Here is a 54,227-nt window from a genome sequence, read left to right as displayed (position 1 = left end):
GTGAACGAGCGTTCGCGCCGTAGCGGGCCATTCCGAAGCGTTCGTCATGTCGAACTCTGGCGGAAAAGCCGGCGCGTCGAGCGCAACCGCCGAGCGGCGTCCTAATCGACGCCGCCGGCGTTCAACGGGCGGGCGCGGAGGTCAACGCCGCCACGTAATCCGACAATTCGGCGACGGCGGCCGTGAGGAACTGCCGCGCGGCCTCAGCCGGTATCTTGCGCAGACCTTGATCTGGCGTCTCCGCGACGTCCTCGAGCGTCGAGGCGACTACCGCCACGCGCCAGCGTACGTGCTCGAGCTGCCGTTCTGCCACCTCTCGCGCTGTCATGTGCTGGCGTCCCCCGTCGCGGTTATTAGCCGGATCCTCGGCCTCCGCCTGAGTATTTAGCCGTGATTGCAGCGAGGCAATTTGATCTTTCTGCGCTGACCCGACAGCTTTTCGACCGACGCCACCCCGGGCCGCGGGACGTCGGGTCCCGAGGCGGATGCGGTACGGACCGATCAGGAGCGGACGGTCCCGTCCATCCCGGCGGCGCTCTCCTCCAAGCCGAGCCGTAAGACGGTCGCCTCATTCATTGAGGGGATGCGACTCGCACCGACCTCTCTCAAGATCGGCGGACTCGGGTCGGGCGATCGGCTGCACCGAGGGCGGGGGCGACGGGCCGGTCCCGGGTGCCGCCTTCAGCCCGCGGCACATCGCCGAAGCGGAAAGCCTAAAAAATCTGGAACGAAATTCGGGTCTCGGGGCTCTGTTGTGCAACCGAAGTCAGACTGACCGGAGGCGCTTAGTGGCGGAAGATCGCAGAGGCGAACTACAAAGGGCGGCCCTGAAGACCGGGCAGGTCTATTTCGGAGAGCCGCAGGAACGTCGCGGCTGCCTGGTCTGGAACCTCGGTAAATCCGGTGCGATGATCGAGATCGAGTCGGATACGGCTCCGCCATCGAAATTTCGATTGATCTCGGCGGCCTTGTACATCAACCAGAATTGCGAAGTGATTTGGCGCGACGGACGGAAGATCGCGCTCAAGTTCGCCGGCTCGACCGCGTGACCATGCCCGACCGCCTCTCGCATGCGCCGTCGCCGCGGGAGGCCGCGGGAACGTCGGGCCGCATCACCTGGCCGGTCGAGACCTCCGCGACCGCAGGCCGGAGCGACGGACGCGACCCGCCCGCGACGGAATGACGATCGCGCACGCGGCGCTCGGGCGGGACCTCTTCTCACATCGGCGCGGTGATCATTTCCCGGGTCGCCCCCGAATGGGCGCCGACGCCGGCCCGCAGCGGTGCCGCGGGTGCTCCAGGACACGTCGGCCACGAGAGCTTGAGCATACATCGGGGTCACAGCGCGAGCACAGTCGCGAAGCCGATGGAGACGACAATGACCTGGACCAACCGCATCACCATAGGCGCCACCCTGATCGGTGGCGCGATCATGCTGATGACCTACGCGCAGGCGCTCAGCCTGCCGGCGCATTTCGCCTGATCGAGGGGGATCTGGTCCCGACGGGGCCGGGAGGGCTCGCCGCCCCAGCCCGTGATCACCGGCCCAGGCACGTCGCGGGCCGAGACGAAGGCTTCGTCGTCCCGGCCGGCTCTCAACGCATCCGCGCCAGCACGTCGTCCTGCCGGAGCACGCGGTGGAGCACGGCCATCGCCGCATGACCGAGCACCACCGCGAGCAGGATGAACGCCAGCCAGTGGTGGAGCAGGTCGCCCGGGACCGTCATCCAGGCGATCTTGCTGTCCCGCGCCGGCATCACCGGGATGCCGTAGGGCGCGAAGGGCTTCCCCGAGCCGTACTGGCGCAGGAGGGCGAGCGCCGGGACCGCGATCATCAGGCCGTAGAGCACGGCGTGGCCCGCTTGCGCGGCGCGGCCCAGGCGCCCCGGATGGGGCGGCCGCCGCGGGAGGTTCGCGAGGCCCCAGGCCCCGCGCAGCAGCGCGAGCACGAACAGGGTGGCGCCCAGGGTGAAGTGGCTACCGCCGACGAAGCGGGTGAGAGCCGTGTCGCCGATGCCGACATAGAGCAGCGCCCCGGCGAACTGCCACGCGAAGAGCGCGGCCATCAGCCAGTGGAAGCCGCGGCTGATGCGGCCGTAGCGCTGCGGCGCGTCGCGCCAGACCGCCGCGTCCCGGCCCTCGCGGCCCGGCGCCGCGTGCGCGCGCGACGATCCGATCATACGGCCACCCCGCTCCAGAGGTCCCCCGCCATGGCGCGCGTCCTCAGGATCTCCGCCGCCGCGCCGGTGAGGGCCCGATCGGGTGCGGGCTGGCGCAGGTAGGTTGCGAGGTCGCGCGTGAGCCGCTCCAGCGGGTGCGTCCGCAGGAAGCCCTGCAGCCCCACGGAGCGCTGGGCGAGCTGCAGCACGTCGAGGCCGGCCTTCTCCACGGCCAGCCGGGCTAGGTTGACGAAGGCCACGACCCGTTCGGGGGCCAGCATCCCGTCGGTCGCCATCGCGGCTGCCCGGGCCACCCACTGCCGCGCCCCTTCCACCGCGATCGCGCCCTCGCCGAGACGCGCGAGCTGATGCGGATCCGCCTCGCGCCCGGTGCCGACGAGGTGTGCCCGCCACACGTCGAACACCGCCTCGATGCCGCCGAGCTGGACCGCCGTGAAACGCCACGCGCCACTCGAGAAGACCGGCTGGCGGAAGTAGTCATCCGGGTTACCGAGAACGGCATCCGGCAGGAGCGCGAGACCGTTGAAATCGAGGGTCCCGGTGGCCGACGCGCGCATCCCGTGGGCCCGCCACGCCGACAGGTCGGCGCGGGCGCCGGCCGGCAGCGGCACGACGAGCATGAGGGTTTCGCCGCCCGGCGACCGGCCCGTGACCAGGGCGCGAGTCACGAAACCGGACCCCGACGCGAAGGTCTTCACGCCCCCCAGGCGCGAGCCGTCGCCGCAATCCTCGATCACAACGCCGCCCCCCGGCGGCTCGGTGTTCCAGACGCCGAACAGGTGGCCGGCGCCGGCATCGGCGAAGAGGCGCGCGCGCTGGCCCAGGTCGCCGTACTGGGCGATGAGCTGAAGCGCGTTGACGTGGCCCTCGTAGAGCCGTCCGAGCGCGAGACTGCCGTAGCCGACGAGCCGCAGGACGTCGGCGAGCTTCCAGGCCCCCGGCTCCTCGCCGAGACCGCTCCCGCCCAGGTCGGACGGGATCGGCGCCGCGAGCAGTCCGAGGCGGACGAGGTCGGCGACGTCGGCGGCCGGAAAACCGTCGTCGCGATCCTCGGCCTGCGCACGTTGCCCCGCGGAGAGGGATACCGCGCGCGCGGCGGCGACCATGTCGCTGTGAAGGTCGGGCGGCGTCCGCTGGTCCATGGTGTCCCCGTCACGCCGTCGATGTCGCGCTGTCGACGCTCCGGCCGGCCGTTGCCGTCGACACGCGGTCGGCTGCGAGGATAACCCGAACATCGCCGCGATGAGCCGGGGTGCGGTGCGACCAAATCGGCACCGATCGGTCGCGCGGCCGATCTCGGGCGCCCGCGGATGCAGGCCGCCGCACGCCCCGGCTCCCGGACCGCACGCCCGACGCCCGGGTCGCGCACCGCCCGGGCCAGGGCGAGCCGGCTACCGCTCCGCGCTGCCCGGAGGCTCGGCGGCCTCCTGATCCAGCATCGGCTCCACCGCGTCGACGAGGCGGACGCAGAAGCGCGTCATGTCCTCGTTGCGGACCGCGAGGTCCGCCGCGCGCCGCTCCGCCTGCTCGGCGCGATGCTCGGCCGCCGCGAGATCGCCGCAGGTCTGCCGCAGCAGAAATCGCACCTCGGCCAGATCGGCCCGCAGGTGCTCGATCTCGCCGAGCAGCCGGGTCCGTTCCGCCTTCACCGACACCAGCAGGGTCTGGGCCTGCTCGAAGATCCGCTCGCCCTCGTCCTCGACGAAGCGCTGCCGCTCCACCGCCGCCTCGATCATCTGCAGCGTGAGAGCCGGTTCCGGCAGGCGCTGCGGCACCCCGCGATCTCCCTCCGGGACGCGCGGATCTGCGAAGCGGTCGCCGACCAGACCGGTCAGGCTTAAGATCTGCACGTCCATGACCGGCCGAGGATCAGCGCATCACCCCTCCGCCACGTTCGGCGTCTCGAGGAAATCCTGCCCGCCCATTTCGACGGGCGCGAGCGCCGGACCGGGCTTGCGGCGGAACCCGTTCAGCACCGCATCGTGGATGCGCACGAGCCACGTCTCGGCCTCGTTGGCGCGCGCCTCGGCCGTGCGTGCCCGCTCCTCGGCCTTCTGTGCCCGGCGCTCGGCCGCCGCGATCTTGACGTTGAGTTCCCGCATCTCCTCGTTGGCGGTGGTCGTCACCTGATGCAGTTGCGCTTCCAGATCGGCGACCCGCTCCTCGCTGATGCTGATCGCCTCCGTGGCTTCGCGGATCAGGTCGAGCGCCGACGACCAGTCCCGAGACACGCCGGGGATCTTGTGGATCTCGGACGTCTCGCGATGCAGCCCGTCGGAACGGGCCGCCGCCAGCCCCTCCTGCGTCAGGGATACCGGTCCGTCGGGTTTGATCCCGCGCATGAGCCAAGTCGCGGTCATCGATGAATTCGAGTCCTTGAACGCCTGATCTGCCAAAGCCGCCTCCACACGTAGCATGATGGTAATCTCCGATTTGAATCTAGCCTACGCGGTCGGAGGGTACGAAAGGCCGAATATTACTCTTCGGCTCAGTGTCCGACGCGGCCTTCCCGGCCGCGTGTTCGGCGTTCGCCTGCGCGTCGCCGTCGTCGAAGCTGCGGAACCGCCGCGCGTCCCGCTTGAGCACCTCGTACTGCTTCTGGAGGGCGATCCGGCTCTCGCGCGCGATGTCGAGGGCACCCTGCGTCATCGCCCGCTCGGAGCGCTCGGATTGCAGATCCTCGACGAGCCGGCGGTTGGCGACCTCGAGATCCTGGATCTCGGATTCGTGGCGGCGGCTGAGCTGTTCCATCCGCTCCGACAGCAGGGCCGCCCGCGAAGTCGCCTGCTCCACCGCGACATCCTTCGCCGCCAGCGCCTTGGCCAGCATGTCGCAACGGTTGTCCAGGTCGGACCGGAGCCGCTGCGCGTCGAGCAGGCGCTCGGTCTGGCGCGCGAGATCGGCCTGCACCGCCTCGACGCGGCGGTCGGCCGTCGCGCGCTCGATGACGGCCTCCTTGACCGTCCGCTCCGCCACGCGGAGCGCCTCGTCCTTCTCCCGGAGCTGGGCGCGGATCTGCACGAGCAGCTGCTCGGTGGCGGCCGCGCGGTTGGTCGCGGCTTCGAGCTTCATGGTCAGGCTGGCCCGTTCGGTCCGCAGGCCGCCGATCTCGGCCTCGTGCTGCGAATCCGACTTCTGCCGGGCGACGATCTCGGCCGCGAGATCGGCTTCGAGCGTGAGCAGCCGCTGCCGCTCGGCCTCGGACTCCTCGCGCAGCGTGTCGTAGCGGGCCGCCGTATCCGCCAGCCGTGCCTCCTGCTCCTCGCAGAGCATCTGCAGGCGGCGATTGTCCTGGTCGAGGATGGCGAAGCGCTCGCGCATCTCGGCGAGGTCGCGCTCGGACCGCGACAGCGCCTGATCGGCGGCCTGCGCTTCGAGGCGCAGGGCCTTGTTCTCACCCGTCAGCGCCTTCGTCTGCTCCACCTCGGCGGCGAGCTGCCGCTCGTAATTCTCGGTCGCGAGGCTCTTGTCGCGCACCGTGACGCGCAGCTGATCGAGTTCGATATCCCGGTTGTGGAGACTGCTCTCCAGGCGGGTGATTTCCGCGGTCATCGCCGCGCACTCGTTCGTCAGGGCGGCGGTCCGAACGGCGAGCTCGCCGGCCTCCCGCCGCGCGGTGAGGGCGGATTGCTGCTCCTTGGCGAAGAGCGCCTCGACCTCGGCGAGCCGCATCGTCGCGCGGGGCAGCTCCTCCGAGATGGAGATCAGCGGCGTCAGGACGGAGGAGAAGTCTTCCTGCAGGGTCTTCAGCTCTTCGAGGCGGTCGCTCATCTCGGTGACGCGCATGCGCACCAGCTCATCCCGCTGTCCGATGGCATCGAGCGGATCACGGGGCGGCACGTGGACTGTCACCGTCTGCGCAGCACTCCCACGGCTGGGAAACACCTCTTCGCGCAGCGGGTGTTGGACCTGTGATCGCGCGCTGTTGCTACCTGTAGTTTCGACTGCTCGATCCGCTGAAAACAAGCCATTCCGAAACGGCGACCATGCCATCAAACGTCTCCAAGCCGCCAAATTCCGTGACCGTTAATTTCATGCTACTGCTATTTGACCGGGCTTTGTCAATCTCCAGAATCTGTCATCCCTGAGGGGATTGAGGATACGGGAACGCCGCAGGTGAGCCGGGCCGTCGCGACCGTCGCGGGATCCCCGGAAGTCCTCCGGAACGGCGCGTGCGCCAGGCGCCGAGGCCGACGCACACGCGACCGTCACGCCCGTTCCGGCCCCGACACGACCGGAGGTCATCACGGCCGGCTCAACCTGTTCGGCGGGGTGCGGCGGCGCGCCATCCCGGGCGCTTGGTGGGCGGTGAGGGACTCGAACCCCCGACCCTCTCCGTGTAAAGGAGACGCTCTACCAACTGAGCTAACCGCCCGGCGGCCGACCGTTACGGCATGGCGGCAGGCTCCCGCAAGGGTCCGTGCCGCCACTCGTTTCAATGGAAGCCGCCATCGCGCGGATCTGACGGTGGCCGCTGGACGCAGTCCATCGGCGCGGGTCGATCCGTCGCGACGACCGCAGCGGCATGAGCCCGGGCGACGGAGGCGTCGCCTGAAGCGGCCCCGTGCCGCGCGCGTCGATGCCGGCCTCGAAACGGCCGACAACGCAACGCCGCACCACCGGGACGGAGCGTTGCTTGTGAGCGCGCCCGACGACGGCCGGACCGGCCGCGGACGCGCCGGCATACCGGTCGATCGGCAGGACGCCGGCACTGTCCTGCGCGCACGAAAAAGCCCCCGGAGCGCAGCTCCGGGGGCTCGTCTCACACGATCATGGACCGATCAGTGCGCCACGAAGGCGGCGCCGTCCTCCTCGGTCCGGGCGGGCTTGGCCACCGGCAGCGGCTCCTCCCACTCGATCGCCACCGGCTGACGGACCAGCGCCTTCTCCAGCACCTGATCCATCCGCGAGACCGGGATGATCTCCAGCCCGTTCTTCACGCTATCGGGCACCTCGGCGATGTCCTTGGCGTTCTCCTCGGGGATCAGCACCGTCTTGATGCCGCCGCGGAGGGCGGCGAGCAGCTTCTCCTTCAGGCCGCCGATCGGCAGAACCCGGCCGCGCAGCGTCACCTCGCCGGTCATCGCGACATCGCGGCGGACCGGGATGCCGGTCAGCGTCGAGATGATCGCGGTGGCCATGGCGATGCCGGCCGACGGACCGTCCTTCGGGGTCGCCCCCTCCGGCACGTGGACGTGGATGTCGCGGCGCTCGAACAGCGGCGGCTCGATCCCGAAGTCGATGGCCCGCGAGCGCACATACGAGGCGGCCGCCGAGATCGACTCCTTCATCACGTCCTTCAGGTTGCCGGTGACCGTCATCTTGCCCTTGCCCGGCATCATGACGCCCTCGATCGTCAGCAACTCGCCGCCGACCTCGGTCCAGGCCAGACCCGTCACCACCCCGACCTGATCGTCCGCGTCGATCTCGCCGTAGCGGAACTTCGGCGGGCCGAGGAAGACCGGAAGGGTCTCCACGTTCACCGCGACCGTAGTGGTCTTGGTGATCAGGATCTCCTTCACCGCCTTGCGGATCAGGTTCGACAGCTCGCGCTCCAGGTTGCGGACGCCGGCCTCCCGCGTGTAGCGGCGGACCAGCATCATCAGGCCGTCGTCGTCGATCGACCACTCGTGGGTCCCGAGGCCGTGCTTCTTCAGGGCGTTCGGGATCAGGTGCTTGCGCGCGATCTCGACCTTCTCCTCCTCGGTGTAGCCGGCGATGCGGATCACCTCCATCCGGTCCATGAGCGGGCCGGGGATGTTGAGGGTGTTGGCCGTGGTCACGAACATCACGTTCGAGAGGTCGTAATCCACCTCCAGGTAGTGGTCGTTGAAGGTGCTGTTCTGCTCAGGGTCGAGCACCTCGAGGAGCGCCGCCGACGGATCGCCGCGGAAATCCATGCCCATCTTGTCGATCTCGTCGAGCAGGATGAGCGGGTTCGAGGTCTTGGCCTTGCGCATCGACTGGACGATCTTGCCGGGCATCGAGCCGATATAGGTCCGGCGGTGACCGCGGATCTCGGCCTCGTCCCGCACGCCGCCGAGCGACATGCGGACGAACTCGCGGCCCGTCGCCTTGGCGATGGACTTGCCGAGCGAGGTCTTACCGACGCCCGGGGGGCCGACGAGGCACAGGATCGGGCCGGTGAGCTTATTCGCCCGCTGCTGCACGGCGAGATACTCGACGATCCGCTCCTTGACCTTGTCGAGGCCGAAGTGATCGTCGTCCAGCAGAGCCTGGGCGCCGAGCAGATCCTTCTTGATCTTCGAGCGCTTGCCCCACGGAATCCCGAGCATCCAGTCGAGGTAGTTGCGCACCACCGTCGCCTCGGCCGACATCGGCGACATCTGGCGCAGCTTCTTCAGCTCGGCGGTGGCCTTGTCGCGGGCCTCCTTGGTGAGCTTGGTCTTCTCGATCTTCTCCTCCAGCTCGGCCAGCTCGTCGCGGCCGTCCTCGGAGTCGCCCAGCTCCTTCTGGATCGCCTTCATCTGCTCGTTCAGGTAGTACTCGCGCTGGGTCTTCTCCATCTGCCGCTTGACGCGGGTCCGGATGCGCTTCTCCACCTGCAGCACCGAGATCTCGCTCTCCATCAGCGACAGCACGCGCTCCAGGCGCTGCGCCACCGTGGGGGTCTCCAGAATCCCCTGCTTGTCGGAGATCTTGACGAGGAGGTGCGAGCCGATCGTGTCGGCGAGCTTGGAGGGCTCGTCGATCTGCGTCACGGCGGAGACGACCTCGGGGGAGATCTTCTTGTTCAGCTTCACGTAGTTCTCGAACTCCGAGAGCACCGAGCGCGCGAGCGCCTCGGCCTCGACGCGGTCGCCGAGCTCGTCATGCAGGGCTTCGGCGGTGGCCTCGTAATACTCGTCCGAACGGGTGAAGCCGGTCACCTTGGCGCGGCCGATGCCCTCGACCAGCACCTTCACGGTGCCGTCGGGCAGCTTCAGGAGCTGGAGGACGGAGGCGAGGGTGCCGATCTTGTAGATGGCATCGGTCGCCGGATCGTCGTCGCCGGCGTTGATCTGGGTGGCGAGCAGGATGTGGCGGTCGGTGCGGACCGCCTCCTCGAGGGCGCGGATCGACTTCTCGCGGCCCACGAACAGGGGCACGATCATGTGCGGGAAGACGACGATATCGCGCAGGGGAAGGACGGCGTAGGAGCCCGTCGAGCCCGGGACCACCGGCTGCCGCGATTTTGCTTGTGACATGCTGACTTCCTCTCAGGACGCCCGGGTTCGGCACCTCCATGCACGGAGCGCGCCTACAGCCAGGGGCCGACCGGGCCGCGAGGGTCGGAATTTTCGAGAACTTTGCGGCTGGCGACGCGGACCGCGCCTCGAAGGAGCGAGCGGCCACCGCGCTGAGCCTGAAGTGGCTGCGGGGCGCAGCGTTTTCAAGATGATCCCCGCGGCGCGCCCGGCCTGGGCCGGGCGCTTAATGCAACCCTGTCAGGCGCTTATGCGCTGACGCTGGCGGGCGCTTCCTTGTTGCGGTCGCCATGGATGTAGAGCGGGCGCGACTTGCCCTCCACAACCTCCGGACCGATCACGACCTGCTCGACCGATTCCAGGCCCGGGAGGTCGTACATCGTGTCGAGCAGGATGGTCTCCAGGATGGAGCGCAGGCCGCGGGCGCCGGTCTTGCGCTCGATCGCCTTGCGGGCGACGAGCGACAGCGCCTCGTCCTGGAAGGTCAGGTCGACGTTCTCCATCTCGAACAGCCGCTGGTACTGCTTGACCAGGGCGTTCTTCGGCTCCTGCAGGATCTTCTTCAGGGCGGCCTCGTCGAGGTCCTCGAGCGTCGCCAGGACCGGCAGGCGGCCGACGAACTCGGGGATGAGGCCGAACTTCAGCAGATCCTCGGGCTCCACCGAGCGGAAGATCTCGCCGGTGCGGCGGTCGTCGGGGGCCTGCACGGTCGCGCCGAAGCCGATCGAGGTGCCCTTGCCGCGCTGCGAGATGATCCGCTCCAGCCCCGCGAAGGCGCCGCCGCAGATGAACAGAATGTTGGTGGTGTCGACCTGCAGGAACTCCTGCTGCGGGTGCTTCCGGCCGCCCTGCGGCGGCACCGAGGCGACCGTGCCCTCCATGATCTTCAGGAGCGCCTGTTGCACGCCCTCGCCGGACACGTCGCGGGTGATCGACGGGTTGTCGGACTTGCGGGAGATCTTGTCGATCTCGTCGATGTAGACGATGCCGCGCTGCGCCCGCTCGACGTTGTAGTCGGAGGCCTGGAGCAGCTTGAGGATGATGTTCTCGACATCCTCACCGACATAGCCGGCCTCGGTGAGCGTCGTGGCGTCCGCCATGGTGAACGGCACGTCCAGGATGCGGGCCAGCGTCTGCGCGAGCAGCGTCTTGCCCGAGCCGGTCGGCCCGATCAGCATGATGTTGGACTTGGCCAGCTCGACGTCGTTGTGCTTCGTCGCGTGCGCGAGGCGCTTGTAGTGGTTGTGCACCGCCACCGAGAGGACCTTCTTGGCGAAGTCCTGGCCGATGACGTAGTCGTCGAGGACGCGGCGGATCTCCTTCGGGGTCGGCACCCCGTCGCGGCTCTTCACCAGCGAGGATTTCGACTCCTCCCGGATGATATCCATGCACAACTCGACGCATTCGTCGCAGATGAACACGGTCGGGCCGGCGATCAGCTTGCGGACCTCGTGCTGGCTCTTGCCGCAGAACGAGCAATACAGCGTGCTCTTCGAGTCGTTGCCGCCAGTCTTGCTCATATCGGTCTCCGATTCCTCGCGTCCGCGGCCGGCTAGGGGCGCACGCGTGTCATTTGAATGTAGGGGGCCCGTTTAAAGAAACAGTATGCTGCGCGCCTTTGACCGAAGGGCCGGAACTCGGATGCAAACACGCTGCCGCGGCGGGATCAAGGCCGCGCCGCGGCTCTCGGGCATGCGGGCCGGTCAGGCGGCGGCCGGCTCGGGCCGCTTCTCGATCACCTCGTCGATGAGGCCGAACTCCTTGGCCGCGTCGGCGGTCATGAAGTTGTCGCGCTCGAGCGCCGTGTGGATCGTGTCGTAGTCGCGGCCGGTGTGCTTCACGTAGATCTCGTTCAGGCGCCGCTTCAGCGCCTCGATCTCGCGGGCGTGGATCAGGATGTCGGTCGCCTGGCCCTGGAAGCCGCCGGAGGGCTGGTGGACCATGATCCGGGCGTTCGGGAGGGCGAAGCGGTGGCCGGGCTCGCCGGCGGTGAGGAGCAGCGAGCCCATCGAGGCGGCCTGGCCGACGCAGAGCGTCGTCACCGGGCAGCGGATGAACTGCATCGTGTCGTAGATCGACAGGCCCGAGGTCACCACCCCGCCGGGGGAGTTGATGTAGAAGGAGATCTCCTTCTTCGGGTTCTCCGCCTCGAGGAACAGCAGCTGCGCCACGATCAGCGACGCGCCGTAATCCTCCACGGGGCCGGTGAGGAAGATGATGCGCTCGCGGAGCAGGCGGGAGTAGATGTCGAAGGCACGCTCGCCCCGGCTCGATTGCTCGACGACCATCGGCACGAGCGCGTTGTTGTAGACGTCGATCGGATCTCTCATCTCGTCCTGCCCCGGAGTGAGGCCCGGAGCCGCCGCGAATCAGGGCAGCTCCGGACATGTCAGCGAACACCGGCGATGCTTAACCATCGCCTAAACCCTTGCCCGCCGTCCTGGGACAGGGCGGGACTCAGTCGGCCTTGGCCTCGGCCTCGGCCTCGTCAGCCGGCTTTCCGCCGGTCGTCTCATCGTCATCTTCGTCAGCGAAAAGCGCCGCTTTCGAGACGGGCTCCTCGACGAGTTTGACCTGCCCGAGGATGTGGTCAATCACCTTTTCCTCGAACAGGGGCGCGCGGAGTTCCGCGAGCGCCTGCGCGTTCTTCCGGTAGAAGTCCCAGACCTGCTGCTCCTGGCCCGGGAACTGCCGGACCCGGGCGATGAGGGCCTGGTTCACCTCTTCATCCGAGACCTTGATATCGGCGCTCTCGCCGACCTGCGCAAGCACGAGACCGAGCCGGACGCGCCGTTCGGCGATCTTCCGGTATTCGGCCTGCGCCTCCTCCTCGGTGGTGTCCTCGTCCGCGAAGGTCTTGCCGCGGGTCTTGAGGTCCTGCTCCACCTGGGCCCAGACGCTGGCGAATTCCTGCGCCACCAGGGAGGGCGGCAGCTCGAAGGCGTACTTGCCGTCCAGCGCGTCGAGCAGGTCCTTCTTGAGCCGGCGTCGCGTGGCGGCCTCGTAGTCGCGGCCGATCGCCTCCGACACGGCTTCCCGGAGCTTCTCCAGGGAATCCATGCCCATGGACTTGGCGAGGGCGTCGTCGACCTTGGCCTCGCCGGGCGCCTGGATCTTGGTGACGGTCACGTCGAACTCGGCGTCCTTGCCGGCGAGGTGCTCGGCGCCGTAGGCCTCCGGGAAGGTGGCCTTGACGACCCGCTTGTCGCCGACCTTGGCGCCGACGAGCTGCTCCTCGAAGCCCGGGATGAACGAGCCGGAGCCGAGTTCGAGGTCAATCCCCTCGCCCGTGCCGCCCTGGAACTCCGCGCCGTCGATGCGACCGACGAAGTCGATGGTGACGCGGTCGCCGTTCTGCGCCTCGGCGCCCTCCTCCCGCTCGCTGAACGGTCGGCCCTGACCGGCCATGCGCTCGAGGGACTCGGTCACCTCCGCGTCGGAGGGCTTGGCGACGAGCTTGGTCAGGCTGACGTCGGACAGGTCGGCGAGTTCGAAGCTCGGCATCACCTCGAGGGCGACCTTGAAGGCGAGGTCGCCCTTGGCGTCGAGCGCCTTCTCGACCTCGGTCTGGTCGCTGGGGAACTCGACCTGCGGCTCCAGGGCGAGCTTGAGGCCGTTGTCGGTGACGATCTGGCGGTTGGCCTCGTTGACGGCGTTCTGCACCACCTCGGCCATGACCGAGCGGCCGTAGACCTTGCGCAGGTGGGCCACCGGCACCTTGCCGGGGCGGAAGCCCTTGAGCTGGACCTTGTCCTTCATGCCGGAGAGCTCGGTGGTGAGGCGCTCCTCGAGTTCCTGGGCGGCCAGCAGAACCTGAAACTCGCGCTTCAGCCCAGGGGTGGCGGTCCCTTGGGCGTTGATCTCGGTCACCTGCATCGTCGTCGTCGCTCTTCAATAACCTGTGGTCGCCAGCGGGGCCGGCGTCGTGCGGCGTGTTCGCGCGGCCGGGGATGGCAGGATGTCGGGAACGGAGACGGGGCGGTCCGCGGAGGACCGCGCCTACAGTAGACGTCCTGGTGCGGGCGGAGGGGCTCGAACCCCCACGTCTTGCGACACTGGAACCTAAATCCAGCGCGTCTACCAGTTCCGCCACGCCCGCGCGCGCCGACATCCGGCGCATCGCCGGCCGCCGGAAGCGCGCCCTATAGCATGGGCCGGCTCGCCCGCAGCAAAAAACTTGTCCCTGTGGCGCCGGTGGCGCTTCATCCGGCGCGCCGCTATGGAGCGGACCCGTCGCGAGCCGCAGCCGAGATCCCATGCCGCCATCCCGCCCCGAGCCGCCGTCCGATTCGCGCGCCGGCGCGCCCTCGCGCCGGAGCCTGCTCGCCGCGGTGGCCATCGGGCTCGTGCCGGAGGCGGTCCGGGCGCAGGCTCCGGGGCCGGCGGCCGGCAGCCCCTCGGGGACCACGCCGGAACCGGCCCGGGCGCAGGCGGAGCCCGCCATCCTGTCGGCGGCGCCCGGCAAGGCGCGGTTCCGGCCGGAGCCCGCACCGGAGACACCGGTCTGGTGCTTCGACGGCAAGGCCCTGCCGCCCGAGATCCGGGTGAAGCTCGGGCAGCCGGTGCGGCTGAAGGTCGAGAACCGGACCGACAAGGCCCTGTCGCTGCACTGGCACGGGGTCCGCAACGTCAACGCCATGGACGGCGTCGGCGGGGTCACCCAGGCGCCGATCCCGCCCGGGGGCGACTTCCTCTACGCGTTCACGCCGCCGGATGCCGGCTCGTACCTGATCCGGCCGCTCACCGTCGGCGGCGCGAGCGAGCCGTCCGGCCGGGGGCTCGCCGGCATGCTGGTGGTCGAGGAGGCGACCCCGCCGGTCGTCGACGCCGATGTCAGCGTGGTGCTGCAGGATTGGCGCCTTCAGGACGACGGCAGCCTGGTGCCGTTCGGGCAGACGCCGCTCGCCGCCGCACACGGTCGGCTCGGCAATCTCGTCACGGTCAACGGCAAGCCCGTGCCGGCGACCATCGAGGCGCGCCCGGGCGCCCGTCTGCGCCTGCGCCTCGGCAATGCCTGCAACGCCCGGGCGACGCGGCTCCGGTTCGAGGGCGTGAAGGTCTACGTTGCGGCGGTCGACGGCCAGCCCACCGACACGTTCGAGCCCCTGCGGGCGACCCTCCCGTTCCCGCCCGGCACCCGCTACGACCTGATGGTCGATCTGCCGGAGCAGGAGGGCGCCGCCTGCGCGATCCAGGCCCTGGTCGGCAAGGGCCTGACCCTCGCGAGCGTCACCACCAAGGGCGCCAAGATCAGCGAGAAGCGGCCGCCGATCGGCCCGATCGGCGAGAACAAGCGCCTCCCGGCCGAGATCAAGCTCCAGAACGCCCTGCGCCGCGATGTGGTGATCACCGGTGGCGCCTTCGTGCCCAAGGATTCCGCCAAGGAGACATCGAAGGAGGCGCCGAAGGAGGGGCCGGCGCCGGATCCGGTCTATACGGGCGATCCCCAGAAGATCTGGTCGGTGAACGGCGCCAGCGGCGTCGCGGGGCTCCAGCCGATCTTCTCGGTGAAGCGCGGGCAGGTGGTGGTGCTGGCCCTGCGCAACGAGACCGCCTTCCCGCAGGCGCTGCACCTGCACGGCCATTGCTTCCGCCTGCTCCACCCCCTCGACGACGGCTGGGAGCCCTACTGGCTCGACACGTTCCAGCTCTTGGAGGGCCGGACCGCGCGGATCGGCTTCCTGGCCGACAACCCCGGTCGCTGGCTGATCAGCGCCACGGTGCTGGAGCGGTTCGATACCGGCCTCTGGACGCTGTTCGAGGTCACCTGAGGGCGGCCCCCGCGAGGTCCCGCAGCACCGCCGGCATCAGCTCCGGGATATCCTCGGCGATCAGGCCGGGGCCGTGGCGCAGGCCGGCATCCCCGTGGAGCCAGACGCCGGCGGCGGCCGCCTCGAAGGGCGGCATGCCCTGCGCCATCAGGCCGGCGATCAGGCCGCCGAGCACGTCCCCCGATCCGGCGGTGCCGAGATAGGGGCTGGCGTGGTCGTTGATCGCCGCGCGCCCGTCCGGGTCGGCGATGACCGTATCGGCGCCCTTCAGGACCACGACGGCGCCGGCCAGCCGGGCCGCCGCGCGGGCCCGGGTAACCTTGTCGGCGGACGCGTCCGTCGCCTCGGTGCCGTCGAACAGCCGGGCGAACTCGCCGGCATGCGGGGTCAGCACGGCACGTGCCGCGCCGTCCGCGATGTGCGCGGCGAGAACCGGCAACCGCCCGGAGAAGCTCGTCAGCGCGTCCGCATCCAGGACCAGACCCCGGCCGGCGGCGGCCGCCACGGCGACGCGCTCGCGGGCCGGCTCGCCGGTGCCGAGGCCGGGCCCGGCCAGGACGACGTTCAGGCGCTCGTCGGTGAGCAGATCGTCGAGGTCGTCGGCATCCTCGCAGGGCCGCAGCATGATCGCCGTGACGTGGGCGGCGTTCTCGGCCAGCGCGGCGACCGGGGAGGCGATGGTCACGAGCCCGGCGCCGACCCGGAGGGCGCCGCGGGCCGCGAGCCGGGCGGCCCCGGTCTTGGTCACCGGTCCCGACAGCACGAGGGCGTGGCCCCGGGTGTACTTGTGGCTGTCCTCGGCGAGACGGGGAAACGCGTCGGCCCACAGGTCCGGTCCGTTCCGATGGAGCGGCGGGCAGGCCGCGAGGCCGACGGCCAGGGCGTCCGGGCCGGTTCCGATCTGCGACAGGCTGAGCTGGCCGCAATGGCTCCGCCCCGGCTGCAGCAGATGCCCGGGTTTGAGCGCCACGAACGTCACGGTCTCGGCGGCCCGGATCGCGGCGCCGCGCCTGGAACCGGTGTCGCCGTCGATCCCGCTCGGCACGTCGACGGCGAGCACCGGGACGCCGCCGGCATTCACCGCCTCCACCAGCGCCCGCGCCTCCCCGTCGAGGTCGCGGGACAGCCCCGCCCCGAACAGAGCGTCGATCACGAGGTCGCACGCGGGCAGCGCGCCGGGCGCGGCCCGGTGCACGGGCCCCGCCCAGGCTTGCGCCGCACGGGCGGCATCGCCGCGCAATGCGGACGGATCTCCGAGGAGATACAGGTCGATGGCGAAGCCGGCCTCGGCCAACAGCCGCGCGGCCACGAAGCCGTCGCCGCCGTTGTTGCCGGGACCGCACAGCACGACGGCGCGGCCGTCGGCCGGCAGACGGGTGCGGGCGCGGGCCGCCACCGCGGCGCCGGCGGCCTCCATCAAGGTCGCGCCCGGCGTCCCGCCGGCGATCGCCGCGGCGTCGACCCGCCTCATCGCCGCCACCGTCAGCAACCGCATGTCCGTTCTCCGCGTCTGCCCGTGCACCGATCACGTCTGTCTAAAAAAACGCCAAAAATCGGCCAAACGCCCGAAGCTTGTGCGTGGATCGCACACCGAATGGGCAGTAAGCTCCGGCACGCCGAGAAATCGGCATGGCGGATGCGTCACGGGGATGTTAGAAATGCTAGGCACCGTAGCGCAGGCCCGAGCGGCATGAAGAAGATCGAAGCGATCATCAAGCCTTTCAAGCTCGACGAGGTGAAGGAGGCGCTCCAGGAGGTCGGTCTCCAGGGCATCACCGTCATCGAGGCGAAGGGTTTCGGCCGCCAGAAGGGCCATACGGAACTCTATCGGGGTGCCGAATACGTCGTCGACTTCCTGCCGAAGGTGAAACTGGAGATCGTGCTGTCCGACGCCCTGGTGGAGGGCGCCGTGGACGCGATCCGCAAGTCGGCCCAGACCGGCCGCATCGGCGACGGCAAGATCTTCGTCTCGACCATCGAGGAGGCGATCCGCATCCGGACCGGCGAGACCGGGACGGACGCGATCTGATCCGTGGAACCGCGGCGGCCCAGGGCCGCCCGGACGCCTCTGCCTAAGATTTCGCTCTGCACGAATGTCCGGCATCGGCGCGTTCCGCCATGGAGTGCCGCGACCCGCACCCCACATCAGCGGTAACGGCCGGCTCGATCGGTCTCCGAGACCCGATGCAGGAGGATGTGCGATGGCCGGTACGGACCCGCGCGAGACCGCCAAGATCTACGACCTGTCCGCGTTCCGGCGCGCCCGCATCCTGCCGCGGGTCGCCGCGGAAGCGAAGCCCGCGCCGGTGCCGGGTTTCGGGGGCGGCGCGTGGTATCACGAGGCCGCCATCCGCGAGGACGAGCGTCCGCGCCGGCCCTGAACCCGGGCGGTCCCGTCTCGATCTCTCCTGCGCCCCGAAGCGCCGGCGCGGAACCGCGGGACCGGAGCGAAGCCGCCTCGGGTGCGCTTCGCCGCCCGACGCGATCATCGGCCCGACCCCGGAGCGGCTTCCCCTGCCCCGGAAACGGCGAAGCCGGACCCAGGGGCCCGGCTTCGTCGATCCTCACTGGGGCGCCTGCGCCCGGTCGCGTCTCACGCGGCGGCTGCGGCCTCGGTCGGCACGGAAGAGATCGTCTTCAGCACCTGCGAGGCGATCTGGTAGGGGTCGCCCTGGGAGTTCGGGCGGCGATCCTCCAGATATCCCTTGTAGCCGTTGTTCACGAAGGAATGCGGCACGCGGATCGAGGCGCCGCGGTCGGCCACGCCGTACGAGAACTCGTGGATCGACGCGGTCTCGTGCTTGCCGGTCAGCCGCATGTGGTTGTCCGGGCCGTAGACGGCGATGTGATCCTCACGGGCGTTCTTGAACGCCTCCATGAGCTTCTCGAAATAGGCCTTGCCGCCGTGCTCGCGCATGAACGCGGTCGAGAAGTTGCAGTGCATGCCCGAGCCGTTCCAGTCGGTGTCGCCGAGCGGCTTGCAATGGTACTCAACGTCGATGCCGTAGCTCTCGCAGAGGCGCTGCAGGAGGTAGCGGGCCATCCACATCTCGTCGGCGGCCTTCTTGGACCCCTTGCCGAAGATCTGGAACTCCCACTGGCCCTTGGCCACCTCGGCGTTGATGCCCTCGTGGTTGATGCCGGCATCGAGGCAGAGGTCGAGGTGCTCCTCGACGATCTTGCGGGCGACGTCGCCGACGTTCGAGTAGCCGACGCCGGTGTAGTACGGGCCCTGCGGCGCCGGATAGCCGGCGGTCGGGAAGCCGAGCGGGCGGCCGTCCTTGTAAAGGAAATACTCCTGCTCGAAGCCGAACCAGGCACCGGCATCGTCCAGGATGGTGGCGCGCTTGTTCGACTCGTGCGGGGTCGTGCCGTCCGGCATCATCACTTCGCACATCACCAGCACGCCGTTCTTGCGGGCCGGGTCGGGGAAGTGGCGCACGGGCTTGAGCATGCAGTCGGAGCTGCCGCCCTCGGCCTGCTTCGTCGACGAACCGTCGAAGCCCCACATCGGGAGCTGCTCGAGGGTCGGGAAGCTGTCGAATTCCTTGATCTGTGTCTTACCGCGGAGATTCGGGGTCGGCGTATATCCGTCGAGCCATATGTACTCGAGCTTATATTTGGTCATTCCGGTTCTCTCGTCCGTATCGATGCGCGACCTGGGCAATCCTGAGGAGACGCAAACGGATTGCCGCCTTCGTCGACGGCCGGAGCCGCCTTCGCATGGAGCATGCCAGGAGCGGCGCGGCCCGCGGCCGACGGCGCCCCGGGCGCGGGTTTTCGCGATCACGGATGCGAGATTGCGCGGCATCGGCGTCGGATCGTCCCGCCGGCGGACGGATTCCGCCGCCCCGCGGGTGGCAAGGCGGCCCCGCGGCGGATATCAAGCCCCGCTTGCCGGCGCGGCACGACCGAGAGCGGGCGCGCCGCGAGCCGTTTCAAGCGATCCTTGGAGGATGCCCACGATGACCACTGCGGCCGAGGTTCTGAAGACCATCCGGGACAACGACGTACGCTACGTGGACTTCCGGTTCACCGACCCGCGCGGCAAGTGGCAGCACGTCACCTTCGACGTCTCCCTCATCGACGACGAGATCTTCGCCGAGGGCACGATGTTCGACGGCTCCTCGATCGCCGGCTGGAAGGCGATCAACGAGTCCGACATGCTGCTGATGCCGGACCCCTCCACCGCCACCCTCGACCCGTTCTTCTCCGCCGCGACCCTGTCGATCGTCTGCGACGTGCTGGAGCCGGCGACCGGCGAGCCCTACAGCCGCGACCCCCGCGGCACCGCCAAGCGCGCCGAGGCCTACCTGCAGCAGACCGGGATCGGCGACACGATCTATGTCGGCCCCGAGGCCGAGTTCTTCGTGTTCGACGACGTGAAGTTCGCCGCCGACCCCTACCGCACCGGCTTCGAGCTCGACTCCACCGAGCTGCCGACCAACGGCTTCACCGACTACGAGGGCGGCAACCTCGGCCATCGGGTCCAGACCAAGGGCGGCTACTTCCCGGTGCCGCCCCAGGATTCGGCGCAGGACATGCGCGGCGAGATGCTGGCGGCCATGCAATCCATGGGCGTGAAGGTCGAGAAGCACCACCACGAGGTGGCCTCGGCCCAGCACGAGCTCGGCATGAAGTTCGACCGGCTGACCACGCTCGCCGACCACATGCAGATCTACAAGTACTGCATCCACAACGTCGCGCAGAGCTACGGCAAGTCCGCGACCTTCATGCCCAAGCCGGTCTACGGCGACAACGGCTCGGGCATGCACGTGCACCAGTCGATCTGGAAGGACGGCAAGCCGCTGTTCGCCGGCGACAAGTACGCCGGTCTCAGCCAGGAATGCCTCTGGTACATCGGCGGCATCATCCGGCACGCCAAGGCGCTCAACGCCTTCACCAACCCCTCGACCAACTCGTACAAGCGGCTGGTGCCGGGCTACGAGGCGCCGGTGCTGCTCGCCTACTCGGCCCGCAACCGCTCGGCCTCCTGCCGGATCCCGTGGACCAAGAGCCCGAACGCCAAGCGCGTCGAGGTCCGCTTCCCCGACCCGATGGCCAACCCCTACCTGGCCTTCTCGGCCCTGCTGATGGCCGGCCTCGACGGCATCCGCAACAAGATCGATCCGGGCCCGGCCATGGACAAGGACCTGTACGAGCTGCCCCCGCGGGAGCTGAAGAAGATCCCGACCGTGTGCGGCTCGCTCCGCGAGGCGCTCACCAGCCTCGACAAGGACCGCACCTTCCTCAAGGAGGGCGGCGTGTTCACGGACGACCAGATCGACTCGTTCATCGAGCTGAAGATGGCCGAGGTGCTGCGCTACGAGATGACCCCGCACCCGATCGAGTTCGTGCAGTACTACTCGCTTTGAGGTGACAGGGGCCGGGCGCGATGCCCGGCCCTTTTCAGGCGGAAGGCATTGGGAGACGCCCATCGCATCGGCCCTTTGCTTATCGCCATCGAAAGATGAGACCAAACGCACGAAGCCGCGAGATTATCACAATATTATTACTGCAAATGATTTTTCGGACGAAGATTTGCGAAAATTATGGTGGTCATCAGCCGCTAAAATCGTGTTCCACGACGGCGCCGAACTGAGAGCCCTTCTCAAACGGGTGCGGGATAGACTGTGACACCCGGCCTGGGGACCGGCAGAGGATAGACCAGGCGGGTGATTGAGACGTTGATGCGCGTTGCTGCGACTCAGGAATTCATGCGCTTTCGCATTTGAGTCCGATCGTTCGAAGTGGCGGATCAATCCATGCTCACCCTGGACCACCTCGTCGTCGTCGCGCCGGAACTCGCGGAGGGCGTGGCGCATGTCCGCAACTGCCTCGGCCTCGCCATGCCGGAGGGCGGCCGCCACGAGGCGATGGGCACCCGCAACCACCTGCTGCGCCTCGGCGACGCCCTGTTCCTGGAAGTGATCGCCGTCGATCCCGAGGCGCCCGCGCCGCCCCGCGCCCGCTGGTTCGGCCTCAGCGACGCGGCACAGGTGCGGGCGGACTGGGATGCAGGCCGGCGGCTGCGCGGCTTCGTCGCCCGCACGGGCGATCTCGACGGGGTGCTCGCCGCCCAGGGCGACCTGCTCGGCGAGGCCGCCACGGTGACCCGCGGCGCCCTGTCGTGGCGTTTCGGACTGCGCCCGGACGGGGCATGGCCGGCGGACGGCGCCGCGCCCTGCGTGATGGATTGGGGGCCCGGCGGCAATCCCGCCCGGACGATGCCGGATTTCGGGGCCCGGCTCGAGACGCTCGTCCTGACGCATCCCGATCCGGACGCCGCGCGCCCGCTTCACGCCGCGCTCAAGCTGGTGGAGCCTCCGGAGGTCGTGCAGGGCGACGGCCCGCGCTGGACCGCCCGGATCACGACGCCGTCCGGCCCCCGGACGCTGACCTGACGGCCCAGCCGCCGGACGCCGGATCCTCAGCTATGCGCAAAGATGTCCACCTCGGGCCAGCCGTCGAGGTCGAGGCGGGCGCGGGTCGGCAGGAAGGCGAAGCAGGCGGCCGCGAGATCGGCGCGGCCCTCGCGGGCCAGCATGGCGTCGAGCCTGTCCCGGGCGGCGTGCAGGTAGAGCACGTCGGAGGCGGCGTAATCCTGCTGCGCCTGCGTCAGCGTCTCGGCGCCCCAGTCTGAGGATTGCTGCTGCTTGGACAGGTCGACGCCCACGAGCTCCCGGACCACGTCCTTGAGCCCGTGCCGGTCGGTGTAGGTCCGGGCCAGCTTGGAGGCGATCTTGGTGCAGTAGACCGGCCCCGGCATCACCCCGAACGCCTTGAACAGCACCGCCACGTCGAACCGGGCGAAGTGGAAGATCTTCAGGATCTCGGGATCTGCGAGAACGCGCTTGAGCACCACCGGCTCCGGCCCGTCCTGGGGGATCTGGACCACGTCCGCCGTGCCGTCGCCGGTGGAGATCTGCACCACGCAGAGCCGGTCCCGGTGCGGGTTGAGGCCGAGCGTCTCGGTGTCGATGGCCACCGCCCGGCCGGCATCGTAGTCGGCGGGCAGGTCGCCGCGGTGGAGGCGCACGATCGGGCTCGGCATATTTTTCCGTACCATAAGGGTTTTCGGCCGGTAGCATCGGCGCCAAGTGGCGGCAAGCCGGGGGCGGACGGAGGATGCGGGCATGACAGCGGCCGAGGTGATCGCGACCCTGGGGTTGAAGCCCCACCCGGAGGGCGGCCATTACCGCGAGACGTTCCGCGATCCGCGGACCGTGGACGGCCGCTCGGTCGGCACGGCGATCTACTTCCTGCTCGACATCGGCGAGGCCTCGGCCTGGCACCGGGTCGACGCCACCGAGATCTGGCACTGGCACGCCGGCGCGCCGCTGGTGATCACCACGAGCCCGAACGGGCACGACGCGGAGGCCCGGCATCTCGGGCCGGACCTCGCCGCCGGACAGCGCCCGCAATGCGTGGTCCCGGCCGGCCACTGGCAGACGGCGACCAGCCTCGGCGCCTGGACGCTGGTCGGCTGCACGGTTTCGCCGGGCTTCGATTTCTCGGGCTTCGAGATGGCACCGCCCGACTGGCGGCCGACGCCGCGGGGTTAGAGGGCCTTCGGGCCCGCCCGGGAGGCGCGCACCGCCGTCAGCGCGCCGGCGACGATCAGCAGGCAGGCGAGCGCCAGGGCCGGGCCCGGGCTGGCGTAGCCGGTCGCCACCAGGATCAGCGTCGACAGCACCGGCGCCGCGTAGGCCGCGACACCGAGCAGCCGGACGTCGCCGCGCTTGCAGCCGATATCCCAGAGGTAGAAGGCCGCCCCCACCGGCCCGATCCCGAGGAGCAGCACGGCGCCCCATTGCGCCGCATCAGCGGGCAAGACCGTCGCCTCGAAGACGACATGGCAGGCGAGGCTCAGCGCCGCGGTGACCAGGCAGAACCCGGCGACCGCGTCGGTCGGCACCGCGCCGACCCGCGCCGACAGCACCGAGTAGCCGGCCCACACGAAGGCCGCCGCCAGGGAGGCCGCGTAGCCGGGCATCGCGCCGGCGGCGAAATCGAGGTTGCCCCGGCCCACGAACAGGGCCGCGACGCCGGCGAGCCCCAGCACCGCCCCCGCGAGATGCCCGGCGCGCAGGCCGCCCGAACCCGGCAGCCGCGCGGAGAACAGCACGATCAGCAGCGGCCAGAGGTAGTTGATCAGCCCGGCCTCGGCCGGCGGCGCCAGGCGCAGGGCGCTGAAGTAGAGGGCGTGGTAGCCGAACAGGCCGCCGACCCCGAGCAGCCAGACCGGCCAGGGCTGGAACAGCGCGCGGGCGCGGCCCGGACGGGCGATCCAGGTGGCGCAGCCGCACAGGCCGCCGACCAGGAAGGTCATGGCGGCGAGCTGGAACGGCGGCACGGCACCGGACGCCGCGGTGAAGAGGGCGAGCAGCGACCACAGGAGGATCGCGCCGAAGCCCGCCAGCGTGGCGGACGCGTTCGCCGCACGGGCGGAAGAGATCGATGCGGACTCGCTCATGACCGGCCGCTATCACGCCGGCCCCGAGTCGGCGAGGCCGGGTTCACGCCCCTGTCACCGTCGCGCACTACCGGCGAAGCCGAACGGGAGAGTTGCGATGCGTGCGATCATGGCGGGGCTGGCGCTGATCCTGGCGGGAGGCCCGGGACTCGCCGGGGAGGCCGCCCAGCTCGGCCCCCGGCCGTTCTACCTCGTCGACCAGCTGAAGCCCGGCCCCCTCAAGGACAAGCTCGCCGCCTGCGGGGTCGACCGGACCTACACGCCGCGGACCTTCTCGATCTCGCATCGCGGCGCCCCGCTGATGTTCCCCGAGCACACACGGGAGGGCCTGATCGCCGCCCAGCGGATGGGCGCCGGGATCATCGAGTGCGACGTCGCCTTCACCAAGGACCGGCAGCTCGTCTGCCGCCACAGCCAGTGCGACCTGCACACCACCACCGACATCCTGGCGCGGCCATCCCTGGCGGCGAAATGCACGCAGGGCTTCGAGCCGGCCGATCCCGCCACCGGCCGCAAGGCCTCGGCCAAGTGCTGCACCAGCGACCTGACGCTGGAGGAGTTCAAGTCGCTCAACGGCAAGATGGACGCGGCCGATCCGGACGCCACGACGCTCACCGCCTACATGAACGCGACGCCGCGCTGGCGCACGGACCTCTACGCGAACACCGGCACGCTGATGTCGCACAGGGAGTACATCGCCCTGGTGAAGGGCATGGGCCGGAAGTTCACCCCCGAATTGAAGGCCCCGCAGGTCGCGATGCCGTTCGAGGGCCACTACACCCAGGACATGTACGCGCAGCAGCTGATCGACGAGTACAAGGAAGCCGGCATCCCCGCCTCCGAGGTCTATCCGCAGAGCTTCCAGCTTCGCGACATCCTGTACTGGCTGGACAAGGACCCGGATTTCGGCCGGCAGGCGATCTTCCTCGACAACCGCGACGAGACCGCCAAGGGCTTCGACCCGGAGAACCCGGCAACCTGGCAGCCCGGCATGGCGGAGCTTGCCGCCAAGCACGTCCGGATTCTGGCGCCGCCCCTGTGGATGCTGGTCCGCCCGGGCCCGGACGGCGCGATCGAACCCTCGACCTATGCCCGGGCGGCGAAGCAGGCCGGCCTCGGCCTGATCGCGTGGTCGCTGGAGCGCTCGGGGCCGCTGAAGGACGGTGGCGGATATTATTACCAGTCGATCAGGCCGGTGGTCACCGGCGACGGCGACATCCTCCGGCTGCTCGACGTGCTGCACGGGCAGGTCGGCGTCATGGGCGTCTTCTCGGACTGGCCCGCGACCACGACCTTCTACGCCAATTGCGTCGGCGCGCCGTAGGCCGGACTCAGTCGGCCCAGAGCGCGACCAGCGAGAACAGGCCGGCCATCACGGCATTGACCATGAGCAGGCAGGCGATGGTCAGGGCGAGCGTCATGACGGCCTCTTCGGCTTGAGGATTTCGAGTTGGGGGCAGACTGGCTCGGGGGCGGCTCAGAACGGCGACAGGACGTGGATGAGCGCGAACAGGTAGTCGAAGCTCAGCGGCTGCCAGCCGAGCCGGCGCCGGATCAGCGCGTAGCCTGCGCACAGCAGAAGGGTGCTGAGGACGATTGCCAGGGCGAACGCCCGGAGGTCTGCGGTGACGATCCCGATCGCGCTTCCGAAGAGGGCGACGGACACGAAGATGGCCCGGTTGGGGTGCCGGGGCCCGCGGAACCGGTCTTGGTGCGCATCGTCGAGCGGCGATGCGGCACGGCGGCGCGAAGTAGAAGTTTCGCAATCGTCGACATGATGGACACGGACGTTGCGTTCGAATCGGTCGTTCATGAGTCGAGCGGTCCCGTTCTTCTGTCGGCGGCAACAACCGCGCCGCGACGGAAGGAGATCTATACGGGATCGTTCGGAGCGTTGGTGCCTCAGAACACGCGCGCGATCGCGCGGATCGCTGGCCGCCCTATCGGCTTCTCGGCGGACGTGATGGAAGCCGCCGGGTCGGGACTTCGCCGGAATCGGACGGGCGCAGGCGCTTACACGCCCGGATGGGGCGCACCGGCCCGAGGCCCGGCGCGCCCCGGAGCGATCAGACGTAGTGCTGGCCGCCGTTGATGGTCAGCGTCGAACCGTTGACGAAGCCCGCCTCGTCGCTGGCGAGATACTCGACCGCGTGCGCGATCTCGTCGGCCTCGCCGAGGCGCCCGGTCGGGATCGTCGAGATGATCTTGTTCCGGATGTCCTCCGCCACCGCCATGACCATCTCTGTGGCGATGTAGCCGGGCGCGATCACGTTCACCGTGATGCCCTTGGACGCGCTCTCCTGCGCCAGGGCCTTGGCGAAGCCGATCACGCCGGCCTTGGCGGCGGAGTAGTTCGTCTGGCCGGCCTGCCCCTTCTGGCCGTTGATCGACGAGATGATGATGATGCGCCCGAAGCCGCGGTTGCGCATGCCCTCGATCAACGGCCGCGTGCAGGTGAACATCGAGTCGAGGTTGGTGCGGATGACCGCCTGCCACTTCTCGAAGTCCATCTTGTGGAAGGCGCCGTCGCGGGTGATGCCGGCGTTGTTGACCAGCACCTCGACCGGGCCGAGTTCGGACTCGATCGCCTTGATGCCGGCCTGGCAGCTCGCGAGATCGCCCACGTCGAACTTGAAGACCGGGATCCCGGTCTCCGCCTTGAAGGCGTTGGCCGCCTCGTCGTTGCCGGCATAATTGGCCGCGACCCGGTAGCCCTTGTCCTTCAGCCGCTTCGAGATCGCCGCGCCGATGCCGCGTGTCCCGCCCGTGACCAGGGCGACGCGTCCTTGAGCCATTGTTTCCTCCTGTTTGCATCACGTGATGCCGCGTGCGGATGGCGTCCGCACGCGAATTTTTGTGACGTTGGCTTCAACGCCAACTTGTCGAACGCGCCAGGCTTTGACGACCCGTCACGCGCGCTCGAGGCACATCGCCACGCCCATGCCGCCGCCGATGCACAGCGTGGCGAGGCCCTTCTTGGCGTCGCGCCGCTTCATCTCGTGCAGCAGGGTGACGAGGACGCGGGCGCCCGACGCGCCGATCGGGTGGCCGATGGCGATGGCGCCGCCATTGACGTTCACCTTGGCGTCGTCCCAGCCCATGTCCTTGTTCACCGCGAGCGCCTGGGCGGCGAAGGCCTCGTTGGCCTCGATCAGGTCGAGGTCGGACGGCTTCCAGCCCGCCTTCTCCAGGGCCTTGCGGGAGGCCGGGATCGGGCCGGTGCCCATCACCTTCGGGTCGACGCCCGCGGTCGCCCAGGACTTGATCCTGGCGAGCGGGGTGAGGCAGCGGCGCTCGGCCTCCGAGGCCGACATCAGCACGAGGGCGGCCGCGCCGTCGTTGAGGCCCGACGCGTTGGCGGCTGTCACCGTCCCCTCCTTGGAGAAGGCGGGCTTCAGCTTGCCCATCGCCTCCAGGGTGGCGCCGTCGCGGATGTATTCGTCCGTGTCGACCACCGTGTCGCCCTTCCGGCCGGGCACCGTGACGGCCACGATCTCCTCCTTGAACCGGCCCTCGTTGCGGGCGGCCTCGGCCTTGTTCTGCGAGCGCGTCGCGAACTGGTCCTGCTGCTCCCGGGTCAGCTGGAAGGCCTGGGCGACGTTCTCGGCGGTCTGGCCCATGTGGTAGCCGTTGAACGCGTCCCAGAGCCCGTCCTTGATCATGGTGTCGACAAGCTTGATGTCGCCCATCTTCTGGCCACCGCGCAGGTACTGCGCGTGGGGCGAGAGCGACATCGATTCCTGACCGCCCGCCACGATGATCTTGGCGTCGCCGCTGGCGATCTGCTGCATGCCGATGGCGACGGTCCGCAGCCCCGAGCCGCAGACCTGGTTGAGACCCCAGGCGGTGGCCTTCTCGGGGATGCCGGCCCTGATCGCCGCCTGCCGGGCCGGATTCTGGCCCGCGCCCGCGGTGAGGACCTGGCCGAAGATCACCTCATCGACCTCGTCGGGCGAGACCTTGGCGCGCTCGAGGGCCGCCTTGATCGCGGTGGCGCCGAGTTCGTGGGCCGGTACCGCGCCGAAGGCGCCGCCGAACGAGCCGACCGGCGTGCGCGCGGCGCCGACGATGACGATCTCTTCGCTGCCTGCCATGTGAACGTTCTCCTCTCGCGAGCCGGCGCGCCTTCCGCTGTTCGGGCGCGCTCTGATGCCGGCCTGGGGATGAAGGGCGCTGGATCGGCGAAGTCAAGGTTGCGCAACGCGGTGCGAAAAGGCCCGGATGACGTGATCGCGAGACTGAAATGGCGCAGAGCGGCCGCAATCGCCTGCATTATTCTGCGTTGAACAGTTGCAGTTTGCTGTTTTCTGCGCCCATGGAAGGCTTTAAGGATCGTGTTGCGGGCGCGAAGACGGCTCCGCCGGGCCGCACGGCGTGCCCGCAACGCCCCCCAGGTCCCGAGTTCCAGAAAGGCCGTTCCCGATGGCGGATACCGTCAAGGCTTCCCAGACCGTCATCAAGAAGTACGCCAACCGGCGCCTCTATCACACGGGCACCTCGACCTACGTGACCCTCGAGGACCTCGCCACCATGGTGCAGAACGGCGAGGACTTCGTCGTCTACGACGCGCGCACCGGTGACGACATCACCCGCTCGGTGCTGACGCAGATCATCTTCGAGCAGGAGAACAAGGCCGGCGCCGAGAACCTTCTGCCGGTGGCCTTCCTGCGCCAGCTGATCCGCTTCTACGGCGACAGCATGCGCACGATGGTGCCGAGCTTCCTGGAATTCTCGATGGCCAATTTCGCCAAGGATCAGGACGGCCTGCGCGAGAAGTTCGCCCACAGCTTCGGGCCGGCCGCGTTCCAGAACGCCATCGAGCAGCAGGTGCGCGCCAACATGAACTTCTTCGGCGACGCCATGAAGATGTTCACGGGATTCGCGCCGCCGAACGCCGGCGTGCCAGCGCCGACCGCACCGGCATCCTACGGCGGTGGCGAGCTGGACGATCTCAAGCGCCAGATGCTGGAGATGCAGCAGCGCCTGGAAGCGCTCGCAAAGAAATAAATGCCGGCCGGTGCGGCGGTAAAGAAGGTTGACGATTAGTAAACACCGGCCCCATCTTTGCAACATCGGCACGGAAACGTGCGGAGGGTGCTGCGATGGCGCGGATCGGAACAGACAGCCGTCTCGGGCCGGCACAGGTGGCGCCCGTACGGGGCGTGCCGCACGCCACCGAGCCCCAGGCGGAGACGGCGCCCACTTTGGGACGCGCGCTCGTCGTGATCGATGGGGGACGGTCAGGTAGGTCGGTCGCAGAGGCGCGCCCCGCCGCGGGACGCGCCCGCGCCGGCTTCATCGCGCAGTTGCTGACAGTCGAAGACCCGACGCTGCTCCCGTCGCGCCTGGAGCGGACGCGGATGGCCGCCGCGCGCTACGCGGATACCGCGCGCCGCCTCGCGTAAGGCTCCACGCCGCGGATACGCAGCCCCGTCGATCCGGGACCGCGCAGAAGGGTCCGCCATGCCGATTCGCCGACGGCGCCAAACTGGGCGCCCCGTGCGGCTCCGGATCCCGGGCGCGCCTCCCGCGCCCAGGAATGGCTGGGTGGTCGTCGCGCGCGGCTCAGGCCTCGGCGGACTTCACCTTGAGGACCTGACGGCCGCGATACATGCCGGTCTTCAGGTCGATGTGGTGCGGACGGCGCAGCTCGCCCGAATCCTTGTCCTCCACGTAGGTCGGCGCCTTCAGGGCGTCGGCCGAGCGGCGCATGCCGCGGCGGGAGGGGGAGGTCTTTCGCTTCGGAACGGCCATGGCAGTGATCCTTCGTGACGCCGCGGACAAAGCGGCGCGCGGGCGGCTCCTCGATCGAGGATCGCCTCGCACACCGCGGGATACGGATGAGGGCGGGCTTATAGCGCCGGGGCCGGCTCGTGGCTAGAGGCGCCGGACCACAACCGTTAAGCGCGGGTTCAAGCTGGAAGCCCCAGTTCTGGCGGGACGGTGCCGCGGAGCGGGCCGCATCCACGGGAGTAACGCCATGGCTTCCCCCACCAAGACCCTCGCCCTCCTCGCCCTGCTGACGAGCCTCGTGGCGGCCCCCGCGCTGGCCCAGGCGCCCGCCCCGCAGGCGCCCAGCGCGGCGACGCCCGCGGCGCCAGCGAGGCCCACCGCGCCGAGCGCCCCGGTCGCCGGACCGCCGAACGCCGCCAAGGGCGCGCTCATCGATCTCAACAGCGCCAGCGCGGCGGATCTCGACGCGCTCCCGGGCATCGGTGCGGCCCGGGCGGCGGCGATCATCAAGGGCCGTCCCTATCGCGGAAAGGACGAGCTGGTCTCCAAGAAGATCATCCCGGCCAACGTGTACGACGGCATCAAGGACAAGGTCATCGCCAAGCAGAAATAGCCGCCTATTCGGCGATCGCCCCCTGGGGCAGGGAGAACCCGGGGGGTGTCTTCTCGGCCGCCTTCGGGGGCGGCCGCCGGGCGGGGGCCTTCTTTCGGGCCTCCGCCTTGGGCGCCTTCACGGCGGGGGGCGGCTCGCAGGCTTTGAACGCGAGCTGCGCCAGCGGGGTACCGTCCTCGCTCACGATGGCGATGGGATCGGGCAGCGTCGGCAAGGCCGCTTCCCAGCGGATCGGACCGCCCAGCATGGCCTCGATCGCCGCCGGCGCGCTGCCGCGCCGCAGCGTCGTGAAATCCGGCCCGTAGGCGGTCGCGGCCTTGCCGGCCAACACGACCTGCAGCACCTCGTTGAGTTCGGGCGTGAGGGGTCGGAGCGGGTTCGTCGTGCGGATCTGCCCGGCCCGGATGATCACCATCCTGAAGCCCTTGGCGCTCTCGAACCGGGCCGCCTGGGCCCCGCAGGGCTGCTCGAGCACCGGGCCGGCCGCCGGCATCTGCGGCGGCGTCGGAGCCGCCCCGGCGGGCGGCGGGGCGGCCGGCGGCGCCGGCGCGGCCTGGATCGGGGGCTGCGGGGCCGCCGTGCCCGGGGCGGCCAACCCCGGCGGGACGCCCGCCGATCCGGCCAGAATCAGCGCCGACGCGATTCGGACCCGCGCCCTCACGACCCTGACCTCGACCGATCGCGCTCGGGCGCGTTTCCTCGATTCCGCCCGCCGAGCACTCTGATCGGTTCCAATTCGGTCGCTTCCAGGTCGAGCACGTGCGGATCGAGCACCTGCGCCGCGCGGTCGATGGGGCTCCGGCGCGCGTCGACATCGCCGATGACGAGGTGTTCGTCCTCGGCGTCGAGGTCGGCGTCGAGGCGGAGCGGCGCGCGCCGGCCCCGTGCCGCCATCGCGGCGACCGACACCACGGCGACGGCGAAGACCAGTACCGCCAGGATGATCAGCAGGCGCTCCATGCTGCGTGAAGCTCTAACCCGCGCGGAGGGCCGCCGTCACCCCATCGGGCACCCCGTCGCGCGCGGAACGCTCCTTGCGTGGTGCGATGGACCGGATAGACGCGGGTGGGCCGGAAGCGGGATCGATCGATGCAGCACGAGCCGAGTCGCGAACCCGACGAGCTGGAGGGCCATCTCCTCGGCCTGATCGAGGCGGCGCGGGAGCAGGCCCGGGAGGATCCGTTCCGCAATCCGGTGCTGGCCGTGACCCTGGCGATCACGCGGCACTTCGACCGGAACGAGATCACGGTCGACGACCTCGACGGGCTGTTCGCGCGGCTGCGTGCCGCCGCCCTGGAGGCCCGGGCGTCGCGGCTTCGCGCCTATGTCGGTCTGGAAGCCGGCCCGTCCGATCCGCAAGCCGGCATTCCGGCGCGTCTCGTGGCGGCCGTGCCGGACGGTCCCGAGAATTTCGCGGCCTTCGCGACCTCCCTGAACCGCACGGCCTTCGCGGTGGTGTTCACCGCCCATCCGACCTTCGGCATGCCCCGGGCCGTGGCGAGCCTCCTCGCCGAGGCGGCCAGCCTCCCCGATGGCGGGGCGCGCACCGAACTGATCGCCCGCGCCGCCGCGTTCTCGACGCGGCCGGACGCGCCGATCACGCTGGACGTCGAATTCGAGCAGGCCTGCGCGGCGGCCAACAACGGGCGGCTGGCGCTGGACGCCTTCAACGGCGCCCTGCTGCACGCCGCCCGCGCCCGCTGGCCGGACCGGTGGACCGAGCTGACGCCTCGCCCCTTCGCCATCGCCAGCTGGGTCGGCTGCGACACGGATGGGCGGACCGATATCGGATGGTGGGACACCCTGCGCTACCGGCTGATCTCGAAGCGCATGCAGTTCGACCGGGTGATGCGCGAGTTGCCCGAGGGCGCCGCCTGCCGGGACGTCCGCGGGCTGGCCGAGGGCGCGCTGGCGGCGGTGAACCGGCAGCTCGCGGTCGCGCCGCGCCTCGGCGAGCACCCGTCCCTCGAAGCCGTGCACCGGTTCGCCCTGGCGCTGATCATCGAGCGGGAGCGGGCCCAGACCGATGCGGGCGCCCTGATCGCGGGGCTCACCGCGGCGCTGGAGGCCGACGGAGACGAGGCCGACCGGCACAGGATCGCCGTGCTGCGCGCCGGCGTCGCCACCCACGGCCTGTCGAACGCCCTGCCGCACTTCCGGCTGAACGCCAGCCAGATCCACAACGCGGTCCGCCGGGTGATCGATCTGGAGGGCGAGCCCACCGACGCGGCCCGGCGCCGCTCGCACCTCGCCACGATCCACGCGCTTCTGAACGACGTCCGCCCGGTGGCGGTGGATTTCGGCGCGCTCGCCGCCGAGCGCGCCTCGGCCGCCCGGCTGATGATGACCATCGCCCAGATCCTCAAGCACGTGGACGGCACCCATCCGGTGCGCTTCCTGATCGCCGAGACCGAGACCGGCTACACGCTGCTGTCCGCCCTCTGGCTGGCGCGCCACTACGGCATCGCCGACAAGCTGGAGATCACGCCGCTATTCGAGACGGCGAGCGCGCTGGAGCAGGGCATCCGGGTGCTCGACGACGCCCTGCGCAACCCGCACTGGCGCCAGTACCTGAAGCGCATCGGCCGGCTGACCGTGCAGTTCGGCTACTCGGATTCGGGCCGCTACGTCGGACAGCTCGCCGCGACCTTCTGGATCGAGCGGCTGCGGCTGCGCATCACCGAGATGCTGGTCCAGAACGGCTTGGCCGACATCGAGCTGGCGATCTTCGACACGCACGGCGAGTCGATCGGGCGCGGCGCCCATCCGACCTCGCTGCGCGACCGCCTCGCCTACCTGGCCCCCGAGGACGCCCGGGACCGGGCCCGCAAGGCCGGCATCAAGGTCCGGCTCGAATCGAGCTTCCAGGGCACCGACGGCTACCTTCTCTACGGCACCGAAGCCCTGGCGGCCGCGAGCATCGCCCGCATCGCCGAGCACGTCTACGCGCTGGACGTCGCCGAGGACGACACGTTCTCGGACTATGCCCTCAACGATCGTCCGGAGGGGGCCGCGGCCGGGGACGACCCGATCTACTCCGAGGCGGACTTCGCCCTGGAATTCTTCACCGCGGCGCGCCAGGACATGGAGGCGCTGGTCGACGATCCGGGCTACGCCGCGCTGCTCGGGACCTTCGGCCCGAACCTGATCGACCGGACCGGCTCGCGGCCCGTGGCCCGCCAGACCGACAATGGCGGCCCGGTCCGGATCACCCATCCGCGCCAGATGCGGGCGATCCCCAATAACGCGATCCTCCACCAGCTCGGATTCCTGGCGAATTCGCTGCACGGGATCGGCCGCGCCGCCCAGCGCGGGCCCGACCTGTTCCGCGACATGCGCCGGGACTCGGTGCGCTTCTCCCGCGCCTTCCGGCTGGTGCAGCACGCGGCGTCGGTGGGGGATCTCGACGTTCTGCGCGCCTACATCGACACCCTCGACCCGGCCGTGTGGCTGGAGCGGGCGCGCCGCACGCAGAAGGATTTCCGCCGGGACGAGCTCGTGGTGATCTCCGGGGCGCTGGAGCGGCTCGACCTCGCCTCGGCGCTCAGAAGCCTGTTCGGCCGGCTGACCCGGGACTGGCTCGCCCTGACGGCCGCCGCCCCGGACCTGCCCGCCATGTCGGCGCGGCTGACGCTGCTGCATGCCCTGCGGCTGGCACTGATCCACCGGATCTGGTTCCTGGCGGTGCACATCCCGGGCTTCCGGCCGCAGGCGGGCATCTCCCGCGAGCAGTTGCTGGAGCGCTTCCTGCGCCTCGACATCGACGGCTGCCTGAAGCTCCTGGACGAGATCTTCCCGGTCACCCCGGACCCGACGCTGGGCCTGAACTTCGGCGAGACGGCGGGGCCCCGGGACGTCGGCACCTACGAGGCCGAGCACGCCAACCTGTTCCAGCCGATCCGCCGGATGTTCGATCAGGTGCGCGAGATCTCCGGGATGATCCAGCACGAGGTCGGGGCGTTCGGGTAGGCCGAGGATACCGACGGGCGGGGGTCCGTACGCCCGGCTCGGCCGCCCAGCCGGCGCCGCTTTGGGATCCCCGGCGGGTCCGCGTCCGAGGGGCAGCGCACGCGGCGGACGTTGCCGTGCCCGCGCTCCCGACCCGATCGGGACATCCGTCGGCGTGACACCGAAGAACCGGGGGTGCGTGTAACCCTTCGACCCCGACATTCGAACCAGGGGGAGTTTCGGCACCGCCCATAGGCTGCACCGCCGATCTGCGCCACCGCCCATGGGCCCCGGATGGAGACACGCGCCGATGATGAGCCGTCGGGACCTGCATCGCGCGCTCGCAGCCGCCGCCGCATCGGCGATGCTGCCCGCAGCCGCGTCCGGCCAGGAGCCGCCCGGGGCACGCAACGTCGTGCTGGTGCACGGGCTCTTCGCCGACGGGTCGTGCTGGTCGGAGGTGATCCCGCGATTGCAGGCCGCGGGCCTGAACGTCACCTCGGTGCAGAACCCCCTGACCACCCTGGAGGAGGCGGTCGCCTCGGCGCGGCGCGTGCTGGCCCGGCAGGAGGGGCCGACCGTCCTCGTCGGACATTCCTTCTCCGGCATGATCGTCACGGAGGCCGGCGTCGACCCGAACGTCTCGGCGCTGGTCTACGTCGCAGCCCGGGCGCCGGATGCCGGCGAGGACTACGCGGCGCTCGCCAGGACCTACCCGACGCCGCCGGCCTCGGCGGGGATCGTGTTCGACGCGGACGAGGGGCGTCTGAGCGAGGCGGCGTTCCTGAAGGACTTCGCCGGCGACCTGCCGGCGGAGAGGGCCAGGGTGCTGTTCGCGGTCCAGCAGCCCTTCCACCGTGCCCTGCTGGCGGGAAAGATCGGTCAGGCGGCGTGGCGGTCGAAGCCGAGCTACTACGCGGTCTCGACCGAGGACCGCACCATCGACCCGGATCTCGAACGCTTCATGGCCAAGCGGATGAACGCCAGGACGATCGAGCTGAAGGCGAGCCACTTATCCCTGATCTCGCACCCTCGGGAGATCGCAGACCTCATCCTTGAGGCTGCCGGCTATCCGCCCGGCCCTCGCGACTGAGCGGCGGCCTGCGCCAACCGCGGAAACCGAACGGGACGCCCCGACGCGCCTCGGCCTGCCCCGCAGGGGCCGCAAGCCGACGCTCGCGAGCCTGTCCGGCAACCTCCGCTGCCGCCGCCTCAAACCGCCTCCACCCGCAGCACCGTGCCGGCAAGCCCTACCACCCGCACCCGTCCGCCCGCCGGCAGGTCCGGCCCGCTGACCCGCCACAGCGTGTCGTCGAACCGGATGCGTCCCGAACCCTGCACGATCGGCTCCTCCAGCAGGCCCTCGCGTCCGATCAGCCCGCGGTCGGCCCGGTTGAGCCCCGTCCCCGGCGGACCGCCGCGCCGGTGCAGGCGGGTCGCGAGCCCGACCAGGGCGACCGCGAGCGCTGCGAACAGCAGGGTCTGGCCCTGCCAGGGCACCGGAAGGGCCGCCGTCGCGAGCCCGGTGGCGAGGGCCGCCAGACCCAGCCAGATCAGGAACATGCCCGGCACCAGGATCTCGGCGCCCGCCAGCACCAGGCCGGCGATGACCCAGCTCCAGGCGGCCCCGAGGGCCTCGATCGTCCCGGCCATGGATGCCAGCGTCACCGGCGTCAGGTCCGCGGCCGGGCGACGTCGGGCGGCGGTCCTGCCCGCCGCGGCGGCGCACCGTCGCCGAACACCGCGCGGGTGAGCTCACCGATGCCGCCGAGCGTCCCGGCCAGCGCCGCCGCCTCGATCGGCACCACCACCACCCGCTGGTTCGGCGCGGTCGCCAGCGCGCGCACCGCATCGACGTACTTTTCCGCCACCAGGAAATTTGCCGCCGCGATGTCGCCCTCGGCGATCGCCCGGCTGACCATCCCGGTCGCCGCCGCCTCGGCCTCGGCGGAACGCTCGCGGGCCTCCGCGTCGCGGAACGCGGCCTCGCGGCGGCCCTCCGCCTCCAGGATCGCCGATTGCTTGCGCCCCTCCGCCCGCAGGATCTCGGCGGCGCGCTGCCCTTCGGCCTCCAGGATCGAGGCGCGCTTCTCGCGCTCGGCCTTCATCTGGCGCGCCATGGCGCCGGCGAGATCGGCCGGGAGCACGATGTCCTTGATCTCGATCCGGTTGATCTTGACGCCCCAGGGCGAGGCCGCCGCGTCCATCACCCGGAGCAGCCGCTCGTTGATCTCGTCGCGGTGCGCCAGCAACTGGTCGAGGTCCATCCCGCCGACGACGGTGCGGATGTTGGTCATGGTCAGGGTCGTGGCGGCCAGATCCAGCTTCGAGACTTCGTAGGAGGCGCGCGCCGCGTCGAGCACCTGGTAGAACACCACCGCGTCGATGGTCACCCCGGCATTGTCGCGGGTGAAGGCCTGCTGGCTCGGGACGTCGATCACCTGCTCCATCACGTTGACCCGCCGGCCGACGCGCTCGACGAACGGGGTGATCAGGCCGAGACCGGCCTCCAGGCTGCGGGCATAGCGGCCGAAGCGCTCCACCGTGTAGACGTAACCCTGAGGGACGATCTTCACGCCGGCCGCCAGAGTGATGATGACGAGCGCCGCGACGCCCACCGCGAACACGCTCAGGCCGAACGGAAGACCCATCGACGCCCCCTCCCTGCCCGCCCTGCGGGCGGAGACGGCGGAGCGTAACAGCTCGTGGCGGCCGCCGCGACCGAGCCGACCGGCCCCGTGTGAACGGCGGTCCACCGATGTCGATCATGTTGGGTTCAGGCCGCCGGCCCTAGAAATCCGACCAGCGCCGCATCTCCCGTCGCGCCAGTTCCGGGAACGCAACGCTTGTTGAAGAAACAATCGGCATGATAACCGCTAGCTTCGCCGCGGAAAGAAGTCCTTTCTCGCCGCTGCGGGCGGTAGATATCCCCATCCAACCGGATTCGGTGCGCGCGTGAAGATCGCCGTCCTCGCACATCTGAAATACCCGATCGGCCAGCCCTACGCCGGCGGCCTGGAGATGCACACGCATCTCCTCACCGTCGCGCTCAGGCGGCGCGGGCACGATGTGACGCTGTTCGCCAGCCGCGGCTCGGACCCCGCGCTCGATCCCGTGATGCTCTGCGAACCCACCGGCGATGCCCTCCTGGATCCGGAGCACGAGGAGGCGATCGACCGGGCCGAGGAAAACGCCTATCGGCGGATGATGGAGATGATCGCGGCCGGCGGCTTCGACCTCGTCCACAACAATTCCCTGCACGCCCTGCCGCTACGCGAGAGCGCCCGGCTCGGCCTGCCCTGGATCACGGTCCTGCACACGCCGCCCTTCGAGTCCCTCGTCGCCGGCGTCGTGCAGGCCGATCCCGACATGGCGTTCCTGGCGGTCTCGCCATCGCTCGCCCAGGAATGGGCCCGGCTCGTTCCCGGCGCGCAGGTGATCGACAACGGCGTCGACCTCTCGACCTTCGCGTTCTCGGAGCAGACCGACGCTCCACCCTTCGCCTTCTGGTCCGGCCGGATCGTGCCCGAGAAGGGGCTGCACCTCGCCATCGACGCCGCACGGGCCGCCGGGCTGCCGCTGACCTTCGCGGGACCCATCCTCAATCCGAGCTACTGGGCCGCCGAGATCGCGCCCCGGCTCGGGCCGGACCTGACCCATCTCGGCCACCTCCCGCACCGGGATCTCGCCCATCATATCGGCCGTGCCCGCGTGGCGATCGTCTCGCCGCGCTGGGAGGAGCCCTTTGGCCTGGTCGTGGCCGAGGCGCTCGCCTGCGGCACGCCGGTGGCCGCCTTCCGCCGGGGCGCCATGCCCGACATCCTCGACGCGTCCTGCGGTCGGCTTGCCCGTCCGGACGATCCGCAGGATCTGGCGATCGCGATCCGCGAGGCCGCCGGCCTGTCGCGCCGGGCCTGCCGCGACCGGGCCGAGGCGCTCTACGACGCGACCGCCATGACCGATCGCTACCTGGAAGCCTACGATGCCGTGATCGCGCGCTGCTCCGAGCGGGCGCAGCCCGCCCTGCGCGTCGCCGGGAGACGGGGCTGAACGGCCCGGTCTCGTCCCGGAGGGACGCGGGTGGCAGCAGCGGCCCGGGACGACGATCGTGCCGACCTGCGAGAGCCCTGTCCGCCGATGACGGCGGAACCCTGGGAGACCTGACATGACCGCCGAACCCGGCCGACCGGCCCCGCCGCCCTGCGTCGTCTGCATTCCCGCCCGGAACGAGGCGGAGCGTCTGCCGCGCCTTCTCGCCTCCCTGGCCGCGCAGGCCGGCGTCTCGGTCCGGGCTCCGCTCCGGGTCGTGGTCCTCGCCAACAGCTGCACGGACGGGACCGTCGCGGCGGTCCGGGAGGTCGAGGCCTCAGGCATCCTGGCGACGCTCGCGCTGCGCCTGATCGCGGTGGAGCTCACCGGCGCCGAGGCGCATGTCGGCACGGCGCGGCGCATGGCGCTCGACGCCGGCGCCGACTGGCTCGCGGCCGACGGAATCCCGGACGGGATCCTCCTCACCACCGACGCGGATGCCCGCCTGCCGGCCAACTGGGTGGCGGCCAACCTGCAGGCGCTCGAATCCGCCGACGTGGTCGGCGGCCGGCTCGTGATCGACGAGGATGACGGGGCGGCGGACCCGGAACTCGCGGCTCTGCACGCGCGCATCGAGCGCTACTGGTCGGGCGTCCGGCGCCTGGAAGACCTCCTCGACCCGCCTCCGCACGACCCCGCTCCGCGCCACGGCGATCACACCGGGGCGAGCCTCGCGGTTCCGGCCGCGCTGTACCGCGCGGTCGGCGGCCTGCCGCCGCTGCCCTGCGGCGAGGACAACGCCCTCGTCGGGCTGCTGCGCGCGCACGGCGCCCGCCTGCGCCACTGTCCGGACGTGCACGTGATGGTCTCGACGCGCCACCAGGGCCGGGTCGACGGCGGGATGGCCAGCGAGATGGCGCGCCGCGCCCGAGTCCTCGGCGGCGAAGCCTATCTCCTGCCCGAGGCCGGCCACTGGCAGGCGCTGATCCTGCGCCGGGCGGCGCTGCGCCGGGTCTTCCACCTGCCGTCGCCGGCGCGCGCCGCCGCCTGCGCGCGGCTCGGGCTCGGCGCCGACGACCTCGCGGCGGTCGGCGACTGCCCGAACGACATCGCCTTCGTGGAGCGGGCCGACCGGATCCTCGACTCGCGCAGCCCGCCGGCGCGGGAATGCCCCCTCGACCAGGCGCTCGCCGACCTCGACACCCTGGCGCGCGCCCTGAGGGACGCCGCGTGACCCGCGGGATCGGCTGGTACGTCCACCATCAGGGCGCCGGCCATTTCCAGCGGGCCCGGGCGGTGGCGGCCGCCCTGCCGCGCCCCTGCACGATCCTCGGCACGCTCACGGGCTTCGACACGGCCGGTCTCGACATCCTCGACCTGCCCGACGACCGGCCGCTCGGCGACGCGGCCTTTGACGGCCGGGACGGCACGTCGGAGCGGCCCGAGGCGCTGCATTACGCACCCCTGAACCATCGCGGCCTTCGCGCCCGGATGGCCCGCATCGCCGCCTGGGCGGAGCGGACGGATCCGGCGCTCATCGTGGTCGACGTCTCGGTGGAGGTGACGCTGTTCGCGCGCCTGCTGTCGGTGCCGACCCTGGTGGTCCGGCTCGCCGGCACACGGACCGACCCGCCGCATCTGGAGGCCTTCCGCAGCGCGACGCGGGTGCTCGCCGCTTTCCCCGAAGCGCTCGATGGCGCAGGCGTGCCGGACTGGGTGAGGGCGAAGACGCTCTATGCCGGGTTCCTCGGAGCGCCGGCTCACGCCGTGACCGAGGCCGGCCGGGACATCGTGGTGGTGTTCGGCCGCGGTGGTGCGGGCGGCGACGTGGCGCAGCTCGCGGCGGCGGCCCGATCCGTGCCCGACCGGCCCTGGCACGTCCTGGGGCCGGTCTCGGGGGCCGGTGAGATGCCCGACAACCTGCACCTGCACGGCTGGGTCCCCGATGTCGAGGCGCGGGTGGCGCGGGCGGCCCTTCTGGTCGGCGGCGGCGGCGACGGCGTGGTCGCGCTCGCGGCCGCGCAGGGCAAGCGCTTCCTCTGCCTCCCGGAGGAGCGGGCCTACGGGGAGCAGACCGAGAAGGCCGCCGCGCTCGCCCGCCTCGGCGCCGCGATCGTGCACGAGGGCTGGCCCCCGGCGGCGGCATGGCCGGACCTGATCCGGGCGGGTCTGGCGCTCGATCCGTCCGTGATCGGCGGATTGCACAACCCGGATGCGGTGCGCGCCTGCGCCGCCGCGATCGAGGCCCTCGCCCGGGGGGCGATCCGGAGCTGAGTGCGGGCGCCCATCCGCGACGGGCGCCCGGTCGGCTCAGCGTTCCGGTGGAGCGCCTTACGAGATCAGGTCGAGCTTCGAGGCCTGGATCCCGTCGGCCCGGATCGCGTCCGGGATGGCCGAGAAGTCGCGATATCCGGCCTCGCGCGCCATGGCATCGAGAGCCGTCTGCTCGTCGTCGGCCGCGCCCGTCCAGAGCACGGCGCCGCTCTTCGTCTGCTTGATCTGAAAGATGCTCATCGATCCCACCCGCGTCGCGACACCATCACCGCATCGACAACGTGGCCGCCGCCTCCGGGTTGCAGGACGGAACATCGCCGAGACGGCAGCCCCGTGCGACGGCGTCAGGCGCTGCGGCGACCCGGCACGAGCGCCCACAGGATCCCGACGAGCCAGCCGCCCATGAGGGCGAAGCCTCCGGTCGGGGCGGCCATCGGGAAGAGCGGGTGCTGCAGCCACGCCCGCACCGAGAGATCGCCGCAGAACAGGACCAGCCCGACGATCAGCAGTCCCGCCGCCGCCCGGGCGAGGGCCGGCCGCGCCCAACCGGCCGCGCCGAACCCGACGAGGGCCAGGATCGCCGGCGCGTGGAACAGCAGGAACTGCGCCGCCGTCTTCAGCGAGTCCGCCCCCGGGATATGGGCCGCGGCGGCACTGAGCGCGACACCGAGGAGGCCCGCGAGGCAGGCCAGCGCGGCGAGGGTGCGGTCGAGGCCCGCGAGCCTCATGCCCCGCGCTCGACCAGGAGCCTGGCGATCGCCGCGCGCAGTTCCGGAACGCCGCTGTCGTCGCGGCTCGACGTGAGGATCACCTGCGGGTAGGCGGCCGGGCGCCGGGCGAGCCCGGCCTCGATCCCCGCGATGCGGTCCGCCACCTCGCCCTTCTTGAGCGAGTCGCCCTTGGTCAGCACGACCTGATAGCTCACCGCCGCCTTGTCGAGGCCGTCGAGGACGTCGGTGTCGATCGACTTGAAGCCGTGGCGGGCGTCGATCAGCATGAACACCCGGGCGAGGCTGGAGCGGCCCTTGAGGTAGGCATGGATCAGCCGGGTCCAGGCCTCGACCTTGGCCTTCTCGACGGCGGCGTAGCCGTAGCCCGGCATATCGACCAGCGACAGGCGCTCGCCGATCCGGAAGAAGTTGAGCTGCTGCGTCCGCCCCGGCGTGTGCGAGGTCCGCGCCAGGGTGTTGCGGCCGGTGAGCGCGTTGATCAGGCTCGACTTGCCGACGTTCGAGCGGCCCGCGAAGGCGATCTCGACCCCCTCCATGGGCGGCAGCCGGTCCAGGGTCTGGGCCGCCGCGTAGAAATCGGCCGCCCCGGCGAACAGGAGACGGCCGGCCTCCACGAGACCGGCCGCGTCGTCGTCATTCTGTGTCACGGCAGTCCCGCCCGTCAGCCCTTGGTCGCGGCCGTCTTGGTGCCGCTGCCGCGCCGGAACGTGTTCCGCAGGTTGTCCCACAGCTCTACCTTCACGCCGTTGCGCCGCATGATGACGTATTGCTGCGTCACCGACAGGGTGTTGTTCCAGGCCCAGTAGATCACCAGGCCGGCCGGGAACGAGCCCAGCATGAAGGTGAACACGATCGGCATGAAGGTGAAGATCTGCGCCTGGACCGGGTCCGGCGGCGCGGGGTTCATCTTCATCTGCACGAACATGGTCACGCCCATGATCAGCGGCCAGACGCCGAGATGGACGAAGTCCGGCGCCGGGAAGGGCAGCAGGCCGAACAGGTTGACGATGCTCGTCGGATCCGGGGCGGCGAGATCGTGGATCCAGCCGAAGAACGGCGCGTGGCGCATCTCGATGGTGATGAACAGCACCTTGTAGAGCGCGAAGAAGACCGGGATCTGGATCAGCACCGGCCAGCAGCCGGCGACCGGATTGATCTTCTCCTTCTTGTACAGCTCCATCGTGGCCTGCTGCTGCTTCATGCGGTCGTCCTTGTACCGCTCGCGGATGGCCGCCATCTCGGGCTGCACGGCCTTCATCTTGGCCATGGACACGTAGGAGCGGTTGGCGATCGGCAGGAACAGCAGCTTCAGGCAGAAGGTCACCACCAGGATCGAGACGCCGAAATTGCCGAACAGGTGGTAGAAGAAGTCCAGCGCCCGGAACATCGGCTTGGTGATAAAGAAGAACCAGCCCCAATCGATCATCAGATCGAAGTGCTTGATGCCGAGGTCCTTCTCGTAGTTGTTGATCAGGTTGACTTCCTTGGCGCCGGCGAACAGGCGCTGGGTCGACGTCGCCGAGGCGCCCGCTGCCAGGTTCACGGCATCGCCGCGCACGCTCGCCTGGTAGACGTTGGTGGTGCCGTCGGTGCGGTCGGTGAAGGCGCCGGTATAGGGCGCGTCCTGGTTGGGGATCGCGGCCGCCGCCCAGTACTTGTCGGTGATGCCGACGAAGCCGCCGCTCACGCCGCTCCAGGCCTTGCCCTTCGTATTGGCGCCGCCATAGGCGCCCACCTTGGCGAGCTTGTCGTAGGTGAATTCCTGCAGGCCGTCGTTGCCGAGATAGCCGATCATGCCCTCGTGAAGGACGTAGTATCCCTGCGTGTGCGGCTTACCCCAGCGCGAGACGAGGCTGTAGGGGTAGAGGGTGACGGCGCCCGAACCCTTGTTCTCGATCTCGTCGCGGACCGTGAACATGTACTTGTCGTCGACCGCGAAGATCCGCTTGAAGACGAGGCCGGCGCCGTTGTCCCAGGTCAGGGTGACGGGCATGCCGGGCGAGAGCGTCTGGCCGTCGCTGGTCCAGAGGGTGTCGCTGGTGGGCAGCGGCCCGGCATTGGCGCCGACCCAGCCGAACTCGGCGTAGTAGGGCGTCTCGCTGCCGGCCGGCGAGAACAGAACGATCTCCGGGCTCTTGGGGTCGACGGTCTCGTGGTAGTTCTTGAGCGCGACGTCGTCGACGCGACCGCCCTTCAGGGCGATCGAGCCCGACAGCGCCGGGGTCTCGATGCGGACGCGCGGCGAACGCGCGAGGGCCGCCTCGCGGGAGACCGGACCGCCCTGCTGCGTCGGCAGCGTGCCGGGCGCCGGGGCTGCCGGGCCGCCCTCCTTGGGTGAGGCCGAAGGCACGCCGTCCGGGGTCACGCCCGGGGGCTGCTGCTGCTGCGCAGCCTTGTTCTGCGCCTCGATCAGGCGCTGCTGCTCCATGCGCGGGCCGGCCACGAAGTACTGCCAGCCGAGCAGCACCAGCAGCGACAGGCCGATGGCCACGAACATGTTCGTCTTGTCATTGCCCATCAGGGACACCGCCGCACGCGTTCGGAATGGTCTCGGGAGCGGCGCCGGTCCCGGAGGATCCGTGCGCACCCATGATTCGGGGATCTCTGTCGCGCTCTTGCGACGCAGCGATGTCGGCGTCGCCGGGCGGCGCGGGCCGGAGCGCATCGCGGGGGTTAGGTGTGGTCTTGGGCGCCCGCCCGCCAGACCGTCCGGAGGACCGATCGCCGCGGGGCGCGGCCGGACGGGTCACCGCGGGGATCGCCCGGCGCAGATCCTCCGACAGGGTCTCGAAGGCGGCATCCAGGGCCGGACGGCGCGCGATCAGCACGATGTCGGCCGGCAGGTTCGCGAGTGCGTCCGGAAGGTCGGCGGCGACCAGGCTCACGGCGGCGCGGAGGCGGCGGCGGATGCGATTGCGCTCCGTCGCGTGGCCGACGCGCTTCGTGATGGTGAAGCCGAGCCGCAGGCCGGGAACACCGTTCGGGTCCCGCAGCCGGCCCTGCGCGGTCATCCGCTCCGTGTGGAAGCGGCGCCCCTCGGCCGCGGCCAGGAAATCGGGTCGTTTCCTGAGCCGTTCGATCGTCGCCATCGATGGTTCGATCCCGGCCAATCCTCGACCCCGCGACGCGGCCGCCGTCCGGCAGCCGCGACCGCCAGGGTCCGAGCCGGCCTTAGGCCGACAGGCGCTTGCGGCCGTGGGCGCGGCGGCGCGCGATGACCTTGCGGCCGCCCGCGGTGGCCATGCGCGCCCGGAAGCCGTGGCGGCGCTTACGGACGAGCTTGCTCGGCTGGTAGGTTCTCTTCATGGCCCAGAGCCTTCAAAGGTCGAGGCGCGCTCGCGGGCGGCTGATGCCGCACCCGACCTTCACGCGTCCTTGGTTGTCTGCAAACACGAAGGGCGCCCAGGCGGGGCGCCACGTCGCGAGTGGCGGGCTTATGGCGGAAGGGTCTCGCGAAGTCAACGTTTCGCGGGGTTCGATCGGAGCCCCTCCGCGGCAGGTTCCGTGCCGGGTCGGGGTCGCTCAATGACCCTCGAACTGCATCAGGGCGCGCACCTCCACGCCCATGTCGCGCAGGCGCTGGGCGCCCCCGATCTCGGGCAGGTCGATGACGAAGCAGGCGGCCACGATCTCGGCCCCGATCTTCTGGAGCAGGTTCACCGCGGCGGTGGCGGTGCCGCCGGTGGCGATCAGGTCGTCGACCAGCAGCACCCGGTCGCCGGGCTTCACCGCATCGACGTGGATCTCGATCTCGTCGGTGCCGTATTCGAGGGCGTAGGCCATCGAGACGGTCTTGTGGGGCAGCTTGCCCTTCTTGCGGATCGGCACGAACCCGCAGGACAGCTGGTGGGCGATGGCCCCCCCCAGGATGAAGCCCCTGGCCTCGATGCCGGCCACCTGGTGGATATGCCCGCCCGCGTAGGGGTGCACCAGCGCGTCGACCGCCCGCCGGAACGCCCGCGGATCGCTGAGCAGGGTGGTGATGTCGCGGAAGATGATGCCGGGCTTGGGATAGTCGGGGATCGAGCGGATCGATTCCTTCAGCGCGACGTGGCGGCGGGCTTCCATGCGTTCGGCCTTTTGTGGAGAACCGCGGGCTTAAAGCAGAAGCCCGGGGCCCTGACCAGCTTGGGGCGGTTCAGGCCGCCTGCACCTTCTTGAGGATGGCGACGAGCTCCCGGTGCAGCCCCTCGTTGCCGCAGGCCACCGAGCGCGGCGCCAGCGGCTCGGCCGCGCCGTCCGCCGAGGTCACGTAGCCCCCCGCCTCGCGCACCAGGATCACGCCGGCGGCGAAATCGTAGGTCTGGAGGTCGCGCTCCCAGTAGGCGTCGAGACGCCCGCAGGCGACGTAGGCCATGTCGAGGGCCGCCGAGCCCATCCGGCGGGTGCCCCCCGCCACCGCCATGACGGCGCCGACCTCGCGCAGGAGGCGCGGATGGCTGCCGCGGCCGAGATACGGCGTGCCGTAGGCCACCAGCGCGTCGGCCATGTCCTGGCGGCCGGAGACGCGCAGGCGCCGGTTGTTCAGGTAGGCGCCCTTGCCGCGCTCGGCGACGAACAGTTCGTCCTTGATCGGATCGAAGATCACGCCGGCGACGATCTGGCCCTCGCGCTCCAGGCCGACCGAGACCGCGAAATGCGGCACCCCGTGCAGGAAGTTCGCGGTGCCGTCGAGCGGGTCGACGTGCCAGGTGTGGCTCTTGTCGGTGCCCTCGATGATCCCGCCCTCCTCCAGCACGAGGCTGTAGCCCGGACGTGCCTTCATCAGGGCCTCGCGCACCACCTCCTCGGCCTTGCGGTCGGCGGCCGAGACGAAATCGCCCGGACCCTTGCGCGAGACCTGCAGGTTCTCGACCTCGCCGAAGTCGCGGCGCAGGCCGCGGGCGGCCTTGCGCACGGCATCGACCATGACGGTCATGAGCGGTGAGGAGATCATTTTATAAGACTTTTCGCAGGGAGACTTGGCGCCGTGGTTACAGGGGCGCGCCGGAAAAGACGAGATGGGGATACGTGCGGGCTGCCGGCGCGCGTCGGGAAGGGCACCGCGGCGCCCCCTCCCCCCTCTGCGGGGGAGGCTGGCCCCTGCGTCGGCAGGGGTCTGGAGAGGGGAACCCGGGTTCAGGACGGGGCGCGACCGGCAAGGTGGCCAAAGCCTTCTTCCGCACCATCGCTCCCCTCTCCCGCCCCCCTTCGAGGGGCCGCCCTCCCCCGCGGAGGGGGGGAGGGAGATGCGCGGTGAGCGCCCGAATAGGAAGGATTCTACTCCGCCGCCTCGACGAACACCGTCCCGGCGCGCGGGAGGTCGAGGGCCTCCCAGGTCTCCGTCAGAGCCGCGGCCAGGCGTTCGATGTGCCCGGCATCGTGGAACGGCGAGGGCGTGATCCGCAGGCGCTCGGTGCCGCGCGGCACCGTCGGGTAGTTGATCGGCTGGATGTAGATCGCGTGCTGCTCCAGCAGGTGGTCGGCCGCCGCCTTGCACAGCTCGGCGTCGCCGACCATCACCGGCACGATGTGCGTCTCGGTCTCCAGGACCGGCAGGCCGGCCTCCGTCAGGGCCGCCTTGGTGGCCGCCGCCTGCCGCTGGTGCGCCTCGCGCTCGACGTTGGAGCGCTTGAGGTAGCGCACGGAGGCCCGGGCGGCCGCCGCCACCGCGGGCGGCAGCGCCGTGGTGAAGATGAAGCCGGGTGCGAAGCTGCGCACCGCGTCGCAGATCGCCGCCGAGGCGGTGATGTAGCCGCCCACGCAGCCGAAACCCTTCGCGAGCGTGCCCTCGATCACGTCGACCCGGTGCATCACCCCGTCCCGCTCGGCGATGCCGCCGCCCCGTTCGCCGTAGAGGCCGACCGCGTGGACTTCGTCCAGGTAGGTCATCGCCCCGTAGCGCTCGGCCAGGTCGCAGATCCGGCCGATCGGCGCCACGTCGCCGTCCATGGAATAGACCGACTCGAACAGGATCAGCTTGGGCCGGTCGCCGGCCTCCTGCAGCAGCGCCTCGAGGTGCTGAAGGTCGTTGTGGCGGAAAATCCTCTTGTCGCAGCCCGAATGGCGCACGCCCTCGATCATCGAGTTGTGATTGAAGGCGTCGGACAGGATCAGGCAGTCCGGGATCAGCTTGGCGATGGTCGAGATGCCCGCCTGGTTCGAGACGTAGCCCGAGGTGAAGACGAGGCCGGCCTCCTTGCCGTGGAGATCGGCGAGTTCCCGCTCGAGATCGACCAGCGGCGAGTTGTTGCCCGCGATGTTGCGGGTGCCGCCGGCACCGACGCCGCAGCGGGCGGCGGTGTCGGTCATGGCGGCCACCACCTCCTTGTGCTGGCCCATGCCGAGGTAGTCGTTGGAGCACCAGACCGTGATCTCGGCGGTCCTGCCGTCGGGCTGACGCCATTTCGCTGTGGGAAAGCGGCCGGAGATGCGCTCGATATCGGCGAAGACACGGTAGCGCCGCTCGCCGTGCAGTTGCTCCAGGGCGCCGCGGAAATAGCGCTCGTAGCCAGAACCGGCGCGCGTCGATCCCGCGGGGGCGAGCATCGGGCTTGGCATCCGGGTGACGGTCATCGAGCGTCCTTCGTGTGTTCGGCCATGCGGGCGGCACCGCGGCGGTGCTCCGGTCCCGCGATCGAGGTCCGGCCTCGGTTCAGTCCTTCGCGTGATGGGGGGAGGATAAGCGCGGATCTGGAACTGGTTCAAGGTAAGGTTCCGGCATCGCTGCGTTGCATCCGTTGATAGGCCCGTGCAAAGCCGCTAGCCTCGTCGCCTCAGAACCGGTCGAACGCCCCTGCAGATCTTGCCGTCATCGATGCCGCCACGACCGCCGACGGGCGGCGGCCACCTTGCGACTGCCCGGGTTCGGCGCGCGATCTTGCGGCGACGAAGGGTCGCGCGGTGACCCGCGCCGCGGACGAGCGGGCGGCGCGCCTGAAGGCGGCGCTCCGGGAGAACCTGCGCCGCCGCAAGGCGCAGGGACGCGGCCGCGCCGAGGGCGTGCCGGCGCCGGACGAGGCTCGGTCCCGGGAGAACGGGGGCGATCAAAGCGGTCCTGATTCCGACAAATCCGGTCTATAGGGAACGGCCAAGCCTGGGCGCCTCGGCGCCCGCGAGCATTTCGGCCGGCCGCGCGCCCTGCAGGTGCGTCGCCCGAGGACACAGCATGGACCGCATCCACATCACCGGCGGCGCGCCGCTCAACGGCGTGATCCCGATCTCGGGCGCCAAGAACGCGGCGCTGCCGCTGATGATCGCGAGCCTGCTCACCGGCGAGACGCTCGAGCTGATCAACGTGCCCCGGCTCGCCGACATCGCCGCATTGACGCGGATCCTCGGCAACCACGGCGTCGACCACATGGTCGTCGGCAAGCGCCCGGGGCAGACCACCGAGACCGGCCAGACCATCCGGCTCACCGCCTCGAACGTCATCGACACCACCGCGCCCTACGACCTGGTCTCGACCATGCGGGCGAGCTTCTGGGTGATCGCGCCGCTGCTCGCCCGGTTCGGCGAGGCCAAGGTCTCGCTGCCCGGCGGTTGCGCCATCGGCACCCGGCCGGTCGATCTGCTGATCATGGCCCTGGAGAGGCTCGGGGCCGAGATCGAGATCGATGCCGGCTACGTGGTCGCCAGGACCAAGAACGGCCTGCGCGGGGCCGAGATCACCTTCCCCAAGGTGACGGTGGGGGGCACGCACGTGGCGCTGATGGCCGCCGCCCTCGCCTACGGGACCACGGTGATCGAGAACGCCGCCCGCGAGCCCGAGGTGGTCGACCTCGCCGAGTGCCTGAACAAGATGGGCGCCAAGATCCGCGGCGCCGGCACGCCGCGGATCGAGATCGAGGGCGTGGCCCGGCTGGGGGGCGCCCGCCATGCGGTGCTGCCCGACCGGATCGAGACCGGCACCTACGCCATGGCGGTGGCGATGGCCGGCGGCGACGTCACCCTGAAGGACACCCGGGCCGACCTGCTGCACTCCGCCCTCGACATCCTGTCGACCACCGGGGCCGAGATCAGCCAGGTCGAGGGCGGCATCCGCGTCCGCCGCAACGGCGCCGGCCTCGCGGCGGTCGACGTGACGACCGATCCCTTCCCCGGATTCCCCACGGATCTGCAGGCGCAGTTCATGGCGCTGATGACCCTCGCCAAGGGCCAGTCGCACATCCGCGAGACGATCTTCGAGAACCGGTTCATGCACGTCCAGGAGCTGGCCCGGCTCGGCGCCAAGATCCGGCTGGAGGGCGACCTCGCCATCGTCGAGGGCGTGGAACGGCTGAAGGGCGCGCCCGTGATGGCCACCGACCTGCGCGCCTCGGTGTCCCTGGTCATCGCCGGCCTCGCCGCCGAGGGCGAGACCCAGATCAACCGGGTCTACCACCTCGACCGGGGCTTCGAGGCGCTGGAGGCCAAGCTCGGCCGCTGCGGCGCGCGGATCGAGCGGGTCCGGGCGTGAGGCGCTGACACGGGGCGCCGCTCCGGGGCCCCCGCTCCCTCAATCCTCGATCTGCCCGCGCGCGTAGCCGAAGCCCGGGATCTCGCAGCCGCAGGGCGCGTTCGGCGGCGCGGGTCGCGTCAGGCACGTGCCGCGGGCGGTGGCGCAGACGCTGTCATCCCATCGGGGCCGCACGTAACGGTGGCGCCCCGGCGGACGGGGCCGGTCGTAATCGTCCTCGGGCGGCGGAGGGGGCGGAGGCGGAGGCGGTCGCCGGTCATAGTCGTCGGCCGGCGGCGGCGGCGGCCGACGCCCCGGCGGGGGCGGCCCGTAATCCTCGCGGTCCGGGCCGGGCCGACCGTAGATGTAGGGCCTCGCGTCGGGGCCGACCTGCGCGCCCGCGGGACCGGCCGCCGGCATGCCCAGCGCCAGCGCGGCCACGACCGCGCACACCGTACGTCTACCCATCCTCGATCCCGCCTCGGCCCGCCTGCCGATCCCTGTACGCGACGGCGCTGGGCTGAACCTGGGGCCCGTCCGGGATCGCGATCCCCGACCCGGCCGTTGCCCGAACGGATCCGCGCCGCTACCTACGCCCTGCCGCGGGCCGACCGCACCGTGTTCGGCCCGCGTCCCGTTCCTTCCAAGGACCCTCTGCATGGAGCTGCTCAGGCTCGCCGCCCTCGACACCGAAGACCTGACCGTGATCTCCGCCCATCTGCAGGACGCGATCCTGCGCCCGGAAGACGTGACCTACCTCGCCGGCGAGCAGCGCTTCCTCATGGCGGTGCGGCGCTTCGACTGGACGCCGGACGTCCCGCCCCGGCGGCGCCTCGCGGGCGTGCACGTCGAGCGCGTCCGCGGGGCGAAGAGCCGCGGCCTGACTCCGGGCGACGCCACCCCCCTGAGCCTGCTCGCCGTCACCTTCGAGCCGACGGACGCGCCCTCCGGGCATATCGACCTCGTCTTCTCCGGCGGCGCGGCGCTGCGGCTGGAGGTCGAGTGCATCGAGGTCCGCATGAAGGATCTCGGCCCCGTCTGGGAGTCGGTCGCCCGCCCCGGCCACGACATCGACACGTCCGCCGGCACGGCGGCCTGACGCGAGACAGAGGCACCCGATGGTCCGGCTCGACAGCAGCGATCCCAGTTTTTCCGCCGCCTTCGCACGCCTGCTCACGGTGAAGCGGGAGATCGCCGAGGACGTCGACGAGGCGGTGCGCGGCATCATCGCCGACGTCGTCGCCCGCGGCGACACGGCCCTGGTCGAGTTCACCCGGCGTTTCGACCGGCTCGGCGCGGATTTCTCGACGGCGCGCCTCCGGGTCACCGAGGCGGAGATCGCCGCGGCGGTCACGGCCTGCCCGCCCGAATCCCTGGAGGCCCTTCGCCTCGCCGCCGAGCGGATCGAGAGCTTCCACCGGGCCCAGCGGCCGACGGACCACCGGGCCACCGACGCCCTCGGCGTCACGGCCGGCTGGCGCTGGACGGCGCTGGAATCGGTGGGCCTCTACGTCCCGGGCGGAACGGCGAGCTATCCCTCCTCGGTCCTGATGAACGCGCTCCCGGCCCGCGTCGCGGGGGTGCCGCGCGTGGTCATGGTCGTGCCGACCCCGGACGGCCAGATGAACCCGCTGGTCCTGGCCGCGGCGCAGCTCGCGGGCGTGCACGAGATCTACCGGGTGGGCGGTGCCCAGGCGGTGGCGGCGCTCGCCTACGGCACCGACACCATCGCGCCGGTCGCCAAGATCGTCGGTCCGGGCAACGCCTGGGTGGCGGCCGCCAAGCGCCGGGTCTTCGGGCAGGTCGGCATCGACATGATCGCCGGTCCCTCCGAGGTCCTGATCCTGGCCGACGGCCACGCCAATCCGGACTGGATCGCCGCCGACCTGCTGGCCCAGGCCGAGCACGACGTCGCCGCCCAGGCGATCCTGATCACCGACAGCGCCGAACTTGCCGACGCCGTGGAGGGCGCGGTGGAGCGCGCCCTCACCACGCTGCCCCGCCGGGAGATCGCCCGGGCGAGCTGGCGCGACTACGGCGCCATCGTGCGCGTCCGGGACTTCGACGAGGCCGTGCCCCTCGTCGACCGCCTCGCCCCCGAGCATCTCGAGATCGAGACCCAGGACGCCGAGGCGCTGGCCGCCAAGGTCCGCAATGCCGGGGCGATCTTCCTCGGCTCGCACACGCCGGAGGCGATCGGCGACTACGTCGGCGGCCCCAACCACGTCCTGCCGACCGCCCGTTCGGCCCGGTTCTCCTCCGGACTGGGCGTCCTCGACTTCATGAAGCGGACCACGATCCTCGCCTGCACGCCGGAGAGCTTGCGGGCGCTCGGCCCGGCGGCGATAAACCTCGGCCGGTCCGAGGGCCTGGAGGGGCACGCCCGCTCCGTCGCGATCCGGTTGAACCTGTGAGGCTTTGGGGATGGCGGAGAAGCAGCGCGGGCCGAACCGCCTCGCGAAGGTGAGCCTCGACGAGGCATCGATTGCCCGCGGCAATCCCGATCAGGAACATGAACGGGCGATCGCGCTATTTGATATCCTGGAGGACAATTCCTTCACCATCCCCGGCCGGGAAGGTCCCTACGCGCTGACGCTCGGCCTCGTCGAGAACAAGCTGTCCTTCGCCATCACCACCGTGGACGGCGAGCCGGTGATGACCCACCTCCTGTCGCTGACCCCGTTCCGGCGGGTGATCCGCGACTACAAGATGATCTGCGAGAGCTACTACAACGCGATCCGAACCGCCTCGCCGTCACAGATCGAGGCGATCGACATGGGCCGGCGCGGCCTGCACAACGAGGCGTCCGAGACGCTGAAACAGCGCCTTGAGGGAAAGGTCGACCTCGACCACGACACGGCGCGGCGCCTGTTCACCCTGATCTTCGCCCTGCACTGGAAGGGCTAGGGCGCCCTACGCGCCGATTGGCGATGGCTGAGCCGCTTCCGACGCCCCTCCCCCCGCCCGTTCCAAAGAAGCGGCGGGTCCAATCCGTCCTGTTCATGTGCAACTTCAACGCGGTGCGTTCGGCGGCCGCGGAGGCGATCGCGCGGGCCTATTTCGGCAAGTCCACCTACGTGCAGTCCGCCGGGGTGCGCTCCGGCGAACCCACCGACCCGTTCATGATCGCCGCCCTCGACGAGGTCGGCATCGACGCGAGCCGGCACCGTCCCCGCACCATCGAGGAGCTGGAGGATTGGGAGGGGCTGAACTTCGACCTGATCATCACCCTCGCCCCGGAGGCGCATCACCGGGCCCTGGCCCTGACCCACACCCTCGCCGCCGATGTCGAGTACTGGCCGACCCCGGACCCGACGCTGGTGCAGGAGGCCTCCCGCGAGCAGCGCCTGGACGCCTATCGCGACGTCCGCGACGGGCTGACCCAGCGGATCAAGGCCCGGCTAAAGTCCTAGCGGAGGCAGGCCCCGCCTCGAGGTCCGGGCCAAGCCCGCATCCGCACGCGCGCGCGGACCCGATCCCGCGGGCCGAAGATCTCCGGGAATCGAAGCGTTCGGCTGCATCCCACGGGCCCGACATCGCGGCCGATGACATCCGAGGCGCGTCGTCGTGGATCCGGTTCATAGATCTTCTGTCTGAATGCCGCAGGTTCGACTTTCTGGTACAAAGATCACGTCGAGACCGATTCGGTAAATTTCCTATGCGCAACTTGTATAAATTCCATGTGTCGTTTGCGATATACATGCTTCTGACCGCAACTTCCGGCGCTCAGTGGACCCCCGCCGGCGGATTACTGGACGTACCGGTGACGCAGGACTGCTCGATGACCGCCGGCATGGTCGCGTCGGCCAAACCGGATGGCATCATCCTGTGTCCATCGCGCGCGAAGGAGGTCGATGCGCAGGTCCCGGACGCGAGCCATTTCTACCTCGTCCACGCCTATGGCCATCTGGCCATTCACACATCGTCGAAGAAGCTGGCCGATTGCTGGGCGGCCCACAAGCTTGCGGCGGCGCCGAACGGCCAGCACTACGTCAGACAGTGGATCAGACACTGGCGCATGTACGGAAAAAACGATTCCGTCTACGGCGAGCCCGAGGGCAGGATCGCCAACGTACGAAGCTGTTGTGCCTGCGGCGTCTAGGGCGCGCTCCGACGCAGTGGTCCCGGTTCATCGAAGGAGAGCGCGTCACAACACGGGCCAACGCCGGGACGGCGTGGAGCGCCCGCCCGGGCGGCAGGCGTCATCGCGCGCGGTGCGGACGTCAGCCGCGACCGCCGATCAGCCAAGCCCGGATCCGGCCCGCAAGCAACGGACGGGCGCGGTCCACATCCTCATCGTCGAGGAGCGGGGAACCCGCCAACGCGGCGAGATAGGCGTCCTCAGGGGCTCGGCACGCTTTGAAGGCGGCGTCGGCGGCCCGGTCCGGCCCGCTCAGCGCCGCCTCGATCCGGAAGTTGCGGCTGAGGCAGGAGCGCCAGTCCTGATGCCGCGAGGCGGCCGCGTCGTCGGCCCGGGCCGTGCAGGAGGCGCACACGAGCAAGAGGGCGGCGAGCGGCAACACCGGCGACACGGGGCGGGCTGGCGGCATCGATCGAGCACTCCGTCCGGGGACGGAATGGCGCCGACACGGTTAGCATCCGGTTAAGAGGCGGCCACGGGAAGCAGGCGGCGCGCCCGGGACACCGGCTTCGGTTTGGACGGGACCCGGCCGGTGCCCGGCCGTCACGCCGGCCTGGGCGGGTTCGGCTCAGCGGTTTGCGGTGGTGACCGGCGAGGTGACGCCGCCGAGGGACACCCAGGCGACGGAGTCCTGGCTCTCGCGCTTGATGAACACGTAGCCGGTCTTGTGCCAGGGCAGGATCGCGTTGGTCTTGTTGTCGAGCACG

At 70.4% G+C, this 54,227-nt stretch carries 57 protein-coding genes and 2 tRNA genes; 23 read left to right on the top strand and 36 right to left on the bottom strand.

Features of this window, described 5'->3' with window-relative positions; all coding sequences use genetic code 11:
* Positions 1-121: 121 nt before the first annotated feature.
* A complete protein-coding gene (locus tag MKL01_RS21295; RefSeq protein WP_243907179.1) occupies positions 122-328 on the bottom strand; it encodes a hypothetical protein in 207 nt (68 codons plus the stop codon).
* A gap of 460 nt (positions 329-788) precedes the next feature.
* Here MKL01_RS21295 and MKL01_RS21290 point away from each other — a divergent pair, with 460 nt between their 5' ends.
* The gene (locus MKL01_RS21290) at positions 789-1,049 is read left to right on the top strand and encodes a hypothetical protein (RefSeq protein WP_243907178.1); all 261 of its coding nucleotides are present in this window, start codon (positions 789-791) and stop codon (positions 1,047-1,049) included.
* 546 nt (positions 1,050-1,595) lie between these two features.
* Here the strand turns inward: MKL01_RS21290 and MKL01_RS21285 are convergent.
* The 11 genes from MKL01_RS21285 to MKL01_RS21235 all read right to left on the bottom strand — a co-directional run bounded on the left by MKL01_RS21285 (position 1,596) and on the right by MKL01_RS21235 (position 13,487).
* Complete coding sequence (locus MKL01_RS21285; RefSeq protein ID WP_243907177.1) at positions 1,596-2,180, bottom strand: cytochrome b; 585 nt, start codon at positions 2,178-2,180, stop codon at positions 1,596-1,598.
* A complete protein-coding gene (locus tag MKL01_RS21280) occupies positions 2,177-3,322 on the bottom strand; it encodes an acyl-CoA dehydrogenase family protein (protein WP_243907176.1) in 1,146 nt (381 codons plus the stop codon). Before MKL01_RS21280 ends, MKL01_RS21285 begins: the two co-directional genes overlap by 4 nt.
* 249 nt (positions 3,323-3,571) lie before the next feature.
* Positions 3,572-4,030, bottom strand: a complete 459-nt coding sequence (locus MKL01_RS21275) for a hypothetical protein (protein ID WP_243907175.1) — start codon at positions 4,028-4,030, stop codon at positions 3,572-3,574.
* 27 nt (positions 4,031-4,057) lie between these two features.
* Positions 4,058-4,597, bottom strand: coding sequence for a hypothetical protein (locus tag MKL01_RS21270; RefSeq protein WP_243907174.1), 540 nt, complete (start codon positions 4,595-4,597; stop codon positions 4,058-4,060).
* 22 nt (positions 4,598-4,619) lie between these two features.
* Positions 4,620-6,173, bottom strand: coding sequence for a chromosome partitioning protein ParA (locus MKL01_RS21265; protein WP_279604776.1), 1,554 nt, complete (start codon positions 6,171-6,173; stop codon positions 4,620-4,622).
* A gap of 306 nt (positions 6,174-6,479) precedes the next feature.
* A tRNA-Val gene (locus MKL01_RS21260) sits at positions 6,480-6,555 on the bottom strand.
* A gap of 406 nt (positions 6,556-6,961) precedes the next feature.
* Positions 6,962-9,388: an endopeptidase La gene (gene lon, locus MKL01_RS21255; RefSeq protein ID WP_243907173.1), complete on the bottom strand. Its 2,427-nt coding sequence runs from the start codon at positions 9,386-9,388 to the stop codon at positions 6,962-6,964.
* Between the two features lie 248 nt (positions 9,389-9,636).
* A complete protein-coding gene (gene clpX / locus MKL01_RS21250) occupies positions 9,637-10,908 on the bottom strand; it encodes an ATP-dependent Clp protease ATP-binding subunit ClpX (RefSeq protein ID WP_243907172.1) in 1,272 nt (423 codons plus the stop codon).
* Positions 10,909-11,091: 183 nt separating this feature from the next.
* Complete coding sequence (locus MKL01_RS21245; protein WP_012322036.1) at positions 11,092-11,718, bottom strand: ATP-dependent Clp protease proteolytic subunit; 627 nt, start codon at positions 11,716-11,718, stop codon at positions 11,092-11,094.
* Between the two features lie 127 nt (positions 11,719-11,845).
* Complete coding sequence (tig, locus tag MKL01_RS21240) at positions 11,846-13,264, bottom strand: trigger factor (protein ID WP_243907171.1); 1,419 nt, start codon at positions 13,262-13,264, stop codon at positions 11,846-11,848.
* 138 nt (positions 13,265-13,402) lie between these two features.
* A tRNA-Leu gene (locus MKL01_RS21235) sits at positions 13,403-13,487 on the bottom strand.
* A 157-nt stretch (positions 13,488-13,644) separates the two neighbouring features.
* Here MKL01_RS21235 and MKL01_RS21230 point away from each other — a divergent pair.
* Positions 13,645-15,159, top strand: coding sequence for a multicopper oxidase family protein (locus MKL01_RS21230; RefSeq protein WP_243907170.1), 1,515 nt, complete (start codon positions 13,645-13,647; stop codon positions 15,157-15,159).
* Here the strand turns inward: MKL01_RS21230 and MKL01_RS21225 are convergent.
* Positions 15,152-16,654 (bottom strand): NAD(P)H-hydrate dehydratase, encoded by a 1,503-nt coding sequence (locus MKL01_RS21225; RefSeq protein WP_243907169.1) that lies wholly within the window; start codon positions 16,652-16,654, stop codon positions 15,152-15,154. The two genes, MKL01_RS21230 and MKL01_RS21225, sit on opposite strands and share 8 nt — an antisense overlap.
* 195 nt (positions 16,655-16,849) lie before the next feature.
* Between MKL01_RS21225 and MKL01_RS21220 the strand changes: the two genes are divergently transcribed.
* A complete protein-coding gene (locus MKL01_RS21220) occupies positions 16,850-17,188 on the top strand; it encodes a P-II family nitrogen regulator (protein ID WP_238289880.1) in 339 nt (112 codons plus the stop codon).
* A 172-nt stretch (positions 17,189-17,360) separates the two neighbouring features.
* Positions 17,361-17,540: a DUF2735 domain-containing protein gene (locus MKL01_RS21215; RefSeq protein WP_243907168.1), complete on the top strand. Its 180-nt coding sequence runs from the start codon at positions 17,361-17,363 to the stop codon at positions 17,538-17,540.
* Between the two features lie 212 nt (positions 17,541-17,752).
* Here the strand turns inward: MKL01_RS21215 and MKL01_RS21210 are convergent, their stop codons facing one another.
* On the bottom strand, positions 17,753-18,787 hold the full coding sequence (locus tag MKL01_RS21210; RefSeq protein ID WP_243907167.1) for a glutamine synthetase beta-grasp domain-containing protein: 1,035 nt from the start codon (positions 18,785-18,787) through the stop codon (positions 17,753-17,755).
* A 337-nt stretch (positions 18,788-19,124) separates the two neighbouring features.
* Between MKL01_RS21210 and glnA the strand changes: the two genes are divergently transcribed.
* Positions 19,125-20,534 carry a type I glutamate--ammonia ligase gene (glnA, locus tag MKL01_RS21205; protein WP_243907166.1) on the top strand — a complete coding sequence of 470 codons (1,410 nt, stop codon included), beginning with the start codon at positions 19,125-19,127 and terminating at the stop codon, positions 20,532-20,534.
* Positions 20,535-20,924: 390 nt separating this feature from the next.
* Entirely contained in the window at positions 20,925-21,563 is a 639-nt protein-coding gene (locus tag MKL01_RS21200; RefSeq protein WP_243907165.1) for a VOC family protein, read from the top strand.
* Positions 21,564-21,589: 26 nt separating this feature from the next.
* Here MKL01_RS21200 and MKL01_RS21195 read toward each other — a convergent pair whose 3' ends face one another.
* Complete coding sequence (locus MKL01_RS21195) at positions 21,590-22,213, bottom strand: ribonuclease D (RefSeq protein WP_243907164.1); 624 nt, start codon at positions 22,211-22,213, stop codon at positions 21,590-21,592.
* 82 nt (positions 22,214-22,295) lie between these two features.
* Between MKL01_RS21195 and MKL01_RS21190 the strand changes: the two genes are divergently transcribed.
* On the top strand, positions 22,296-22,724 hold the full coding sequence (locus MKL01_RS21190) for a cupin domain-containing protein (RefSeq protein WP_243907163.1): 429 nt from the start codon (positions 22,296-22,298) through the stop codon (positions 22,722-22,724).
* Here MKL01_RS21190 and MKL01_RS21185 read toward each other — a convergent pair.
* Positions 22,721-23,635, bottom strand: a complete 915-nt coding sequence (locus MKL01_RS21185) for a DMT family transporter (protein WP_243907162.1) — start codon at positions 23,633-23,635, stop codon at positions 22,721-22,723. The genes MKL01_RS21190 and MKL01_RS21185 overlap by 4 nt on opposite strands.
* A gap of 97 nt (positions 23,636-23,732) precedes the next feature.
* Between MKL01_RS21185 and MKL01_RS21180 the strand changes: the two genes are divergently transcribed.
* The gene (locus tag MKL01_RS21180) at positions 23,733-24,959 is read left to right on the top strand and encodes a glycerophosphodiester phosphodiesterase family protein (RefSeq protein WP_243907161.1); all 1,227 of its coding nucleotides are present in this window, start codon (positions 23,733-23,735) and stop codon (positions 24,957-24,959) included.
* Positions 24,960-25,112: 153 nt separating this feature from the next.
* On the opposite strand, the gene MKL01_RS21175 is transcribed toward MKL01_RS21180, so the two are convergent.
* The 3 genes from MKL01_RS21175 to MKL01_RS21165 all read right to left on the bottom strand — a co-directional run bounded on the left by MKL01_RS21175 (position 25,113) and on the right by MKL01_RS21165 (position 27,729).
* The gene (locus MKL01_RS21175; protein ID WP_243907160.1) at positions 25,113-25,448 is read right to left on the bottom strand and encodes a hypothetical protein; all 336 of its coding nucleotides are present in this window, start codon (positions 25,446-25,448) and stop codon (positions 25,113-25,115) included.
* Between the two features lie 253 nt (positions 25,449-25,701).
* A complete protein-coding gene (phbB, locus tag MKL01_RS21170) occupies positions 25,702-26,430 on the bottom strand; it encodes an acetoacetyl-CoA reductase (RefSeq protein WP_243907159.1) in 729 nt (242 codons plus the stop codon).
* Positions 26,431-26,544: 114 nt separating this feature from the next.
* Entirely contained in the window at positions 26,545-27,729 is a 1,185-nt protein-coding gene (locus tag MKL01_RS21165; protein WP_243907158.1) for an acetyl-CoA C-acetyltransferase, read from the bottom strand.
* Positions 27,730-28,057: 328 nt separating this feature from the next.
* Between MKL01_RS21165 and phaR the strand changes: the two genes are divergently transcribed.
* Together phaR and MKL01_RS21155 are read left to right on the top strand one after the other, a co-directional pair.
* The gene (gene phaR / locus MKL01_RS21160; RefSeq protein WP_243907157.1) at positions 28,058-28,642 is read left to right on the top strand and encodes a polyhydroxyalkanoate synthesis repressor PhaR; all 585 of its coding nucleotides are present in this window, start codon (positions 28,058-28,060) and stop codon (positions 28,640-28,642) included.
* 95 nt (positions 28,643-28,737) lie between these two features.
* Positions 28,738-29,040 (top strand): hypothetical protein, encoded by a 303-nt coding sequence (locus tag MKL01_RS21155; protein WP_243907156.1) that lies wholly within the window; start codon positions 28,738-28,740, stop codon positions 29,038-29,040.
* Between the two features lie 160 nt (positions 29,041-29,200).
* Here the strand turns inward: MKL01_RS21155 and rpmF are convergent, their stop codons facing one another.
* Complete coding sequence (gene rpmF / locus MKL01_RS21150; RefSeq protein WP_003601373.1) at positions 29,201-29,389, bottom strand: 50S ribosomal protein L32; 189 nt, start codon at positions 29,387-29,389, stop codon at positions 29,201-29,203.
* A 226-nt stretch (positions 29,390-29,615) separates the two neighbouring features.
* Between rpmF and MKL01_RS21145 the strand changes: the two genes are divergently transcribed.
* The gene (locus MKL01_RS21145; protein ID WP_243907155.1) at positions 29,616-29,981 is read left to right on the top strand and encodes a helix-hairpin-helix domain-containing protein; all 366 of its coding nucleotides are present in this window, start codon (positions 29,616-29,618) and stop codon (positions 29,979-29,981) included.
* Between the two features lie 4 nt (positions 29,982-29,985).
* Here MKL01_RS21145 and MKL01_RS21140 read toward each other — a convergent pair whose 3' ends face one another.
* Both MKL01_RS21140 and MKL01_RS21135 read right to left on the bottom strand, forming a co-directional pair.
* A complete protein-coding gene (locus tag MKL01_RS21140; RefSeq protein ID WP_243907154.1) occupies positions 29,986-30,642 on the bottom strand; it encodes a hypothetical protein in 657 nt (218 codons plus the stop codon).
* Positions 30,639-30,941 (bottom strand): hypothetical protein, encoded by a 303-nt coding sequence (locus MKL01_RS21135; protein ID WP_243907153.1) that lies wholly within the window; start codon positions 30,939-30,941, stop codon positions 30,639-30,641. The genes MKL01_RS21140 and MKL01_RS21135 overlap by 4 nt, the downstream gene beginning before the upstream one ends.
* 129 nt (positions 30,942-31,070) lie before the next feature.
* Here MKL01_RS21135 and MKL01_RS21130 point away from each other — a divergent pair, with 129 nt between their 5' ends.
* Together MKL01_RS21130 and MKL01_RS21125 are read left to right on the top strand one after the other, a co-directional pair.
* Positions 31,071-33,950 carry a phosphoenolpyruvate carboxylase gene (locus MKL01_RS21130; RefSeq protein ID WP_243907152.1) on the top strand — a complete coding sequence of 960 codons (2,880 nt, stop codon included), beginning with the start codon at positions 31,071-31,073 and terminating at the stop codon, positions 33,948-33,950.
* Between the two features lie 289 nt (positions 33,951-34,239).
* Positions 34,240-35,022 carry an alpha/beta fold hydrolase gene (locus tag MKL01_RS21125; RefSeq protein WP_243907151.1) on the top strand — a complete coding sequence of 261 codons (783 nt, stop codon included), beginning with the start codon at positions 34,240-34,242 and terminating at the stop codon, positions 35,020-35,022.
* Between the two features lie 119 nt (positions 35,023-35,141).
* Here the strand turns inward: MKL01_RS21125 and MKL01_RS21120 are convergent, their stop codons facing one another.
* Positions 35,142-35,597 carry an NfeD family protein gene (locus tag MKL01_RS21120; RefSeq protein ID WP_243907150.1) on the bottom strand — a complete coding sequence of 152 codons (456 nt, stop codon included), beginning with the start codon at positions 35,595-35,597 and terminating at the stop codon, positions 35,142-35,144.
* Positions 35,598-35,602: 5 nt separating this feature from the next.
* The gene (locus tag MKL01_RS21115) at positions 35,603-36,580 is read right to left on the bottom strand and encodes an SPFH domain-containing protein (RefSeq protein ID WP_243907149.1); all 978 of its coding nucleotides are present in this window, start codon (positions 36,578-36,580) and stop codon (positions 35,603-35,605) included.
* Positions 36,581-36,884: 304 nt separating this feature from the next.
* Here MKL01_RS21115 and MKL01_RS21110 point away from each other — a divergent pair, with 304 nt between their 5' ends.
* From MKL01_RS21110 to MKL01_RS21100, 3 genes are all read left to right on the top strand, one after another.
* Entirely contained in the window at positions 36,885-37,979 is a 1,095-nt protein-coding gene (locus tag MKL01_RS21110; RefSeq protein WP_243907148.1) for a glycosyltransferase family 4 protein, read from the top strand.
* Between the two features lie 115 nt (positions 37,980-38,094).
* A complete protein-coding gene (locus MKL01_RS21105; protein ID WP_243907147.1) occupies positions 38,095-39,192 on the top strand; it encodes a glycosyltransferase in 1,098 nt (365 codons plus the stop codon).
* Entirely contained in the window at positions 39,189-40,232 is a 1,044-nt protein-coding gene (locus tag MKL01_RS21100) for a glycosyltransferase (protein WP_243907146.1), read from the top strand. The genes MKL01_RS21105 and MKL01_RS21100 overlap by 4 nt, the downstream gene beginning before the upstream one ends.
* A 57-nt stretch (positions 40,233-40,289) precedes the next feature.
* Here the strand turns inward: MKL01_RS21100 and MKL01_RS21095 are convergent, their stop codons facing one another.
* The 9 genes from MKL01_RS21095 to hemA all read right to left on the bottom strand — a co-directional run bounded on the left by MKL01_RS21095 (position 40,290) and on the right by hemA (position 47,518).
* Positions 40,290-40,472, bottom strand: a complete 183-nt coding sequence (locus tag MKL01_RS21095; protein ID WP_243907145.1) for a hypothetical protein — start codon at positions 40,470-40,472, stop codon at positions 40,290-40,292.
* A gap of 104 nt (positions 40,473-40,576) precedes the next feature.
* Positions 40,577-40,960, bottom strand: coding sequence for a DUF423 domain-containing protein (locus tag MKL01_RS21090; protein ID WP_243907144.1), 384 nt, complete (start codon positions 40,958-40,960; stop codon positions 40,577-40,579).
* Positions 40,957-41,610, bottom strand: coding sequence for a ribosome biogenesis GTP-binding protein YihA/YsxC (gene yihA / locus MKL01_RS21085; RefSeq protein WP_243907143.1), 654 nt, complete (start codon positions 41,608-41,610; stop codon positions 40,957-40,959). Before yihA ends, MKL01_RS21090 begins: the two co-directional genes overlap by 4 nt.
* Positions 41,611-41,624: 14 nt before the next feature.
* Entirely contained in the window at positions 41,625-43,481 is a 1,857-nt protein-coding gene (gene yidC / locus MKL01_RS21080; RefSeq protein WP_243907142.1) for a membrane protein insertase YidC, read from the bottom strand.
* Complete coding sequence (gene rnpA / locus MKL01_RS21075; protein WP_243907141.1) at positions 43,471-44,052, bottom strand: ribonuclease P protein component; 582 nt, start codon at positions 44,050-44,052, stop codon at positions 43,471-43,473. Before rnpA ends, yidC begins: the two co-directional genes overlap by 11 nt.
* An 82-nt stretch (positions 44,053-44,134) precedes the next feature.
* Positions 44,135-44,269 (bottom strand): 50S ribosomal protein L34, encoded by a 135-nt coding sequence (gene rpmH, locus MKL01_RS21070; protein WP_007558110.1) that lies wholly within the window; start codon positions 44,267-44,269, stop codon positions 44,135-44,137.
* A 216-nt stretch (positions 44,270-44,485) separates the two neighbouring features.
* Positions 44,486-45,031 (bottom strand): adenine phosphoribosyltransferase, encoded by a 546-nt coding sequence (locus MKL01_RS21065; RefSeq protein ID WP_243907140.1) that lies wholly within the window; start codon positions 45,029-45,031, stop codon positions 44,486-44,488.
* Positions 45,032-45,101: 70 nt separating this feature from the next.
* Positions 45,102-45,899 (bottom strand): inositol monophosphatase family protein, encoded by a 798-nt coding sequence (locus tag MKL01_RS21060; RefSeq protein WP_243907139.1) that lies wholly within the window; start codon positions 45,897-45,899, stop codon positions 45,102-45,104.
* A 323-nt stretch (positions 45,900-46,222) separates the two neighbouring features.
* Entirely contained in the window at positions 46,223-47,518 is a 1,296-nt protein-coding gene (gene hemA / locus MKL01_RS21055) for a 5-aminolevulinate synthase (protein WP_279604775.1), read from the bottom strand.
* Between the two features lie 327 nt (positions 47,519-47,845).
* On the opposite strand from hemA, the gene MKL01_RS21050 reads away from it, so the two are divergent.
* Together MKL01_RS21050 and murA are read left to right on the top strand one after the other, a co-directional pair.
* A complete protein-coding gene (locus tag MKL01_RS21050; protein ID WP_243907138.1) occupies positions 47,846-48,025 on the top strand; it encodes a hypothetical protein in 180 nt (59 codons plus the stop codon).
* 85 nt (positions 48,026-48,110) lie between these two features.
* Positions 48,111-49,400 carry a UDP-N-acetylglucosamine 1-carboxyvinyltransferase gene (murA, locus tag MKL01_RS21045; protein WP_243907137.1) on the top strand — a complete coding sequence of 430 codons (1,290 nt, stop codon included), beginning with the start codon at positions 48,111-48,113 and terminating at the stop codon, positions 49,398-49,400.
* A gap of 39 nt (positions 49,401-49,439) precedes the next feature.
* On the opposite strand, the gene MKL01_RS21040 is transcribed toward murA, so the two are convergent.
* Positions 49,440-49,847 carry a hypothetical protein gene (locus MKL01_RS21040; RefSeq protein ID WP_243907136.1) on the bottom strand — a complete coding sequence of 136 codons (408 nt, stop codon included), beginning with the start codon at positions 49,845-49,847 and terminating at the stop codon, positions 49,440-49,442.
* 190 nt (positions 49,848-50,037) lie between these two features.
* Between MKL01_RS21040 and MKL01_RS21035 the strand changes: the two genes are divergently transcribed.
* The 5 genes from MKL01_RS21035 to MKL01_RS21015 all read left to right on the top strand — a co-directional run bounded on the left by MKL01_RS21035 (position 50,038) and on the right by MKL01_RS21015 (position 53,481).
* A complete protein-coding gene (locus MKL01_RS21035) occupies positions 50,038-50,478 on the top strand; it encodes a DUF2948 family protein (RefSeq protein ID WP_243907135.1) in 441 nt (146 codons plus the stop codon).
* Between the two features lie 19 nt (positions 50,479-50,497).
* Positions 50,498-51,793, top strand: a complete 1,296-nt coding sequence (gene hisD / locus MKL01_RS21030; protein WP_243907134.1) for a histidinol dehydrogenase — start codon at positions 50,498-50,500, stop codon at positions 51,791-51,793.
* A 10-nt stretch (positions 51,794-51,803) separates the two neighbouring features.
* Complete coding sequence (locus MKL01_RS21025; protein WP_243907133.1) at positions 51,804-52,286, top strand: UPF0262 family protein; 483 nt, start codon at positions 51,804-51,806, stop codon at positions 52,284-52,286.
* A 23-nt stretch (positions 52,287-52,309) separates the two neighbouring features.
* The gene (locus MKL01_RS21020; protein ID WP_243907132.1) at positions 52,310-52,792 is read left to right on the top strand and encodes a low molecular weight phosphatase family protein; all 483 of its coding nucleotides are present in this window, start codon (positions 52,310-52,312) and stop codon (positions 52,790-52,792) included.
* Positions 52,793-53,079: 287 nt separating this feature from the next.
* Positions 53,080-53,481 carry a hypothetical protein gene (locus tag MKL01_RS21015; RefSeq protein WP_243907131.1) on the top strand — a complete coding sequence of 134 codons (402 nt, stop codon included), beginning with the start codon at positions 53,080-53,082 and terminating at the stop codon, positions 53,479-53,481.
* 121 nt (positions 53,482-53,602) lie between these two features.
* Here the strand turns inward: MKL01_RS21015 and MKL01_RS21010 are convergent, their stop codons facing one another.
* Both MKL01_RS21010 and MKL01_RS21005 read right to left on the bottom strand, forming a co-directional pair.
* Positions 53,603-53,929 (bottom strand): hypothetical protein, encoded by a 327-nt coding sequence (locus tag MKL01_RS21010; protein WP_243907130.1) that lies wholly within the window; start codon positions 53,927-53,929, stop codon positions 53,603-53,605.
* 159 nt (positions 53,930-54,088) lie between these two features.
* Positions 54,089-54,227: transglutaminase-like cysteine peptidase (locus MKL01_RS21005; protein ID WP_243907278.1), on the bottom strand; the 139-nt coding region annotated here is incomplete at its 5' end.

This window comes from Methylobacterium sp. J-070 (assembly GCF_022829385.1).
In the GTDB taxonomy this organism is placed as follows: Bacteria; Pseudomonadota; Alphaproteobacteria; order Rhizobiales; family Beijerinckiaceae; genus Methylobacterium.
Note: the sequence above shows the minus strand (reverse complement) of the source record. Positions and strands in the feature narration are given on the sequence as shown.

Excerpts from the sequence above, each read along its gene's own strand:
- MKL01_RS21270 (WP_243907174.1), bottom strand. The coding sequence starts at position 4,597 with ATGCTACGTGTGGAGGCGGCTTTGGCAGATCAGGCGTTCAAGGACTCG.
- MKL01_RS21230 (WP_243907170.1), top strand. The coding sequence starts at position 13,645 with ATGCCGCCATCCCGCCCCGAGCCGCCGTCCGATTCGCGCGCCGGCGCG.
- MKL01_RS21105 (WP_243907147.1), top strand. The coding sequence starts at position 38,095 with ATGACCGCCGAACCCGGCCGACCGGCCCCGCCGCCCTGCGTCGTCTGC.
- rpmF (WP_003601373.1), bottom strand. The coding sequence starts at position 29,389 with ATGGCCGTTCCGAAGCGAAAGACCTCCCCCTCCCGCCGCGGCATGCGC.
- MKL01_RS21185 (WP_243907162.1), bottom strand. The coding sequence starts at position 23,635 with ATGAGCGAGTCCGCATCGATCTCTTCCGCCCGTGCGGCGAACGCGTCC.
- MKL01_RS21090 (WP_243907144.1), bottom strand. The coding sequence starts at position 40,960 with ATGAGGCTCGCGGGCCTCGACCGCACCCTCGCCGCGCTGGCCTGCCTC.
- MKL01_RS21285 (WP_243907177.1), bottom strand. The coding sequence starts at position 2,180 with ATGATCGGATCGTCGCGCGCGCACGCGGCGCCGGGCCGCGAGGGCCGG.
- MKL01_RS21220 (WP_238289880.1), top strand. The coding sequence starts at position 16,850 with ATGAAGAAGATCGAAGCGATCATCAAGCCTTTCAAGCTCGACGAGGTG.
- MKL01_RS21025 (WP_243907133.1), top strand. The coding sequence starts at position 51,804 with ATGGCGGAGAAGCAGCGCGGGCCGAACCGCCTCGCGAAGGTGAGCCTC.
- MKL01_RS21020 (WP_243907132.1), top strand. The coding sequence starts at position 52,310 with ATGGCTGAGCCGCTTCCGACGCCCCTCCCCCCGCCCGTTCCAAAGAAG.
- MKL01_RS21165 (WP_243907158.1), bottom strand. The coding sequence starts at position 27,729 with ATGGCAGGCAGCGAAGAGATCGTCATCGTCGGCGCCGCGCGCACGCCG.
- MKL01_RS21125 (WP_243907151.1), top strand. The coding sequence starts at position 34,240 with ATGATGAGCCGTCGGGACCTGCATCGCGCGCTCGCAGCCGCCGCCGCA.
- MKL01_RS21010 (WP_243907130.1), bottom strand. The coding sequence starts at position 53,929 with ATGCCGCCAGCCCGCCCCGTGTCGCCGGTGTTGCCGCTCGCCGCCCTC.
- rnpA (WP_243907141.1), bottom strand. The coding sequence starts at position 44,052 with ATGGCGACGATCGAACGGCTCAGGAAACGACCCGATTTCCTGGCCGCG.
- glnA (WP_243907166.1), top strand. The coding sequence starts at position 19,125 with ATGACCACTGCGGCCGAGGTTCTGAAGACCATCCGGGACAACGACGTA.
- MKL01_RS21155 (WP_243907156.1), top strand. The coding sequence starts at position 28,738 with ATGGCGCGGATCGGAACAGACAGCCGTCTCGGGCCGGCACAGGTGGCG.
- MKL01_RS21015 (WP_243907131.1), top strand. The coding sequence starts at position 53,080 with ATGCTTCTGACCGCAACTTCCGGCGCTCAGTGGACCCCCGCCGGCGGA.
- MKL01_RS21190 (WP_243907163.1), top strand. The coding sequence starts at position 22,296 with ATGACAGCGGCCGAGGTGATCGCGACCCTGGGGTTGAAGCCCCACCCG.
- MKL01_RS21265 (WP_279604776.1), bottom strand. The coding sequence starts at position 6,173 with ATGGCATGGTCGCCGTTTCGGAATGGCTTGTTTTCAGCGGATCGAGCA.
- phbB (WP_243907159.1), bottom strand. The coding sequence starts at position 26,430 with ATGGCTCAAGGACGCGTCGCCCTGGTCACGGGCGGGACACGCGGCATC.
- rpmH (WP_007558110.1), bottom strand. The coding sequence starts at position 44,269 with ATGAAGAGAACCTACCAGCCGAGCAAGCTCGTCCGTAAGCGCCGCCAC.
- hisD (WP_243907134.1), top strand. The coding sequence starts at position 50,498 with ATGGTCCGGCTCGACAGCAGCGATCCCAGTTTTTCCGCCGCCTTCGCA.
- MKL01_RS21280 (WP_243907176.1), bottom strand. The coding sequence starts at position 3,322 with ATGGACCAGCGGACGCCGCCCGACCTTCACAGCGACATGGTCGCCGCC.
- MKL01_RS21200 (WP_243907165.1), top strand. The coding sequence starts at position 20,925 with ATGCTCACCCTGGACCACCTCGTCGTCGTCGCGCCGGAACTCGCGGAG.
- hemA (WP_279604775.1), bottom strand. The coding sequence starts at position 47,518 with ATGACCGTCACCCGGATGCCAAGCCCGATGCTCGCCCCCGCGGGATCG.
- MKL01_RS21225 (WP_243907169.1), bottom strand. The coding sequence starts at position 16,654 with ATGCGGTTGCTGACGGTGGCGGCGATGAGGCGGGTCGACGCCGCGGCG.
- MKL01_RS21135 (WP_243907153.1), bottom strand. The coding sequence starts at position 30,941 with ATGGAGCGCCTGCTGATCATCCTGGCGGTACTGGTCTTCGCCGTCGCC.
- MKL01_RS21215 (WP_243907168.1), top strand. The coding sequence starts at position 17,361 with ATGGCCGGTACGGACCCGCGCGAGACCGCCAAGATCTACGACCTGTCC.
- MKL01_RS21065 (WP_243907140.1), bottom strand. The coding sequence starts at position 45,031 with ATGGAAGCCCGCCGCCACGTCGCGCTGAAGGAATCGATCCGCTCGATC.
- lon (WP_243907173.1), bottom strand. The coding sequence starts at position 9,388 with ATGTCACAAGCAAAATCGCGGCAGCCGGTGGTCCCGGGCTCGACGGGC.
- murA (WP_243907137.1), top strand. The coding sequence starts at position 48,111 with ATGGACCGCATCCACATCACCGGCGGCGCGCCGCTCAACGGCGTGATC.
- MKL01_RS21175 (WP_243907160.1), bottom strand. The coding sequence starts at position 25,448 with ATGAACGACCGATTCGAACGCAACGTCCGTGTCCATCATGTCGACGAT.
- MKL01_RS21115 (WP_243907149.1), bottom strand. The coding sequence starts at position 36,580 with ATGGGTCTTCCGTTCGGCCTGAGCGTGTTCGCGGTGGGCGTCGCGGCG.
- yidC (WP_243907142.1), bottom strand. The coding sequence starts at position 43,481 with ATGGGCAATGACAAGACGAACATGTTCGTGGCCATCGGCCTGTCGCTG.
- MKL01_RS21040 (WP_243907136.1), bottom strand. The coding sequence starts at position 49,847 with ATGGGTAGACGTACGGTGTGCGCGGTCGTGGCCGCGCTGGCGCTGGGC.
- phaR (WP_243907157.1), top strand. The coding sequence starts at position 28,058 with ATGGCGGATACCGTCAAGGCTTCCCAGACCGTCATCAAGAAGTACGCC.
- MKL01_RS21035 (WP_243907135.1), top strand. The coding sequence starts at position 50,038 with ATGGAGCTGCTCAGGCTCGCCGCCCTCGACACCGAAGACCTGACCGTG.
- MKL01_RS21195 (WP_243907164.1), bottom strand. The coding sequence starts at position 22,213 with ATGCCGAGCCCGATCGTGCGCCTCCACCGCGGCGACCTGCCCGCCGAC.
- MKL01_RS21295 (WP_243907179.1), bottom strand. The coding sequence starts at position 328 with ATGACAGCGCGAGAGGTGGCAGAACGGCAGCTCGAGCACGTACGCTGG.
- tig (WP_243907171.1), bottom strand. The coding sequence starts at position 13,264 with ATGCAGGTGACCGAGATCAACGCCCAAGGGACCGCCACCCCTGGGCTG.
- MKL01_RS21130 (WP_243907152.1), top strand. The coding sequence starts at position 31,071 with ATGCAGCACGAGCCGAGTCGCGAACCCGACGAGCTGGAGGGCCATCTC.
- MKL01_RS21180 (WP_243907161.1), top strand. The coding sequence starts at position 23,733 with ATGCGTGCGATCATGGCGGGGCTGGCGCTGATCCTGGCGGGAGGCCCG.
- MKL01_RS21060 (WP_243907139.1), bottom strand. The coding sequence starts at position 45,899 with ATGATCTCCTCACCGCTCATGACCGTCATGGTCGATGCCGTGCGCAAG.
- MKL01_RS21245 (WP_012322036.1), bottom strand. The coding sequence starts at position 11,718 with ATGAGAGATCCGATCGACGTCTACAACAACGCGCTCGTGCCGATGGTC.
- MKL01_RS21145 (WP_243907155.1), top strand. The coding sequence starts at position 29,616 with ATGGCTTCCCCCACCAAGACCCTCGCCCTCCTCGCCCTGCTGACGAGC.
- clpX (WP_243907172.1), bottom strand. The coding sequence starts at position 10,908 with ATGAGCAAGACTGGCGGCAACGACTCGAAGAGCACGCTGTATTGCTCG.
- MKL01_RS21210 (WP_243907167.1), bottom strand. The coding sequence starts at position 18,787 with ATGACCAAATATAAGCTCGAGTACATATGGCTCGACGGATATACGCCG.
- MKL01_RS21095 (WP_243907145.1), bottom strand. The coding sequence starts at position 40,472 with ATGAGCATCTTTCAGATCAAGCAGACGAAGAGCGGCGCCGTGCTCTGG.